General features: G+C 44.4%; 40 protein-coding genes, 4 tRNA genes and 1 pseudogene. 5 read left to right on the forward strand and 40 right to left on the reverse strand.

What is annotated here, in order from left to right:
• Positions 1–87 precede the first annotated feature (87 nt).
• Genes ytpR through ADH49_RS07530 form a run of 3 tightly spaced genes read right to left on the reverse strand, consistent with a single transcriptional unit; the run spans position 88 to position 1,333 of the window.
• Positions 88–714 (reverse strand): YtpR family tRNA-binding protein, encoded by a 627-nt coding sequence (gene ytpR, locus ADH49_RS07520; RefSeq protein ID WP_006595119.1) that lies wholly within the window; start codon positions 712–714, stop codon positions 88–90.
• Between the two features lie 14 nt (positions 715–728).
• Positions 729–1,046 (reverse strand): thioredoxin family protein, encoded by a 318-nt coding sequence (locus tag ADH49_RS07525; protein ID WP_006595120.1) that lies wholly within the window; start codon positions 1,044–1,046, stop codon positions 729–731.
• On the reverse strand, positions 1,043–1,333 hold the full coding sequence (locus ADH49_RS07530; RefSeq protein ID WP_006595121.1) for a DUF4651 domain-containing protein: 291 nt from the start codon (positions 1,331–1,333) through the stop codon (positions 1,043–1,045). Before ADH49_RS07530 ends, ADH49_RS07525 begins: the two co-directional genes overlap by 4 nt.
• A 146-nt stretch (positions 1,334–1,479) precedes the next feature.
• Here ADH49_RS07530 and pepA point away from each other — a divergent pair, with 146 nt between their 5' ends.
• Complete coding sequence (pepA, locus tag ADH49_RS07535) at positions 1,480–2,544, forward strand: glutamyl aminopeptidase (RefSeq protein ID WP_006595122.1); 1,065 nt, start codon at positions 1,480–1,482, stop codon at positions 2,542–2,544.
• 158 nt (positions 2,545–2,702) lie between these two features.
• Entirely contained in the window at positions 2,703–4,187 is a 1,485-nt protein-coding gene (locus tag ADH49_RS07540) for a DUF1846 domain-containing protein (RefSeq protein WP_006595123.1), read from the forward strand.
• A gap of 361 nt (positions 4,188–4,548) precedes the next feature.
• Here the strand turns inward: ADH49_RS07540 and folK are convergent, their stop codons facing one another.
• From folK to pbp1b, 18 genes are all read right to left on the reverse strand, one after another.
• A complete protein-coding gene (gene folK / locus ADH49_RS07545) occupies positions 4,549–5,364 on the reverse strand; it encodes a 2-amino-4-hydroxy-6-hydroxymethyldihydropteridine diphosphokinase (protein WP_040803178.1) in 816 nt (271 codons plus the stop codon).
• Positions 5,365–5,390: 26 nt separating this feature from the next.
• Complete coding sequence (folE, locus tag ADH49_RS07550; RefSeq protein ID WP_006595126.1) at positions 5,391–5,945, reverse strand: GTP cyclohydrolase I FolE; 555 nt, start codon at positions 5,943–5,945, stop codon at positions 5,391–5,393.
• 1 nt (position 5,946) lies between these two features.
• Entirely contained in the window at positions 5,947–7,251 is a 1,305-nt protein-coding gene (locus ADH49_RS07555; RefSeq protein WP_006595127.1) for a bifunctional folylpolyglutamate synthase/dihydrofolate synthase, read from the reverse strand.
• A 16-nt stretch (positions 7,252–7,267) separates the two neighbouring features.
• On the reverse strand, positions 7,268–8,224 hold the full coding sequence (folP, locus tag ADH49_RS07560; protein ID WP_048691285.1) for a dihydropteroate synthase: 957 nt from the start codon (positions 8,222–8,224) through the stop codon (positions 7,268–7,270).
• 159 nt (positions 8,225–8,383) lie between these two features.
• Entirely contained in the window at positions 8,384–9,058 is a 675-nt protein-coding gene (locus tag ADH49_RS07565; RefSeq protein WP_224781595.1) for a CPBP family intramembrane glutamic endopeptidase, read from the reverse strand.
• Positions 9,059–9,209: 151 nt separating this feature from the next.
• Complete coding sequence (locus tag ADH49_RS07570) at positions 9,210–10,406, reverse strand: acetate kinase (RefSeq protein WP_023022080.1); 1,197 nt, start codon at positions 10,404–10,406, stop codon at positions 9,210–9,212.
• Positions 10,407–10,454: 48 nt separating this feature from the next.
• Positions 10,455–11,408, reverse strand: a complete 954-nt coding sequence (locus tag ADH49_RS07575; RefSeq protein ID WP_023022079.1) for a class I SAM-dependent methyltransferase — start codon at positions 11,406–11,408, stop codon at positions 10,455–10,457.
• Positions 11,409–11,439: 31 nt separating this feature from the next.
• Positions 11,440–11,886 carry a competence type IV pilus minor pilin ComGG gene (gene comGG, locus ADH49_RS07580; protein WP_006595132.1) on the reverse strand — a complete coding sequence of 149 codons (447 nt, stop codon included), beginning with the start codon at positions 11,884–11,886 and terminating at the stop codon, positions 11,440–11,442.
• Entirely contained in the window at positions 11,852–12,304 is a 453-nt protein-coding gene (gene comGF, locus ADH49_RS07585; protein ID WP_048691341.1) for a competence type IV pilus minor pilin ComGF, read from the reverse strand. Before comGF ends, comGG begins: the two co-directional genes overlap by 35 nt.
• Positions 12,288–12,581 carry a competence type IV pilus minor pilin ComGE gene (gene comGE, locus ADH49_RS07590; RefSeq protein WP_048691287.1) on the reverse strand — a complete coding sequence of 98 codons (294 nt, stop codon included), beginning with the start codon at positions 12,579–12,581 and terminating at the stop codon, positions 12,288–12,290. The genes comGF and comGE overlap by 17 nt, the downstream gene beginning before the upstream one ends.
• A complete protein-coding gene (gene comGD, locus ADH49_RS07595) occupies positions 12,547–12,972 on the reverse strand; it encodes a competence type IV pilus minor pilin ComGD (protein ID WP_048691288.1) in 426 nt (141 codons plus the stop codon). The genes comGE and comGD overlap by 35 nt, the downstream gene beginning before the upstream one ends.
• A complete protein-coding gene (gene comGC / locus ADH49_RS07600) occupies positions 12,941–13,258 on the reverse strand; it encodes a competence type IV pilus major pilin ComGC (RefSeq protein ID WP_023022076.1) in 318 nt (105 codons plus the stop codon). Before comGC ends, comGD begins: the two co-directional genes overlap by 32 nt.
• Positions 13,255–14,277, reverse strand: coding sequence for a competence type IV pilus assembly protein ComGB (comGB, locus tag ADH49_RS07605; protein WP_048691290.1), 1,023 nt, complete (start codon positions 14,275–14,277; stop codon positions 13,255–13,257). Before comGB ends, comGC begins: the two co-directional genes overlap by 4 nt.
• Complete coding sequence (comGA, locus tag ADH49_RS07610; protein WP_048691344.1) at positions 14,219–15,160, reverse strand: competence type IV pilus ATPase ComGA; 942 nt, start codon at positions 15,158–15,160, stop codon at positions 14,219–14,221. Before comGA ends, comGB begins: the two co-directional genes overlap by 59 nt.
• A 105-nt stretch (positions 15,161–15,265) precedes the next feature.
• On the reverse strand, positions 15,266–15,643 hold the full coding sequence (locus ADH49_RS07615) for a DUF1033 family protein (protein ID WP_006595139.1): 378 nt from the start codon (positions 15,641–15,643) through the stop codon (positions 15,266–15,268).
• 205 nt (positions 15,644–15,848) lie between these two features.
• On the reverse strand, positions 15,849–19,502 hold the full coding sequence (gene rpoC / locus ADH49_RS07620) for a DNA-directed RNA polymerase subunit beta' (protein ID WP_082161874.1): 3,654 nt from the start codon (positions 19,500–19,502) through the stop codon (positions 15,849–15,851).
• A gap of 151 nt (positions 19,503–19,653) precedes the next feature.
• Positions 19,654–23,223, reverse strand: a complete 3,570-nt coding sequence (gene rpoB / locus ADH49_RS07625; protein WP_048691295.1) for a DNA-directed RNA polymerase subunit beta — start codon at positions 23,221–23,223, stop codon at positions 19,654–19,656.
• Positions 23,224–23,643: 420 nt separating this feature from the next.
• The gene (gene pbp1b, locus ADH49_RS07630) at positions 23,644–26,085 is read right to left on the reverse strand and encodes a penicillin-binding protein PBP1B (protein WP_048691297.1); all 2,442 of its coding nucleotides are present in this window, start codon (positions 26,083–26,085) and stop codon (positions 23,644–23,646) included.
• A gap of 199 nt (positions 26,086–26,284) precedes the next feature.
• Between pbp1b and tyrS the strand changes: the two genes are divergently transcribed.
• Both tyrS and ADH49_RS07640 read left to right on the forward strand, forming a co-directional pair.
• Positions 26,285–27,541, forward strand: coding sequence for a tyrosine--tRNA ligase (gene tyrS, locus ADH49_RS07635; RefSeq protein ID WP_048691299.1), 1,257 nt, complete (start codon positions 26,285–26,287; stop codon positions 27,539–27,541).
• A 56-nt stretch (positions 27,542–27,597) separates the two neighbouring features.
• Positions 27,598–28,440, forward strand: a complete 843-nt coding sequence (locus ADH49_RS07640) for a putative RNA methyltransferase (protein WP_048691300.1) — start codon at positions 27,598–27,600, stop codon at positions 28,438–28,440.
• Between the two features lie 50 nt (positions 28,441–28,490).
• Here ADH49_RS07640 and ADH49_RS07645 read toward each other — a convergent pair whose 3' ends face one another.
• From ADH49_RS07645 to ADH49_RS07690, 10 genes are all read right to left on the reverse strand, one after another.
• Positions 28,491–29,789: a response regulator transcription factor gene (locus ADH49_RS07645; protein WP_048691301.1), complete on the reverse strand. Its 1,299-nt coding sequence runs from the start codon at positions 29,787–29,789 to the stop codon at positions 28,491–28,493.
• Between the two features lie 12 nt (positions 29,790–29,801).
• Positions 29,802–31,448 (reverse strand): sensor histidine kinase, encoded by a 1,647-nt coding sequence (locus ADH49_RS07650; RefSeq protein ID WP_048691302.1) that lies wholly within the window; start codon positions 31,446–31,448, stop codon positions 29,802–29,804.
• A gap of 2 nt (positions 31,449–31,450) precedes the next feature.
• Positions 31,451–32,062 (reverse strand): YesL family protein, encoded by a 612-nt coding sequence (locus tag ADH49_RS07655; protein WP_048691304.1) that lies wholly within the window; start codon positions 32,060–32,062, stop codon positions 31,451–31,453.
• A gap of 194 nt (positions 32,063–32,256) precedes the next feature.
• Complete coding sequence (locus ADH49_RS07660) at positions 32,257–33,738, reverse strand: ABC transporter substrate-binding protein (RefSeq protein WP_048691306.1); 1,482 nt, start codon at positions 33,736–33,738, stop codon at positions 32,257–32,259.
• 63 nt (positions 33,739–33,801) lie between these two features.
• Positions 33,802–34,734: a carbohydrate ABC transporter permease gene (locus ADH49_RS07665; RefSeq protein WP_048691309.1), complete on the reverse strand. Its 933-nt coding sequence runs from the start codon at positions 34,732–34,734 to the stop codon at positions 33,802–33,804.
• 13 nt (positions 34,735–34,747) lie between these two features.
• Positions 34,748–35,677, reverse strand: a complete 930-nt coding sequence (locus ADH49_RS07670) for an ABC transporter permease (RefSeq protein WP_048691310.1) — start codon at positions 35,675–35,677, stop codon at positions 34,748–34,750.
• A 211-nt stretch (positions 35,678–35,888) separates the two neighbouring features.
• On the reverse strand, positions 35,889–37,769 hold the full coding sequence (locus ADH49_RS07675; RefSeq protein WP_048691315.1) for a beta-N-acetylhexosaminidase: 1,881 nt from the start codon (positions 37,767–37,769) through the stop codon (positions 35,889–35,891).
• Positions 37,763–38,632, reverse strand: coding sequence for an ROK family protein (locus ADH49_RS07680; protein ID WP_048691318.1), 870 nt, complete (start codon positions 38,630–38,632; stop codon positions 37,763–37,765). Before ADH49_RS07680 ends, ADH49_RS07675 begins: the two co-directional genes overlap by 7 nt.
• An 86-nt stretch (positions 38,633–38,718) precedes the next feature.
• A complete protein-coding gene (locus tag ADH49_RS07685; RefSeq protein WP_048691322.1) occupies positions 38,719–41,364 on the reverse strand; it encodes an alpha-mannosidase in 2,646 nt (881 codons plus the stop codon).
• 241 nt (positions 41,365–41,605) lie between these two features.
• A complete protein-coding gene (locus ADH49_RS07690; protein ID WP_048691324.1) occupies positions 41,606–42,886 on the reverse strand; it encodes a glycoside hydrolase family 125 protein in 1,281 nt (426 codons plus the stop codon).
• Between the two features lie 193 nt (positions 42,887–43,079).
• On the opposite strand from ADH49_RS07690, the pseudogene ADH49_RS07695 reads away from it, so the two are divergent.
• Positions 43,080–45,070 (forward strand): annotated as a pseudogene (locus tag ADH49_RS07695) (GH92 family glycosyl hydrolase).
• A 53-nt stretch (positions 45,071–45,123) separates the two neighbouring features.
• On the opposite strand, the gene ADH49_RS07700 reads toward ADH49_RS07695, so the two are convergent.
• From ADH49_RS07700 to ADH49_RS07740, 9 genes are all read right to left on the reverse strand, one after another.
• Positions 45,124–45,669 carry a DUF6287 domain-containing protein gene (locus ADH49_RS07700; protein WP_048691329.1) on the reverse strand — a complete coding sequence of 182 codons (546 nt, stop codon included), beginning with the start codon at positions 45,667–45,669 and terminating at the stop codon, positions 45,124–45,126.
• Positions 45,670–45,782: 113 nt separating this feature from the next.
• Positions 45,783–47,282: a zinc ABC transporter substrate-binding protein AdcA gene (locus ADH49_RS07705; RefSeq protein ID WP_048691331.1), complete on the reverse strand. Its 1,500-nt coding sequence runs from the start codon at positions 47,280–47,282 to the stop codon at positions 45,783–45,785.
• An 8-nt stretch (positions 47,283–47,290) separates the two neighbouring features.
• Complete coding sequence (locus ADH49_RS07710) at positions 47,291–48,094, reverse strand: metal ABC transporter permease (protein WP_048691336.1); 804 nt, start codon at positions 48,092–48,094, stop codon at positions 47,291–47,293.
• Entirely contained in the window at positions 48,087–48,791 is a 705-nt protein-coding gene (locus ADH49_RS07715; protein WP_048691339.1) for a metal ABC transporter ATP-binding protein, read from the reverse strand. The genes ADH49_RS07710 and ADH49_RS07715 overlap by 8 nt, the downstream gene beginning before the upstream one ends.
• Complete coding sequence (locus ADH49_RS07720) at positions 48,791–49,228, reverse strand: zinc-dependent MarR family transcriptional regulator (RefSeq protein ID WP_048691340.1); 438 nt, start codon at positions 49,226–49,228, stop codon at positions 48,791–48,793. Before ADH49_RS07720 ends, ADH49_RS07715 begins: the two co-directional genes overlap by 1 nt.
• A 185-nt stretch (positions 49,229–49,413) precedes the next feature.
• Positions 49,414–49,497 (reverse strand) — tRNA-Leu (locus tag ADH49_RS07725).
• A gap of 9 nt (positions 49,498–49,506) precedes the next feature.
• Positions 49,507–49,578 (reverse strand) — tRNA-Gln (locus tag ADH49_RS07730).
• Between the two features lie 13 nt (positions 49,579–49,591).
• Positions 49,592–49,664: transfer RNA gene (locus tag ADH49_RS07735), tRNA-His, on the reverse strand.
• A gap of 12 nt (positions 49,665–49,676) precedes the next feature.
• Positions 49,677–49,747 (reverse strand) — tRNA-Trp (locus tag ADH49_RS07740).
• Positions 49,748–49,824 lie beyond the last annotated feature (77 nt).

Genomic DNA, 49,824 nt, shown 5'->3' on the forward strand with positions numbered 1-49,824 from the left:
AAATCAGCGTAGTAGAGCCCACTCAACCACTGCGTCTTGCTCGACAATCCAAAGACAATTGAGGGGCCGGATTTCTGTCCCACTCTCTTATCCTTGCCAGTGACGAGCGGGGTCAAATGGAGTTCCCACCTCTTCTGTATCCTGCAATTCAATAATACCACGTTTTTGTGGTGCATTTGGCAAGTGCAATTCGCGTGGGCTACACATCATGCCAAAGCTCTTTTCTCCACGAAGGGCTCCTGGGAAAATCAAGCTGCCATCTGGCATCATCGCACCTGGTAGAGCCACGATTGTCTTGAGGCCTTCACGCGCATTTGGTGCACCTGCTACGATCTGAACCGTCTTGTCTAGTCCAACAGCCACTTGGCAGATGTTGAGGTGGTCACTATCTGGATGAGCAACCATTTCAACGATTTGCCCCACGACAAACTTAGGCTCCTTGTCATTAACCAAGACCTCTGCAAATCCTTCAGCTTGTAATTCTTGATTGAGGCGTGCAACTTGCTCATCACTCAAGAAAAGTTGCCCCTTGCCGTCAAGGGCAAAGAAAGTCGAAGCCTCAAAAATATTCCAGGCCACTGTTTCTTGCTTGTCTTCACGGTAGACACGGGCTACTTTGCCTTTGCGCTCGACTGCTAACTTGGCATCCCCACTATTTTTCAAGGTGAGCATTAAGACATCACCGACTTGTTCTTTATTATAGGTTACAATCATTCTTTCTCTTTCTCCTACTTCAATCCTGCTAAAAATTCTGAAATCTGAGCCTTGGTTTTGCGATCACGATTGACGAAACGCCCCAGTTCCCGATCCTTGTCTAGGACCACTAAACTCGGAATGCCATAGATATCCCAAAGCTTAGCCAGGTCTAGATACTGGTCTCGGTCAACCAAAATGAAGGTAAATTCAGGGTTTTCTGCTTCAATCTCTGGCAAAAAGGGCTGGATATACCGGCAATCGCCACACCAATCCGCTGAAAAGAAGAAAACCTTCTTTCCTTCTTGCTCGACGTAGCGGGCTAATTCCTCTAAGGACTGTGGAATGATCATAGTTTTTCCTCTTCATACTGAAGGAGACCCTCTTCATAGACAAAGCGATAGTGGCGCTCATCCTCAAATACGATCCCTCCTACCAAACGCTCTTCGCTTGATTCATAGAGTTCCACATAAAGGGTCGCAATCTTCCCCATATTCTCCATTTGCTCACGGACTTCTGCGACTAACTCTTCTTGCGTCCGTAGACGTTTTTGATCTTTGGCAATTTTATAGGCCCCAAGGGCAAGAGCACTTGCACTAGCTGCTGCAAGGCTGGATAAAATGATTTTTTTAGCTTTCATACCTCATATTGTAACACAAAATACAAGCTGGGACAACGAAGGAGAATAGTTCTCCCCATCATGACGATCTGCTTTCATTCCCGTCAACTGCCACTACCATCTCAACTAAAAAAGTGATAAAATAACAATCAGAAAGAAGGTAACTTATGACTGATTTATTTTCTAAAATCAAAGAAGTAACAGAACTTCCTGCCATCTCTGGCCACGAAGCGCCTGTTCGCGATTATCTACGCAAACAGATCACTCCACATGTGGATGAAGTGGTCACAGACGGCTTGGGAAGTATTTTTGGGGTATGCCACTCAGAAGTGGCTGATGCTCCTCGCATCATGGTCGCAGGCCATATGGATGAAGTTGGCTTTATGGTCAGTGAGATCAAGGCAGACGGCACCTTCCGCGTGGTGGAAATCGGTGGTTGGAACCCTATGGTGGTCAGCAGCCAACGTTTCACCCTTTTGACCCGCGATGGCCATTCCTACCCTGTCATTTCTGGATCTGTTCCTCCGCATTTGACACGGGGCGCAAACGGTCCTGCCCTTCCCGCAATCGGAGATATTGTCTTTGATGGTGGCTTTGCCAACAAAGAAGAAGCTGAGAGCTTTGGGATCCGTCCAGGTGACACCTTGGTCCCTGAAAGCACTGCAATCTTAACAGCCAATCAGAAAAACATCATCTCCAAAGCTTGGGACAACCGTTATGGGGTCTTGATGGTCAGCGAATTGGCACAAGCCCTCTCTGGACAAGCCCTAGCAAACGAGCTCTATGTCGGAGCAACTGTCCAAGAAGAAGTCGGACTGCGCGGTGCAGGGACTTCTGTGACCAAGTTTGATCCGGAAATCTTCCTAGCTGTTGACTGTTCTCCCGCTGCAGATGTCTACGGAGGCCAAGGAGCCATCGGCGAGGGAACCCTCCTTCGCATCTTTGACCCAGGTCACCTCATGTTGCCAAATATGAAGGACTTCCTCCTCACCACCGCTGAAGAAGCCGGCATCAAGTACCAATACTACTGTGGAAAAGGCGGAACGGATGCTGGAGTAGCCCACTTACGAAGCGGTGGAGTGCCATCTACTACCATCGGAGTCTGCGCACGCTACATCCACTCCCACCAGACCCTTTACGCTATGGATGACTTCCTTCAAGCCCAAGCCTTCCTTCAAGCCTTGGTCAAAAAATTGGATCGTTCAACCGTTGATTTAATTAAGAATTATTAATATTTTTCCAAAATAATTCTTTTAAACCCCCATTTTGGGGTTTTTTTGATATAATACTGAATGAATATTGCAACGGGTGTTCTTTTGCACTCCCCTTTCCCTATGTGAAAGGCGGAGCACCGCTAAAGATCACCCTCGCTTCTTTATTGGAGGTTTAAATGAAGAAACAAGCTTTTAGTTCCGAAAAGTATTTGAATTTGCAACGCGATCACATCCTCGAGCGCATCAACCAATTTGATGGCAAGCTCTACCTAGAGTTTGGAGGAAAAATGTTGGAAGATTTCCATGCAGCTCGTGTCCTTCCTGGTTATGAACCAGATAACAAAATTAAGCTTCTCCAAGAACTTCGTGACCAAGTGGAGATTGTGATTGCTATTAATGCCAATAACATTGAGCATTCAAAAGCGCGTGGTGACCTAGGAATCTCTTATGACCAAGAGGTCTTCCGCTTGATTGATAAATTCAATGAATTGGGCATCTATGTCGGCTCTGTCGTCATCACTCAATATGCTGGTCAACCAGCTGCAGACCTTTTCCGCAAACAGTTGGAAAAGAACGGTATCGCCTCTTACCTCCACTACCCAATCAAGGGCTACCCAACGGATATGGACCACATCATTTCTCCTGAGGGAATGGGGAAAAACGACTACATTCAAACTAGCCGTAATCTCGTTGTCGTGACAGCTCCTGGTCCTGGTTCTGGTAAATTGGCGACTTGTATGTCCAACATGTACCATGACCAATTAAATGGCATCAAATCTGGTTATGCTAAATTTGAAACCTTCCCAGTTTGGAACCTGCCTTTGCATCACCCAGTGAATTTGGCCTATGAAGCTGCTACTGCAGACCTTGACGATGTCAATATGATTGACCCATTCCACCTCCAAACCTATGGCGAAACAACGGTCAACTACAACCGGGATATCGAAATCTTCCCTGTCTTGAAGCGGATGTTGGAACGCATCCTTGGAGAATCTCCTTACGCTTCCCCAACAGATATGGGTGTGAACATGGTCGGCTTTGCCATCGTGGACAATGACGCAGCGATTGAAGCCTCTAAGCAAGAAATTATCCGCCGTTACTACCAAACCATTCTAGATGTGAAGGCAGAGCGTGTCGGAAACGGAGCTATTAAGAAAATTGAACTCTTGATGAATGACTTAGGCATTTCACCAAAAGACCGCCAAGTCACCGTCCTTGCCCGTCAAAAAGAGGAAGAAACCGGTGAACCTGCCTTGGCACTGGAATTGCCGAACGGAGAAACCGTGACAGGTAAGACTTCTGACTTATTTGGTCCAACGGCAGCTGTTCTCATCAACGCCATCAAGAAATTGGCCCATATTGATAAAGAAACCAAGTTGATTGAGCCAGAATATGTGAAACCAATCCAAGGCTTGAAGATCAACCACTTGGGCAGTCGCAACCCTCGCCTCCACTCAAATGAAATCCTCATCGCCCTCGCCATTACCGCCATGAACCATCCAGAGGCAAATCTTGCCATGCAAGAATTGGGTCGATTGAAAGGGAGCGAAGCCCATTCAACAGTCATGTTGACAGACGAAGATAAGAACGTTCTTCGCAAACTGGGCATTCATGTGACCATGGATCCAGTTTACCAATACGATCGCTTGTACCGCAAATAAAGAAAGGCAAGGCTAGACCGTTGGTCCTAGCTCCATATACAAAAAATCCCCTGAGTGCCTGAACCAGTTGGCACCCAGGGGATTTTTCATAGTTTAATTGGATGGAGAGTTACCTCTCCTTAAAAAGATAGAGGCCCACAATCAGTATCGGGACAAGGAGAAGGGGATACGCTTCTTTTGGCAGTAAGTCCGTTTCCAAACTCAACCAAAGGAAAAAAACAGCCAAGACAATCGCGATCAACCATTTTACAAGATAAGATTTCATGACGCCCACCTACCCCTAATCTATTTATGCATAGTATACTCCTGCTCAGTCAACCTGTCAAGGTAAAAAAGGTAGTTGACCTAAGGGTCAACTACCTTATGTTTCTTTCACAGCCTCCCACAGTTGTCGGATCTGTTTTCTTTGGACAGGATCCACAAAGTAAGGAGCAATTTCATTCAAGGATTCTAGGACAAATGCCCGTTCTGCCACATACGGATGAGGGAGAATCAAATCTGGACTATAGAGGATCAAATCCTCCATATAAAGGAGATCCAAATCGATGACCCGTGGTCCCCATTTGATCTCACGAATCCGGCCCATTTCTAGTTCGATTCCTAGCAAGGTCTCAATCAAGTCTTGGGGCGTAAACCAAGTTTCGACCTCTACGACTTGGTTGAGGAAGCTATCCTGCTCGACCCCTCCCCAAGGTGCTGTCTCAATCTGAGAAGAGGTTTGGAGAATCGTAAGCCCCTTTTCTTCTAGTCTAGATACAGCCGTCTCCAACTGTTGTCCCTTATCGCCCATATTGGTTCCCAGACCAATAAAGGCTCGTCTTTTTTCTCGTTCAATCGTGACCGAACAAGTATCCAAAGGTAGAGGAACTGGCGCCCAAGGTTTTTTCAGCTCCAGTCGAGCCTTTTTGACAAAGTCATAGGTTGCAAAAATCTTCTCCACAAGCTGAAAAGCTACTGTCTCAATCAAATCAATTTTCTCAGCTTGAACCCAATTTGTCAGTTGCTCTGCTAAGATTCCATAATGGATTGAAGCCGTCAAATCGCCCGTCCGAGCAGACTTTGTCATCTCATAATCGACACAGACATCCAGGACAAAGCGTTGCCCCAATTCCTTTTCAGCGGAAAACACACCATGATAAGCATAAATTTCCAAATCTTTGATCCGTAATTGATCCACCATCGTCACCTCAGTTTATCTAGGGATTAGTGTCCCATTAGTTTATAGGCTTCGTTTTTCAGGTCTTTATCTGTCTCTAACAAGCCACGCGCTGCTGTCGTTACAGTAGCTGTCCCTGGTTTGCGTACCCCACGCATGTTCATGCACATGTGCTCTGCTTCCACCCAGACAAGGGCTCCCTGCGCTCCCAGATACTCCATCAAGGCATCCGCGATTTCCACTGTCAAGCGCTCCTGGATTTGAGGCTTTTTGGCGTACACTTCCACTGTCCGAGCTAGCTTAGAGAGGCCCGCTACGCGCCCATTTGGGATATAGGCAATGTGGACCTTGCCATAGAAGGGCAAGAAATGGTGTTCACACATCGAGTGGAAGAAGATATCCTTTTCTACCACCATATTGTTGTCCACAATCTCAAAAGATTTTGATAGGTGGACTTCCGCAGTTTGGTTGAGACCTGCAAAAATCTCTTGGTACATCTTGGCAATGCGTTCTGGTGTTTCTTGCAAGCCCTCACGGCTTCCGTCTTCACCGACTGCGTCGATAATCATCTTCACGGCTTCTTGAATTTTCTTTGTATCCATGTTATCTCCTACTGATTTCTTCGATTAGAAAGGCTCTCACCTGAGCCAAAAAGTACAAGGATCCCGTCACTAAGAGGAGATCAGATTGTTGCAATTTTCTTTCTAGATATTGGGTTAAAAACACCTTCCATTCTTGATAAGGCAGGCCTTTTTGATGGGCTATTTCCTGCATGTCTCTCACGGAATAGGCGCGTGAATCCTCAAAGGTCGTCAAGGTTAATTGACTCTTTTCCAATCCGCTCCATAGTTCTAGCATCTCCTCAATCGCCTTAGTCTGGATACAGGTAAACAAGACTTGTTTGTCCAACTGTCCATACCGTTCTTTTATGGTGGCTACAAGAGGGGCTACTGCATGCGGATTATGGGCGCCATCTAGAATGATGAGGGGCTGGGTCGAAATAACCTCTAGGCGTCCCGGCCACTGGACCCCTTCCCAAGCTTGGAGGATTTCTTCTCGGCTTAAGAAAGAGAGCCCCTTTTCTTGACAGAAGGTATCGCAGAGAGCCAGGGCCAGTCCAGCATTGTCGACTTGATGAAGTCCCAAGAGCCCTGTCTTTAGTTGCATTTCTTCCCGATACTGGCTCTGATAGCCAAAAACTTCCCCGTCTGCCAGTGACTCTTGGTAGCTAACTAAAAAGTCCTGACCTAACAGCTCTACTGGTGCCGATAAGCAGTTCGCCCGCTGCACAATGACTTCTTGGGCTTCCAGTTCCATCCGGCCTAGCAAGACCGGAATCTTTTCCTTGATGATTCCCGCCTTCTCTTGAGCAATGGAGGCCAAATCCGGCCCTAAGAGAGCCACATGGTCCAAGCCAATCGTCGTGATGGCTGTCAAAATAGGCTGACAAACATTGGTACTATCGAGACGACCACCCATGCCCACTTCCAAAATGACCACATCCGGCTTTTCTGCTGCAAAATAATCAAAAGCCAGGACGGTCAGCAACTCGAACTCGGTCAAGCCCAGCAAGGTCTGATCAGAACTGTTTTTTGCAAGTAAGTCCTGATAGAGGGACAGATAAGTTTCTAAATCCTGATCTGAGATGGGAAGCCCATTAATACTGATTTGCTCATGAAAGGAAACTAGATAGGGGGAGGAGAAAACACCAACCCGCAACCCTTTCGCCTCTAGTAAAGACCGTAAATGGGCTAGGGTCGATCCTTTTCCATTGGTCCCAGCTAGATGGATTACAGGACAGGCTAAGTGTGGGTTTCCCCTCAAGGCCAGCAGGGCTTCCATTCGCTCCAAGCCAAAATGGGGCTCGGAAGAACGATAAGTAGCTAACCAACTGAGATCTACTGTCATATCTCTTCTCTTTTCTTTAGCGATATTGTTTCAAATGAAGGTCCTGCGCTTGATCGGCTTGGTAGATCGCACTACCGATAGCTACCGCCATCTTATGGAGGGGGATATCATGCACACGCACAATTTCTACCCCTTGGCTGGCAGCCACACTCGTCAAATGACTGGATGCCAAATCCTGATTGTAGAATCCTTCTTTCGTTTCAGGGTCAGTCTCAAATCCCTCTTCTTCCAGAATATTAACCACAAAGCGCTTCCGAGAGACTCCTAAAAAGATTGGATACCCCTTAGCATGAATGGTTTTTAAGTCCTGCAAAAGTTGGAGGTTTTCCCGCTTGGTCAAGCCAAAACCAATCCCAGGATCTAAGAAGAGTTGATCCGGACTCAATCCCGCCTCCTCTGCTAGCTCAAGGCTCTTAGCAAAGAAGGTCCACATGCAGTCTTGGATAGAGAGACCTTCAAACTGCGCCAACTCCTCTGATGAAAAGGCCGGCTCAAAACCAAAGGTCGGAAAAATGACGGAACTTGGATGATGAGGACGAGCCATGACTGGATTAAACATAAGAATGGCTCCAGCCTGAGCTTCTGCAATCACCCCAGCCATTTGCGGATCTCCTAGCAGGCCTGTGATATCATTGACCAAGTCTGCGCCAGCTGCTAGGGCTGCACGAGCGACCTCTGACTTCCAAGTATCAACCGAAATCAAGATATCACTCTCTGCTCGAATCGCTTCAATGACGGGCACGACTCGCTGGATTTCTTCCTGAATTTCCACAAAATGACTCCCTGGACGTGTGGACTCCCCACCAATATCCAGTATGCTTGCCCCTTCTGCTATTAACTTTCGAGCTTGCTCGAGAGCTCTATCTACCGTTTGGTAACGCCCCCCATCTGAAAAGGAGTCGGGGGTGACATTGAGGATGCCACATAGAAGTGTCCTATCCTTGCCTAGTTGTCTCCATTCACTCTTTGACATATCTTCCTTCATCTTTCTACAGAAATGCCAACCAAGCATAGAAAAGAGGTTAGAATCTTTCCAACCTCCGAGTTTGTCTCTATCTGCGCCTAGATGCTTCTTTGGTAGCTTACCAAAGCTTCTGAATAAAACCCATTGGTCCTATCATTCTACCATATTTTAAGCGGGAAGAAAAGAAACCAGAATAGTTATCAGAAAGGCAAAAGCATTCATGGTAAAGTGCAATAAAATCGAATATTCTACTCGTTTGTAGCGGTAGGCAACCCAAGTCAAGATGAGGGACATGCCCCCATAGATAATCCAGGAACCAAGATTACTTGGTGTATGTAAATAGGCAAAAACAAGAGCCCCAACCAAATAACCAATTTTTTCGTGCCCCTTAAAGATCAAGCGGGGAATCACAGCACGACAGATAATTTCTTCTCCTAAAGGTGCCACTACAACAATGAGCAAACCCATTGCCAGCTGAGGGGCCAAGGAAGCCACCCCTTGGATGGTCTCTTGGTTAGCTGTCGTCGCCTCTCCCAACTGTCGAAGAAGGTTAACCCCAAGAGCATTATTGGCCAGCAACAGGAGAAAATAAAGGAAATTTCGCCCAATATCTCTGCCTTTGATTCGTGAAAAATCTAGTGAATCAAGTGGACTCCATTTCATAAACCACCAAAGCAAATAGACGAGGAGCATGGTGACCCCAAGGACCAAACTATTGATCGTCCAATTTGACCAAGCATTTTCAATCCCCAAGATCAAAGCGATCATGGGTAGTTGAGTCGCTATAAATAACGGTATTCCAATTAGTAACCACAGACCATTTGAAACCCATTTTTTCTCCATCCAATTTTCCATTATTTTACCTCGATTATCAAACTATTTTTCTAGTATAGCATAGATGAGCTACTGGGGCAAGCCCAAGTAGAAGTCACACAAGAGAAAAAAGAGGCGCTTCAAGTCAGCCTCTTCTCTCTTGTTTTTATAGAATAAAGTCTTATCCCTTGTTTTTAAAGCGTTCAACATCACGTGCAATGACTAATTCTTCGTCCGTTGGGATGACCAAGACTCTCACTTTAGCATCCGCTGTTGAAATATCGCCTTCTGCACCAAAGACATTCTTTTCTGGATCAAGCTCACAACCAAACCAAGTTAAGCCGTCAATGACTTGTCCACGGATCGTTTTAGAATTTTCCCCGATACCAGCTGTAAAGATGATGGCGTCTGCTCCATTCAAGACAGCAAAGTATTGACCGATGTATTTCTTAATACGGTCGACAAAAATGTCGTTGGCCAAAAGTGCCTTGTCGTTTCCACTGCGCATGGCTTCGTGGATATCGCGCATATCACTAGAAAGCTCAGACACCCCTAGAAGACCAGATTCACGGTTCAAGATACGACTAATATCTTCTGGACTGTTGAAGTCCTCTGTGTGCTCCATCAAGTAAGGAATAATAGCAGGGTCAATATCCCCTGTACGTGTTCCCATCATGATGCCACCAAGTGGTGTGAAGCCCATAGACGTATCGACAGAAATCCCTTTGTCTACCGCTGTAATAGAAGCTCCATTCCCAATGTGGCAGGTGATTAATTTCAACTCTTCGATTGGTTTTCCAAGAAGCTTCGCAGCTTCGTGGGCTACATACTCATGGCTGGTCCCGTGAGCCCCATATTTACGAACCTTGTTTTCTGTATAGTACTTAGTTGGAAGAGGATAACGATAAGCTTTTTCAGGCATTGTTGTATGGAAAGAGGTATCAAATACAACAACGCTGGTAATATCTGGTAACAATTCTTTAAAGGCACGGATCCCAGCAGCGTTGGCAGGGTTGTGCAATGGGGCCAACAAAGAAAGTTCCTCAACCTTTTGAATGACTTCTTCATCTACAAGAGCAGACTCTTTGAAGTACTCGCCACCTGCAACGACACGGTGCCCTACTCCAGTGATTTCATCGTAGGAAGAAATAATATCGAAACGAATCAAATCATCGAGAAGGATTTTAACCGCTTGTGTGTGGTTCTCGATATCTAAAACCTGTTTTTCCGCTCGACCGTCAAATTTTACTGTCGAAATGGAATCTTTAAGTCCAATTCTCTCGATGAGCCCTTTTGCCAAAACTGTTTCTTCTGGCATTTGGTATAATTGCCATTTCAAACTTGAACTACCTGCATTAATTGCAATTGTTTTCGTCATTTTTTTACCTCTTTAAGCGTTTTCACTCCTATTATAGCAAAATTTTGTTTAAATTTCACTTTCTTTATTCCAGTTTTGAAAACTTTCACGGAATTTCATGAGGTCTTCCTGGTCTTGCAAATCAGTCAAAGGATAGACAAATGGTTGGACCACCGCTTCTTCTTGCTTGCGGAAAACAAAGATGGTTTTTGCTAGATTGGCTGATCGAAAGAGGTTCTCTGGCAAGGTCACCATGGCCAAGACCTGAGCATGATCCTGCATCCATTGTTTCAGCAGAGGACTCTGCTCGCTCGTCAAGAGATCATTCGGAGCTAGAAAAATAGCGACGCCACCTGGTTTTAAGTATTTTAGCGATTGTTCAATCAATAAATGATGGGCATAGGTGTGGCCCTGAGGGGAAGCGACCTGGTAACGACTCGCAATGGCATCATCTGGATAATAACCGACAGGTAAATCGCTGATAATCACATCGCTCTCTTTCAAAACTTGTGGACGAATGGCATCACCTTGGGCAAAATTCACATCCGCCTTCATCACTTCTGCCATACTAGCCGCAAGGTCAATCAAGAGATCATCAATTTCCAAGCCCAAATAATCTAAGGAACGCTGACAGTTGTTCATCAAGGTTTGGGCCAAGTTCCCTGTTCCACTCCCCATTTCTAGCACATCTACTTGATCGGAACTCGCCAACTGATCCACTAGGAAGACCAGAAGAAATCCAATCCCATCTGGCGTAAATTGGTGATTGGCCTGTAGGGGCTCTGTTTGGGCAGCCTTCATCAAAAGATACTGGAAGGAACGACGCCACTCTTCCTTGTTTAAGTTCAAGTCCTTCAGGCGCTGGTTGTTTTCCTTCACTAGAGTCAACTCTGTTTGCCCATCCAGATAGATGGCATTCTGCTCAACTAGAGCATCATAAAAGTTGGTCTGCAAATCATTTTGGATAGTTTGGGTATTCTCTAATAGGTAGCCGTAGGCTTTCTCAATTTTTTCGAAATTCATGCTTTCCTCCATCTCTTAATCATATCAAATTTTAAGAGTTTTCGCTATGCTTTTCGAAGGCCTGAGGCTTCTCTTCCTCAGTCGTGGTCGGGTGGTCTGTGGCCGAATCTGGAGCCTGCTTCTCCTTTTCCTTCTTGTCGGTTTTTTTCTTTTCACGAGGAGGTAGAGCAAAGGTGAAATGATAGCTTCCCCCATCTTGTAAGTGACTCGTTACGTTGGCAAAGCCCGATTTTTCTTCCAAATCGACTCGACCAGTTGAGAAGGTTATGGTTTTTTCTTCCCGATCCCAAGTATCAATCGCCAATTGAGCTTGCGCATAAGCCTGGATCCGGTGCTGACTAGCAAGGAGGATCCGTCTCTCTGCCACTTGTCTGTTCAGGTAAAACTGAAGCAAGAGACTAAAAACCGCCGACATAAAAAGGGCATAAAGAAGGATCCCGGCCTCAATCTGCTTCTTTTTTATCCTTTTCCACCACACGGTAGACCACCTCCCTTTCTAATCCTTCTTCAAAGCGTAGCTGAATAGACACCAGATCCCCTCTTTTTTCAATCCAGGCGGATTCAACTCCATCTATCATCGGTTGGTAGCCACGGCCAGTCGCATCTGTCTTTCGGATATCTCCTCCCTTAGCCAGTCCAATGGCTATGGGTTTTTGATCCTGAACAAGATAGAGTTTGTTGTCTCTGACCTCTTCAAATTGACTACGAGATAATTCAATGTCCAGCTGGTCCTGAAAGAGAAGCCACTCCTCTTGCTTGATGTGGCTTTGGTACTGGAGTTCTTGACGCAAGAGGCTTGTCAATCCTTGAAACACCAATAAACCACCACTGATAACGAGCAAGGCAACCAAGGCCTCCAGTAAAGTAAAGGCTGGCAGTTTATTTCTTTTCAACAGCAATCACAACCTTTCCTTCATGATAGACCTTTAAGGACTTGGCCGATTTCTCTACTTGAACACTGACCTGGTTAATGGTCAATTGATCCTGCCTGGTCTGGATCGCCATTTTTGCGACTCGCAAGACTTCTCCTTGTCTCAACTCTTCTAAGCGCTGCTGTCGCGAGTCCCCTAACTCTCCCAGCACAAGGGTCGTGAGGACACCAAACATCGCTAGGGCGATTAGTCCTTCTAACAAGAGACTAGCGGGGAGCCGTCGATTTCTTAATTTTTCCATTCCCAATTGCCAACTGATAGGTCACCACCTCTTTCTCTGTCTGAAATTGAATCTTGGTCAAGCTTGAATTGCCTCCTGCTGGATCAAAGGTCAGTTGCTTCTCTTTAATCACTTCCACCCCTTTTGGAAGCGGCAATTCTTGATAGGGACTATGAACCCCACCATGGTCGATGGAAAGGAGAGTTCTCTCCTCTTTTGCAATACTCATCTTTTGCGTCTCCTGATAAACCCGTTCAAATTCCGAGAAAAACAATGTTTCTTCTACCTGCCCAAAGGCTTGATGGACTGACCCAGCTAACAGCCAACATAGAAGACTGACGATACCTAGAGTTAGTAAGCTCTCTAGAAGGGTGAAAGCCTTAATCTGCAACCGCACGGTGATCACCTGCATTCTTCACATAGTGAGCACGGTAGGCTTCTGCTTGTTTTTGAGTGATTTGTCCTTCTGCGACTAGCTTAGAAAGACTAGCTTTTTCATTCTGATGATTGAGTTCATAGAGCTCGGCCTGGCTCTCCACGACTTTGACGACTGCTCGATTTCCTGTATCCGTTACTGAATCTTTCTGCTTGGTCAAATTCGGAACAAAGAGCAAGAGAAGAACGCTGATAATGAGCAAAACAACTAACATTTCAATCAGAGTAAAAGCTTTTACCTTGAGTGTACGCAATGATTTCATAAAGGAACCTCCAAATTTTCATAGATCGGCAGCAACATGGCTGCATAGAGTAAAACAATCATAAGGGCGACAAAGACAAAGACCAGTGGTTGGACGACATTCATGGCCTTGTTCAAACGATGGAAAAAGCCTGCCCAGGTCTTGTCTGCATAGATTTCCAACTCACTACCGAGCTTGGACTTGGCCTCCCCATATTCAATCATGAGGGCCATCTCTCGTTTAAAGAAAGGATACGTCTGAATATGATCAGAAAAAGAAGTCCCCCGAGCTAAGGCTACTTCCAAATCCTGTCCAATCTCTCGAAAGAGACGGGAACGTTGTCCCTGCATCATAGGAAAAATTTGATTCAGCTCCAACCCTTGGGCAATCATACTTCCCCATTCTCGAGCATAAAAAGCTGTCAGATAATCCTGTAGGAAGGGGCGAAGAAAAGGAAGTCTAGCCAAAGATGAAACCAGGGCCAGCCGCTTGGCACGACGGCCTAGGAAAAGGAGCATCAAAACTCCAATCGTCAACACCACACTCCCTAACAAAACATACTGGGGAAAAACACTGATCAGTCGTGTCGCCCCATTTTGACTCTCCAACTGAGGCAAGAGATAATTTTTCAGCCCCAGCATAATCAAGATCAAAAATCCCAACAAGAGCACGGGATAGGTCGCCACCTCAACTAGTTTCTTTCGAACCTGGGTCAGATTTTCCAAGTAGCTACGGATTTTTTCCAAACTTAAGGTAACATTTCCATGCTGCTCTGCCAGTGCCAATTGAGTCGTTACCTGATCGGAGAAACCTAGATCAGAGAGAATGGCTGACAGGGGCTTTCCGTTGGCAAGTCCAGCTTGCATTCTTTCAACAAAATTGGCTTCTACCAATTGACTGCGCCGAAGAAAGTCGATGACCTCTGATAGATGAAAGCCACTACTGTAGAGATTGTGAAAGAGCTCAATGACATGTTCTTGCTTAGCAATCGATAATTTTTTCGGCTTGCGCCTGATCCAGCTCAATATGTCCCGCTTCATAAAGCGCGTCCATTTGCTGGTTCCACTTTTGACTGGAGTGGTTTTGGTAATCTTGGATGGCAAAGTCAGTGACACCTCCTCCCTTTATCAAACGCTGGTAACATATCCCTTGAAGGACAATCCGTAACTCCTCCTCACTCACCCCCAACTCCAATAGGCGTTCATAAACCCCAGGAATGCTCTTGGCATGGATGGTGGAAAAGACTGTCACACCTGTCAGACTAGCCCGAATAACTGCGCGAGCTGTCTCCGTGTCACGGATTTCCCCGATGAGGAGGAGATCTGGGCGATGACGCAAAGACAGTTTAATCAAGCTATCATAGGTCATGCCAATCGCTTCATTGAGTTGCAGTTGCAGCATCTCTTCCTGCTTAATTTCTACGGGATCTTCAATTGACATGACTTGTTGCCCTGAAAATTTCTTCTTGGCCAGGGCATGCATCAGTGTCGTCTTCCCCGATCCGACTGGACCTGCAAATAAGTAGAGCCCCCGCTTACTCACCTTCTCTTCTAGCTCTTGAAGTTGGTCGAACCAGAAACGGAGCTCTCGGTCCTCATTGTGGAGCAGGCGAATGACCAAACTCTCATATCCCCTATAGTCTCCCACAGTAGACAAACGTAAGGACAAGACCTTATCCCCTAGAGAATAGTCACAGGAGCCCAATTGACTCCGGCGCCTTTCCCCCACATTCATCCCTGCCATAAACTTAAAATGGCTGACGACCGCTACCATTTGTTCTTGTGAATAGGTCTCGATAAAGCGTCGCTCATCCCCAACCCTTAAAAAGAGCTGATAGTCTGACGATCGAGGAACAAAATAAATATCCTGAGCTTCGGCATTCGATGCCATTCGAATTATGGATTGTGCAATTTCTTGAACCATATTTCCTCCTTTCACTATATAATTCGCAAATAATTGGCCAACTAACGCTGATTTTAGAAAAAAGAGCAAAAAAAAGAAACTCAACTGCATATTGAATTTCTCTTCCTATAGATTATTGCTCTCGTAGTCTAGCTTACAAGAGCGATGAGCCGTGTGGGCATTCTCTTTTTCGTAGCCTGGACGGCGCTTGCTTCTCGGTATCTTCTGATCGTTTTCTAGCAAGGCGACTGAATGATATTGTTGCACGTATTCCGCACATTCTTCACACCAGCGCTGATCCTCAGGATCCCAAAAAATCGTCATTAAATCACTTCTACTTTTAAATAATGGAGATTGCTCTCTTAAAAGTAACCATTGGCGTTTGTAATATTTGAGGGCTTCATAATAGTCATCAAAACTCTGACTAGTGACAATGTCCTTCTCCCAATCTTCTAAAAACCACCAGGGTTCGTAATCCCCATACATTTCAATCACTTGATACATATTTCTCTCCGTCCTTTGTATCCAATATTATATATAAAATCCTTTGATAATAAAAGAATTCTGCTTATGAAAGAAAAAATCAGTAAATTTCCCGAACATTTTCTCCATTTTCTTTCAAAATATACCCCGACGAAGGAAAGCTAGGCTATTTTTTGACACAAACAAAAAGAAGCCCTACTGATAATCAGTAAAGCTTCTTTTGGGATTAATTTTCTTCCACTACAGGTGATTCAACCATTTCAGTTACTTCTTCTGTGACTGGAACTTCTTCGATAATTTCGACTTCATTGACTGCTTGTGGTTCCAAGTTACGGTAGCGAGCCATACCTGTACCTGCAGGAATAATCTTACCAATGATAACATTTTCCTTAAGTCCAAGGAGATGGTCTTTCTTACCACGAATCGCTGCATCAGTGAGGACACGAGTTGTTTCCTGGAAGGAAGCCGCTGACAAGAAACTATTGGTTTCAAGAGAGGCTTTGGTGATTCCCATAAGGACAGGACGAGCCGTCGCAGGAACCCCACCAGAAATAACCACATCACGGTTGGCATCTGTAAAGTCTGTGATATCCATGAGAGTACCCATGAGAAGGTCTGTATCTCCTGGATCCATAACGCGAACCTTACGGATCATTTGACGCACCATTACCTCGATGTGTTTGTCGCCGATTTCTACCCCTTGGCTACGGTATACTTTTTGTACTTCCGCAAGGAGGTAAGTTTCAACAGACAAGACATCACGAACGGCAAGAAGACGTTTTGGTTGGATAGACCCTTCTGTAAGAGCCGCACCACGAGAGACTTGATCTCCCACTTCGACTTTCATACGGGCTGTGTAAGGGACAACATATTCTCCCTCTCCAGTCGCACCACGTACAAAGACTTTCTTGGTCCGTGTCGAAGCATCTTCTTCAATGGCTGTGACTTCCCCTTTGACTTCAGTGATAACCGCTTCCCCTTTCGGATTGCGGGCTTCAAAGATTTCTTGGACACGAGGAAGACCTTGCGTGATATCGGTATTTGAGGCAACCCCACCCGTATGGAAGGTACGCATGGTCAACTGTGTACCAGGTTCCCCGATAGATTGGGCGGCGATGGTTCCGACTGCTTCACCAACCTCAACCGCATCACCAGTCGCCAAGTTGATACCATAACAGTGACGGCAGACACCATGACGAGTGTTACATGTGAAGACAGAACGGATGGTCACTGCTTCAACACCTGCATTGACGATGTCACGAGCGATATCTTCTGTAATCAAGGTATCTGGACCAACGATGACTTCTCCTGTTTCAGGATGTTTAACAGATTTCTTGGTATAACGACCTGTCAAACGCTCTTCCAATGGTTCAATCATTTCTTTACCATCTGTAATAGAGGTAATGAGAAGTCCACGGTCAGTTCCACAGTCATCTTCACGAATGATCACGTCTTGGGCAACGTCAACCAAACGACGAGTCAAGTAACCTGAGTCGGCTGTCTTAAGGGCCGTATCAGTCATCCCTTTACGAGCACCGTGAGTAGAGAAGAACATTTCGAGTACTGACAAACCTTCGCGGAAGTTTGAAAGGATTGGCAATTCCATGATCCGTCCGTTTGGAGCGGCCATCAAACCACGCATACCGGCAAGCTGCGAGAAGTTTGAGATGTTACCACGGGCTCCAGAGTCCATCATCATAACGATTGGGTTCTTCGGATCTTGGTTATCAATCAGACGTTTTTCCAATTTCTCACGTGCTGCACGCCATTCAGCTGTAACCGCATTGTAGCGCTCATCATCTGTAATCATCCCTTTACGGAACTGTTTGGTGATTTGTTCTACACGCTTGTGAGATTCTTCAATGATTTCAGCCTTGTCTTCAACAACTGGAATATCGGCAATCCCCACTGTCAAACCAGCAAGGGTTGAGTGGTGGTATCCTAAGTCTTTCAAACGGTCCAAGAAAGCAGATGTTTCTGTTGTACGGAAGCGTTTGAAGATTTCCGCAATGATGTTTCCAAGGTTTTTCTTCTTGAATGGAACGTTTAATTCCAATTTCTCAATCGCTGCTTTGACATCTTGACCAGGCTCCAAGAAATACTTAGCTGGAACACCTTCTGTCAAGTTGGCATTATTTGGCTCTTGAAGATATGGAAGTTCTGCAGGCATGATATCGTTAAAGAGAATCTTACCAACAGTTGTCAAGAGAATCTTGTGTTGTTGCGCTTCTGTCCATGGTTTGTTCAAGCTATCCGTCGCAATTCCGACACGGGTATGCAAGTGAACATAGCCATTGCGAAGGGCCATGACCGCTTCATCACGGTCTTTGAAGACCATGCCTTCGCCTTCACGACCAGCTTCTTCCATAGTCAGGTAGTAGTTCCCCAATACCATATCCTGAGATGGGGTAACGACTGGCTTCCCGTCTTTCGGATTCAAGATGTGCTCAGCAGCCAGCATCAAGATACGAGCTTCTGCTTGGGCTTCTTCTGAAAGCGGTACGTGGATGGCCATTTGGTCCCCGTCAAAGTCGGCATTGTAGGCTTCACAGACAAGTGGGTGCAAGCGAAGAGCTTTCCCGTCAATCAAGACAGGTTCAAAGGCTTGGATCCCCAAACGGTGAAGGGTCGGTGCGCGGTTCAAGAGCACTGGATGTTCTTTGATCACTTCTTCCAAGATATCCCAGATACGCTCATCTCCACGTTCTACCAAGCGTTTTGCCGCTTTCACGTTTTGCACGATATCACGGGCAACGATTTCACGCATAACGAATGGTTTAAAGAGCTCGATGGCCATTTCACGTGGCACACCACATTGGTACATCTTAAGAGTCGGACCAACGGCGATAACGGAACGTCCTGAGAAGTCCACCCGTTTACCGAGCAAGTTTTGACGGAAACGTCCTTGTTTCCCTTTAAGCATGTGGCTCAATGATTTAAGCGGACGGCTACCTGGTCCTGTGATCGGACGACCACGACGACCGTTGTCGATCAAAGCATCAACGGCTTCTTGGAGCATCCGTTTTTCGTTTTGCACGATGATACCAGGAGCATTCAACTCAAGCAAACGCGCCAAACGGTTGTTCCGGTTGATCACACGACGGTAAAGGTCGTTCAAGTCAGAGGCGGCAAAACGGCCACCATCCAATTGGACCATCGGACGAAGATCTGGTGGAATAACGGGAAGGATGTTGAGAACCATCCACTCTGGCTTGTTGCCAGATTTGTAGAAGGCATCTAAGACATCCAAACGGCGAACAGCCTTCACACGTTTTTGACCAGTTGCAGTCTTCAATTCTTCTTTCAAGACAGCAATTTCTGCTTCCAAATCCACTTGTTTCAAGAGGTCTTGGATCGCTTCTGCCCCCATCTTAGCTACAAAAGAACCTGGTCCGTATTCGCGCAAGCGTTCACGGTATTCACGCTCTGTCATGATAGACTTGTGCTCAAGCGGTGTATCTTTTGGATCGATCACCACGTAAGCTGCGAAGTAGATGACTTCTTCAAGGGCACGAGGACTCATGTCCAAGGTCAACCCCATACGAGAAGGGATGCCTTTGAAGTACCAGATGTGTGACACAGGTGCTTTCAATTCGATGTGTCCCATGCGTTCACGACGAACCTTGGCACGTGTTACTTCCACACCACAGCGGTCACAAACAATCCCTTTGTAACGGATCCGTTTGTATTTCCCACACGCACATTCCCAGTCTTTTGTCGGTCCAAAGATGACTTCATCAAAGAGACCTTCACGTTCTGGTTTCAATGTACGGTAGTTGATAGTTTCAGGTTTCTTGACCTCTCCATAAGACCATGAACGGACCTTGCTTGGAGAAGCTAGGGTGATTTGCATACTTTTAAAACGATTTACATCAACCACTATTTCTTACCTTTCTTTATGTTCATTATCGATTGTATGTTCTTCTGCTTTTTGGTGAAGGAGAGAAGGCACTTCCTTCACACCTTCAACCCTAAAGCTTGGGGGTAGAGAACCTTCTCAGGTTTTCTTCCCTCTTGAACTACATATTTTATTAATCTTCTTTCCCTTCAGCTTCGAAAGCCGCGCGAGCTTCCTTAGCTGCTTTTTCACGTGCTTTTTCTAGATCATCTACGTGGATGACATCGTCGTCTTCCCCTTCGTCAAGATCGCGAAGTTCGACTTCTTTGTCATCTTCATCTAGGACACGCATATCCAATCCAAGTGATTGCAATTCTTTCACGAGTACTCGGAAGGACTCTGGCACACCTGGTTTTGGAATTGGTTTTCCTTTGGTAATCGCTTCATAAGCTTTCAAACGTCCGTTGACATCGTCTGACTTGTAGGTCAAGATTTCTTGAAGGACATTAGACGCACCATAAGCCTCAAGGGCCCAAACTTCCATTTCCCCGAAACGTTGTCCACCAAACTGAGCTTTACCTCCGAGTGGTTGTTGGGTAACCATTGAGTATGGTCCGACAGAACGAGCATGGAGTTTATCATCAACCATGTGGTGAAGCTTGATCATGTACATGACACCAACAGAAACTCGGTTGTCAAATGGCTCACCAGTCCGTCCATCGTAAAGAATGGTCTTAGCATCGCTATCCATACCGGCCTCACGAACAGTATCCCAGAGATCTTCTGAACTTGCTCCGTCAAAGACTGGTGTTGCGATGTGGATGCCCAAGTTACGAGCTGCCATACCAAGGTGAAGTTCCATAACCTGACCGATATTCATACGGGATGGCACCCCAAGTGGGTTCAACATGATATCAACCGGTGTACCATCTGGAAGGTAAGGCATGTCTTCAACGGGAACAATACGGGATACAACCCCTTTGTTTCCGTGACGACCGGCCATCTTATCTCCGACGCGGATCTTACGTTTTTGTGCGATGTAAACACGAACCAACATGTTGACACCAGATTGCAATTCATCTCCGTTTGCACGCGTAAAGATTTTGACATCGCGAACGACTCCATCTCCACCGTGAGGTACACGAAGAGAAGTATCACGCACTTCACGAGATTTATCTCCAAAGATAGCGTGGAGGAGACGTTCTTCAGCAGAAAGGTCTTTTTCACCCTTCGGTGTTACCTTACCAACTAAGATATCGCCTTCTTTTACTTCCGCACCGATACGGATAATACCCATTTCGTCAAGGTTTCTGAGAGCATCTTCCCCAACGTTTGGAATTTCACGAGTGATTTCTTCAGGGCCTAACTTAGTGTCGCGCGTTTCTGATTCGAATTCTTCCAAGTGAACAGATGTGTAGACATCTTCTTTCACCAAGCGTTCGCTCATGATAACGGCATCCTCAAAGTTGTAACCTTCCCATGTCATGTAGGCAACGATTGGGTTTTGACCAAGGGCCATTTCCCCTTTTTCCATCGATGGACCGTCTGCGATAAAGTCTCCTTTTTCAACAACGTCACCAACTTTTACAAGAGTACGTTGGTTGTATGCAGTACCTGAGTTTGAACGACGGAATTTTTGGATGTGGTAGACATCAAGGGATCCATCTTTACGACGAACTTCTACCTTATCCGCATCTGCATAGCTAACTTTACCATCATGTTGCGCAATGACTGCAGCTCCTGAGTCATGGGCTGCTTGATATTCCATACCAGTACCCACGTAAGGCGCTTTTGGATCGATCAATGGCACAGCCTGACGTTGCATGTTGGCACCCATGAGGGCACGGTTGGAGTCATCGTTTTCCAAGAACGGAATACATGCTGTCGCAACGGCAACTACTTGCTTTGGAGATACGTCCATGTAGTCAACTTGATCAGATGGGAACTCTTGGTTGTTACCACGGTGACGTCCCATAACGATTGGCTCAGCAAAACCACCTTTTTCGTTCAACTTAGAGTTGGACTGGGCTACGATGTACTCATCTTCTTCATCAGCTGTTAACCAAACGATTTCGTTGGTGACCACACCTTTTTCACGGTCTACTTTACGGTATGGCGTTTGGATGAAACCATACTTGTTCAAGTGTCCGTAGGATGACAAGTTGTTGATCAAACCGATGTTTGGTCCTTCAGGTGTTTCGATTGGACACATACGTCCATAGTGAGTGTAGTGCACATCACGGACTTCGTATCCAGCACGGTCACGTGTCAAACCACCAGGCCCTAAGGCTGACAAACGACGTTTGTGAGACAACTCAGAAAGTGGGTTGTGTTGGTCCATGAACTGGGACAATTGTGAAGAACCAAAGAATTCTTTGATCGCTGCAGTCACGGGGCGGATATTAATGATTTGTTGTGGTGTTAATACTTCATTATCTTGAACAGACATGCGTTCACGAACATTACGTTCCATCCGTGAAAGTCCCAGACGCACTTGGTTGGCAAGCAATTCACCTACCGCACGGATCCGGCGGTTTCCAAGGTGGTCGATGTCATCCACGCGGCCAAGACCTTCAGCCAAGTTAAGGAAGTAGCTCATTTCAGCAAGGATATCGGCTGGAGTGATAGTACGAACCTTATCATCTGGATTAGCATTGCCGATGATAGTGATAACGCGATCTGGATCTGTTGGTGCTACAACCTTGAATTTTTGAAGAACGACTGGTTCTGTCAATACTGCTGAATCATTTGGAGTATAGACAATCTTATTCAGATCACCATCCAAATGTTCTGAGATGCTGTCGATGACATCGCGTGTCATCACTGTACCAGCTTCTACAAGGATTTCTCCTGTTTCAGCATCTACCAAAGGTTCTGCAAGGGTTTGGTTCAATAAACGGTTCTTGATATTTAGTTTCTTGTTGATCTTGTAGCGACCAACTGGGGCCAAGTCATAACGACGTGGATCAAAGAAACGGGCTACCAACAAGCTACGTGAGCTTTCCGCTGTTTTTGGCTCACCTGGACGAAGACGCTCATAAATTTCTTTAAGAGCTTCATCTGTACGAGAATCCATTGGGTTTTTGTGGATATCTTTTTCAACAGTGTTGCGAACCAATTCGCTATCCCCAAAAATATCAAAAATCTCGTCATCTCCAGAGAAACCAAGGGCACGAACCAAGGTCGTAAATGGAATCTTACGCGTACGGTCGATACGAGTATAAGCAATATCTTTTGAGTCTGTTTCAAGCTCTAGCCAAGCTCCACGGTTCGGAATAACCGTTGATCCATAGCCAACCTTACCGTTCTTGTCCACCTTATCATTGAAGTAGACACCTGGTGAACGTACGAGCTGAGATACGATGATCCGCTCTCCACCATTGATGATAAAGGTTCCCATTTCGGTCATGATTGGGAAATCACCAAAGAAGACTTCTTGAGTTTTGATTTCGCCTGTTTCCTTGTTGACCAAACGGAAGGTTACAAAGATTGGGGCAGAATAGCTCGCATCATGGATACGTGCTTCTTCCAAGGTATACTTTGGTTCTCTGATTTCATAGCCGACGAATTCCAACTCCATTGTGTCTGTGAAGTTCGAAATTGGCAATACATCTTCGAAAACTTCTTTCAAACCATGATCCAGAAAATCTTTAAATGAATCCGTTTGGATTTCAATCAAATTTGGTAAATCAAGAACTTCTTTGATTCTTGAAAAACTACGACGGGTCCGATGTTTCCCGTATTGAACGTCATGTCCTGCCAAAGTTTTAACTCCTTTTCTATACTAGGATACCAGCTAGGGGAAACCCCTCTCTGAAGATCCGGTTTCTATATCGCTTCTGACTACATCAGAATAGTTCTCATCCAGTCGAAACGATGTTATGAAGGGGTGTGATCTACATCACGTGAGAAGAAATCTCCTCCGTATCATTCATCCTTTTTGGAATTTTTAGAAAGATTAAGTTTGTATGACAAATCTGTTTGTTTCTAAAAATAGGCACAAAAAGAGCAGCTAAATCGACTTTTATAAAGTTTGATTTAACTGCTGTAAGCTTCTATTTGGACAATATTTCAAATAAAGCACACGACAAATTACTTGTCCTTATTATATCGTATTTTCACAAAAAACACAAGGTTTTCTCTAGACATGAAAACGATTTTATGGTATTATCCCTGATAATTTTTACCGATTTTGTCCACTCGATGATGAACTGCTTGGCGTACTAGTATTGCCTGTCCGATTGCTATTGCGATTCCCATTGGAAGTCCCCGCTGAACCTCCTAACATTCCAGCCCAAGCACTAGCATAATCACTATCTGATCCACCAATAGCAAAACGGTAGGTCGTTTGTGGAGCACCATTTTTAGCCCAATAGCTGGTAACTGTCGCACCCGACACATCGATATCACGACCATTGACATTGACACGACCAGGTCGTTGTCCTGTAGCTTTCAGAACAGTCGATGAAATGACACTACTATCTAGGGTGAAGCGATCTTGCACGCCCCAAGCATTTGGATCCGCCTGGTAGATGGCATTGGCTAAATAGGCCATGTAACTTGCGTTATTATTGTAGCCGGTCAAAGGAGCCATGGAAGCATTGTTGTCATGTCCAATCCAGCCACCTAAGGTAAGATTTGGAGTAGACAGCATGAGCCACATATCCCCATTCTCATTAGTGGTTCCAGTTTTCCCTATCCAATCGGCATTAGCAAGGGTTGGGTTGACCTGACTGATCCGACTCTTGAAGGTCGTTGTTGCACCAGAACTGATGACTCCTCTTAGCAAGTCTTGCATGATAGTTGCAGTTGCTGCTGAGTAGACTCGAGTTGGTTTGCTTTCGTGCTGGTAAACAACTTTCCCATTTTGATCCATGATTTTTTCAATCATGTAGCGTTTTTGGTAATTCCCATTATTGGCAAGGGTTTGATACCCGTTTGTATGTTGGGCGACGCTTACTTCGATCCCGCCTCCCATTGGCAGACTTTCAATGCCATACTCAGCGATATCGTAGCCCATTTTTTCCATATAGCCAGGTACATCGACACCCTTTTCACGGAGAGTACGATAGGTCCAATAAGCTGGGATATTCCATGAGGTATTGAGGGCCTCTCGAAGGTCCATCATACCAGTTCCTCGGTTATCCACGTGCATAATTGGCTCTCCACTAGAGAAGTTGGTTGGGTAATTGGAGACGATGCTATTGCTTCCCATCAAGCCTTGGTCAATGGCGATTCCATAAGCCAGCAAGGGTTTAATGGTAGAACCTGGAGAACGCTCCGTATCAAAGGCATGGTTATTTTGATTCCCATCAAAATTCCGTCCCCCAACAAAGCCAAGAATCGCTCCTGTTCGGTTGTCCATAAGGACATTCCCGACTTCTACCGTTCCCGTTCCATCATCCAAGATACCACCATAATTGGCAACTGCTTCTTGCATGGCATTGTAGATAGCTTTGTTGATAGTGGTTTGGACCGTATAGCCACCCTCTCTCAATTCTTTCTTCGCTAACTCTTGATAAGACTTAACCGTTGAATTGTTTTTTAGGTCGTGACTAGAAACATTGTCTCTCTTGATTAGATACTCATACATAGCATCTTCCGCTTCACTAACAGCTTGGAAATACAAGTAGTCGTGTGGTGTCTTCTCGATGCCATTTGACGGAAGGAAATCCTTGCTTAAATCATATTGACTATATTGGTCGTACTCTTCCTTAGTGATAGCCCCTGTCCGATACATATTGTACAAGACATCCTTGGCACGATCCAAGCCTAAAGCTTGATTTTCTGGAGTTTTGAGACTTCCATCAGAAGCATAAGGTGAGTAGACAATTGGACTCTGTGGCAAACCAGCAATAAATGCTGCCTGTGGCATGGTCAAATCTTTGGCAGAAACTCCAAAAATCCCTTGAGCCGCTGCTTCTACTCCCGCGATATTTTGTCCACGGTTGTTTCGACCAAACGGAGACACATTGAGGTAGGTCGTTAAAATTTCGTCCTTATCCATTACCCGCTCCAGAGCAAGGGCATCGATAATCTCAGCGGCCTTCCGTGAGAAGGTCGGTGCATCTCCCACAACTTGTTGTTTAATCAACTGTTGAGTCAGAGTCGAACCACCACTAGAGGACCCTACTCCAGCAACTGAACCCAAGGTAGCCCGGATTACTGCTTTCGGAACAACCCCGTTATGGCTATTAAAATTCTCATCCTCTGTGGCAATAACAGCCTTTTTGACATTGTCCGAAATCGCATCTTTTTGGACAGGGATCCGAATCAAGTCACTGTCAATATCAGAAATGATGCTTCCATCTGAGTAGGAAATCTTTGAAACGCTGGAAATATTTCGTACTTGTTGAACCAATTGGGTCGGATCCGGTGTCTCTGTCTCATTAAATAGGCTAGCTGCATAGCCAATCGCAATCCCTGCACCAAACAAGAGACCACCTAAAGTAAACACCAATAGCACATCCCAAAGGAGTTTCATCGTGCGGAGAACTGTCGCTACGAAATCTCCTAGTGACCAGCCCTCCTTGTCTTCTTTCTCATCGACTTCAACAGTCATCTTGGCAAAGAAGTCTTTTATTTTCTTCCCGCACTTTGTAAAAAATTCTCTCATTTGACTCACTCTATTTCTCCTTGTCCTTCCTATTATACCAAATGGACCTCTTTCTTTTCAATTCCTAAAGTTGAGAACACCGTTTCCAACTGGATTTTTTTCGTCCTTTCATTGCTATTTCAAGTCATTATGGTAAAATAGAGAGAAATCATACAGATACTGGACTGTTTTCATCGATCCGGCCAGTAGCTTAGAAAAGGAGAGAACGATGCACATTTTTGATGAGCTAAAAGAACGTGGTTTGATTTTCCAAACGACTGACGAAGATGCTTTGCGTAAAGCCCTAGAAGAAGGACAAGTATCGTATTATACTGGCTACGATCCAACTGCTGATAGTTTGCACCTTGGGCACCTTGTTGCAATCTTGACCAGTCGTCGCTTACAATTGGCAGGCCACAAACCTTATGCGCTTGTCGGTGGTGCGACCGGACTCATTGGAGACCCTTCTTTCAAAGATGCCGAGCGCAGTTTACAAACTAAGGAGACTGTAGACGGTTGGGTCACTTCTATCCAAGGGCAATTGTCACGTTTCTTAGATTTTGAAAATGGGGAAAATAAGGCTGTCATGGTCAATAACTACGACTGGTTTGGCAGCATTAGCTTCATTGACTTCCTTCGCGACATCGGAAAATACTTTACTATCAACTACATGATGAGCAAGGAGTCTGTGAAAAAGCGTATTGAAACAGGGATTTCTTACACAGAGTTTGCCTACCAAATCATGCAAGGCTACGACTTCTTTGTTCTGAACCAAGAAAACAATGTCACCCTGCAAATCGGTGGTTCTGACCAGTGGGGAAATATGACTGCTGGTACCGAATTGTTGCGTCGGAAGGCTGACAAGACTGGTCACGTCATCACTGTTCCCCTCATTACAGATGCGACTGGTAAGAAATTTGGTAAATCTGAAGGGAATGCGGTTTGGCTCAACCCTGAAAAGACTTCTCCATACGAAATGTACCAATTCTGGATGAATGTCATGGACGCTGACGCTGTTCGCTTCTTGAAAATCTTTACTTTCTTGTCACTTGACGAGATTGAAGAAATCCGTAAACAGTTTGAAGCTGCTCCACACGAACGCTTGGCTCAAAAAGTCCTCGCTCGTGAAGTCGTAACACTTGTCCACGGTGAAGAAGCTTACAAGGAAGCCCTTAATATCACGGAACAACTCTTTGCAGGAAATATCAAAAACCTTTCTGTCAAAGAACTTAAACAAGGACTTCGTGGTGTGCCAAACTACCAAGTACAAGCAGACGAAAACCACAATATCGTAGAACTTCTCGTATCTTCTGGTGTGGTTAACTCAAAACGTCAAGCCCGTGAAGATGTTCAAAATGGAGCTATCTATATCAACGGCGACCGCATCCAAGACCTTGACTATGTCTTGAGCGATAGCGATAAATTAGAAAATGAATTGACCGTTATCCGTCGCGGTAAGAAAAAATACTTTGTTTTGACTTATTAAAAAGAAGACCTCTGAAGCTATGACTTTCAGAGGTTTTTTGGTACACTAGATGTATCATGACGATCAAACCAAAATTACAACGATTTCAAACAGCCACTGCTTTTGCCTGTCCCATCTGTCAAGAAGCCCTTGACCTGATCCAACAAAGCTTGGTCTGCACTAACCGCCACTCCTTTGACCTTGCTAAGTTTGGCTATGTGAACTTATCCCCACAAGTGAAGGCTTCCAAGGACTATGACAAGGAGAATTTTCAAAACCGGCAACTCGTTCTAGAGAACGGTTTTTACGACCATATCCTCACTAGCCTGTCAGAATGTTTGTCTCCACTGGACCATCCAGCCAACATTTTAGATATTGGTTGCGGAGAAGGCTACTATTCGCGCAGCTTGCAAGAACGGTATCCAGACCATTCCTTTTACGCCTTTGATTTATCTAAGGAATCGATCCAACTGGCTGCCAAAAGCGACCAGGAATGGAAGGTCAAGTGGTTTGTCGGAGATTTAGCCCGTCTCCCTCTTTTGGACCAGAGCATGAACCTTCTCCTAGATATCTTTTCGCCAGCAAATTATCAGGAATTTAAACGGGTCCTGGCCCCAGAAGGTCGCCTTATCAAGGTCATCCCAACAGCCGCCCATCTGCAAGAGATTCGTCAGAAGGTGAAGGACCACCTGGATCAGGCCGATTATTCCAATGAGCAGATTATTCAACATTTCTCTGATCATTTTACGATTGAAAACACCATCCATTGCCAGGAAACCTTCGAACTCACACCAGCATTGCGAGAGGCTCTTCTGAGCATGACGCCTCTCCTCTTTCACGTCGATCCAGCTCAAATTGACTGGAACGATCTGACTCGGGTCACCATTTCTGCCACGATTTTGATCGGAAGAAGCAACTAAAAAACACCCTCCATTGATTAAAAATGGAGGGTATTTTTTATGTTTACAGATTAGTCACTTTCCTCTACGCCGATTTGCTGACGGTAGGCTTTGGGAGACTTGCCACACAACTTGCGGAATACTTTGTAAAAGTAACCGACATTACTGTAGCCGACTTCATAGCAGATATCCTCAATACTTTCCGTTGTGGATAAAAGCAACTGTTGGGCAGCTTTGATCCGTTGTTTATTCAAGAGCTCTGCAAAGGTGGAATTGGTCTCACGTTTGATCAATTGTCCTAAATAAACGGGATTGATATAGAGATCTTTGCTGATATCCTTGAGTGACAGTTCCTTCCGATAGTCGCGTCCAATCACTTCCAACACGGTCGCCACATTATTGTTCATCCGATATTGAGAGAAGAAAGTCTCCAATTGGTTCCGAACACAGGTAACAAGATCCTCGAAAGTCGTTGTCTCATGAACAGCTTTCACAACTTCTGTCAGGTCATCTCCGTGCAGGTGTTCAAATAAATGAAAGACATCCATAATGAACTGAATAAAGAGTTGTTTGGCGATCGCCACTTTTGGAGTATGGCTTTTCACGGTTTCTTCCAACCAGTTCAACTCCTCTAAAATCTGTTGGATATTTCCCTGGATGATGACACGGTAAATAGGTTCGTAGTAATTAAAGACACCATCTTCTTCCTCCAAAGGGATATCACCATAAAACAGACTTCGTTCAACAAGCTCTTTAAATTGTTGAAAATATTCTTTGTAAGGTGCTTGGAAACGGCGCTGTAGGAAAGCTCCTTCATCCTCATCTGAAAGATAGAGTTGAAGATTTTTTCCTAAGACCTGATAAGACGAACTGGCAAAGCCTTTCCTTTCCTTATCCACTCCAATCCAGAGTTGTTTTCTCCCTCGGATGGCTTGCTCAAACTCTTCTTCTGACCAGTCTTCATGAAGGAGCCGATTGGCCGTTTCTTGGTCTGGTTTTTTTAGAGTTTGAGATAACTTTTCTAGGATATTCCCCAGCTCCACCTTATTGACAGGCTTTAACAGGTAGTCTGCCACCCGGAGGTTTAAGGCTTTTTTAACAAAAGCAAAATCTTGGTACCCCGACATAATGATATAGGCTGCATGGGGAAGAATGGACTGCATTTGATCAATCATTTCCAGACCGGTTTTTCCTGGCATATTGACATCCGTAATCACGATATCCACTGGATAATCCGCAACATAGGCCAAGGCCTGGTCTGCATCCTCTGCTGTGTAAACAACTTCCATATCCCATTTTTCAAAAGGAATCAGTTTTTTCAGCCCCTCCGTAATCATATATTCATCGTCAACCAGTAAGACTTTATACACGATTTTTTCCTCTTAAGCGTCCTTGATGGTAATCGTATAGAGGACACCTTTTCCTTTTTCTGATGTAATTTGAATGTGGTAACGATCCCCAAAGTAGAGAAGGAAACGCTCGTGGACATTGACAATCCCAATGGATTGCCGTCCCTTACTCTCTTCTACTTCTTTTCGAGGATCCCTATGACTCAATATTTGTTGGATCCGTTGCAATTGGCTTGGTTCCATTCCTCTCCCATTGTCTTGGACACGAATTTCCACCACTTCTCCAACACGACGGACTTTAATACTAATGACATTGTCTTTGCGCTTGTGGTCAACTCCATGGACAAAGTAATTTTCCACTAATGGCTGAAGAGTAAACTTGGGAATAATCATCTCTTCTAGACCGGGTTCAATTTTAAAGCCGTAGGCAATCGATTTTGGATAACGTACCATACAGAGATAGCTGTATTTTCTACAAAATTCCAACTCATTTTCAATGGTCGTCTCCTTCTCCTCTGAAATATTGTTTCGAAGAAGACTACTAAATTCGTAAATAATATCGGCTAATTCTTCTTGATCCTGCATGACTGCATACATGCGAATAAACTCCATGGTATTATACATGAAATGCGGATTAATCTGCGCTTGCAAGGCCTTCATATTGGCATCTTTTTGACTCAGTTGTAGCTGATAGATATCCCGGATAGACTTGTCCATATTGTCTAACATGGTATTGGTCGTTTCTGCAACTAAAAGGAGCTCCTGCTCTTTGGTATCTACATTGATCCGTCGCTCAGAATCCCCCTGGCTGATGGCTTCCATGGTATCTACCAAATCCAAAACTTGTTTTTGGTAATTACGGAAAATTCGTTGGAGCAAGAGATACAAGACCAAGACCAGGATTAGGGCGACCGAAATCATCCAGGTAAAACTAAATAAGGCTGTTCGAACCGTGTAAGAGTTCGGGATTCCAACCCAGATCTGATAACCGTAAGCAGTATCTCGCACAATCCACTGGCTATGATCTTTAGGGTTGATATCCCCTCTGTGGTAAAAAACCTTGCCCAAGGGATTATAGATTTGGACGGCAACTGGAATCGTGTCTTGAATATTATCGACGACAGAATCCAATAGCGCTGGATTGATTTTAATGTAAGCCAGTCCAATATCCTCGCCAGTCGTCACATCCGTCAAGGAGACTGGGATGGCTTGTGAACTAGCCACGTATTGATCCGCTGGAACTTGTTGCCCTCCTTTTTTACTTTTACTGGAAACAAAGACCGTTGTATAGTCATTTAACACCAAATCAATTTCATCCAGGACATCGTGTTCCAAGTAAAGAGTTTGAACATTTCGGTGCAGGGAGACTTGAATATAGTTGGAAACATAATTGTCCAGTCGCCAACTTTCGTATTCAGAAGGCGACATTGAAAAGTACTTGTAAACTCCTTCGAGCTTGGCAGGGTTTTCTACCAGACTCTTTCCCCATTGTGTCGATCTTTCGTAGATATCCTCTACCTCAGTAGTCAAGCGGGAAGAAATCAACTGAGCAATCCGTTCTGTTTCTGCTCGCTGATTATGCCAATAAACCAACGATACTGTCACGCCTAAGGTCGTGATGATCCCCACCATGATATAGGCATAGAACTTCAAAAGTGTTGCTAACCATATTTTTTTCATAATTAAGAAACCACTTTAGAGCGAATTGTTTCATAGACTGGTTGAAAAATATCATTGACAAAGAAATGCCACAAGCCCAGTAAAACAAAGAAAAATAAAGCCGGAACGAAATGGGTAACAACTCCTAACAGAAAGGTCCCCAAGAGAAGTTTCGTCACTGCACGAATATCCAAAAAAGCACCAATAAAACTCAACTTCAAGCTGTTGAGATAGGACAAGTCAAAATGGACTTGAAGCTTGAGATAGACTGCAAAAGTCAGGGGAGCCACCAATAAGAAAATCAAATTGACCAATAAGATAAAAATCTGAAATAGGGACAAGTGAGGCAATTGAATCATCAGATACATGCCATAAATAAGAATGGCTTCGATTAAAAAAAATGTATAGAAAACCTGGTTGGCCCGACGGAAGTTTTCTTTATAGAGCGACCAAGCCTCAGACCAACCATATTGTTTGTAATCAGATCCATGTTCGGCATATAGACTCATAATCGTTGCACTAGCCGGCCCAAATCCAAATAGGATGCCTCCACAAAAGGTTAGCGCCCAAAAGATCCCTGTTGCCAGCATGGCTAAGTAGACTCTTGTAAAAATAAATTCAATCATTCTTCCCATAATGTGTCTCCATGTTCATATGCTGTAGAGGGGAACTTACGACTTAGTATAGTTTCCCTAGTACAACTGATGATTATACCCTATATTATAGCACATTTCCTCTGATGGTTTCGATTTCGAAATCATCAACAGAAAAGACTTTGAAGTGCGAAGACCTCAAAGTCTTTTGATAGACTTAAGCAAGTAATGCTAGCTTATTTCTTAGCAGCAAGGTACTCATCGTATTGTTTTTGGATTTCATCCAAGACTTTTTGGTAGGCACCTTCTGATTTCAATTTTTCAAGCATCTTAGGAATTTCAACTTCAGGATCTACTGTACCTGTATTGATGGCACTTGTGAATTGGTTCAAAGTGTTTGTAAGGGCAGTGATTTCTGATTTCACGTTTTCAGTGTTGAAGATGAATCCAAGTGCTGGAGATTCTTTAGCAGTTTCTAAGTCTTTCTTAGATTGTGCAATTTGCTCATCCGTTACGTTTTCGTTGATGTAAAGAATCCAGTTGTTACCTGTGTTCCATCCAGACATGTGAGTGTTTCCGTTGTAGCCATCCAAGACTTTCACACGGTTTTCTTTACCTTCAACTTTTTCCCAGTTCTTGCCTTCTGGTCCGTAAACAAGACCGTTCAAGAGTTCTGGATTTGTATTCAAGAGGTTCAATACTTCCATTGCTTTTTCTTTGTTCTTAGAGTTGTTTGAGATAACAAAGTTTGCAACTTGAGTAGTGTTGTTCTTCTTGTAAAGTTGAGTGAATGGTTTGATTTCGATCTTACGGTTTGCTACACGAGTAAGCAAGCTGTTACCATAGTCAGCAGGCCCTACTGTTTCTTCACGTACCAACCAAGTATCTTGAGAAAGGTCATATCCAGTGTCGCTTGTAGCTACGTCTTTTGGAATATAGCCAGCTTCATAGTATTTATGAAGAGTCTTCAAGTTTTCAACATAACGTGGAATAGTGTAACGGTCAACGATCTTAGTGGTGTCACCTTGCAAATCGACAACGAATGGAAGTCCATCTACTGCAATGTAATCGAAGTCATCAGAAGGTCCACCGTAGCTCTTGTTCATTGCGAATGGAACAACGTTTGGATCTTTTTCTTTGATCGCTTTCAAGACTGGTTCAAGAGAAGCATAGTCTGTGACGTTTGAAACATCAATACCATATTTTTCAAGAAGTGGTCCGTTGAAGGCAAAGTTTTGTGAAGATGCAACGTTGGCTGCAACTGGAACAGCATAGATTTTACCGTTTACAGTATTCCCTTTGATATAAGCTGGGTCAAGTGCTTCATAAAGCTCTTTTCCTTCTTTCTTATACAAGTCTGTCAAGTCAGCGTAAGCACCTTTTTGAGCGTTGATGACATAGTTGTTTGCAAAGGCAATATCGTAGCTTTCACCAGATGAAATGATAACGTTCATCTTCTTGTCATAGTCACCCCAACCAAGGTATTTGATGTCTAATTTAACACCAGCTTTTTCTTCGATGATCTTGTTAGCATTTTCTAACAAGGTATCCAAGTTATCAGGTTTGTCACCGATTTGGTACATTTTGATAACTGTTTTGCCATCTTCACTCTTAGATGATTTTTGGTTATCACCTGTCAAGTTACCACAAGCAGCAAGAGTTGCTCCAAGTGCGAGAACGCTAGCAGAAGCTAAAGCATATTTTTTCCAATTTTTCATGAGAAAAACTCCTTTTTTATTTTTCTTTATTAACATTATGAAGGGTGAGTGAGCAACATTTGCTTACTCTTTAACACCACCGATGGTCAATCCTTTTACAAAGTAACGTTGGAAGAATGGATAGAGGATAGCGATTGGAACTGTTGCCACCACCACCATGGCCATCCGTCCAGTTTCCTTAGGAAGGGATTGGACCGCACCAGCGATTTGACTAGATGCACCGACTGACTTAGAAATGTAATCCATGTTATTTTGGATTTGCATCAGCAAGTATTGAAGAGGATAGAGGTTTTCACTCTTGATATAGAGAAGGGCGTTGAACCAGTCATTCCAGAAGCCAAGGGCTGTGAAGAGACTGATTGTCGCAATCCCTGGAAGAGAAAGTGGCAAACAGATCTGGAAGAAGATCCGCGTCTCACTTGCTCCATCTATCCGAGCAGACTCGAGAATGGCTTCTGGGATCGTCCGTTTGAAGAAGGTCCGCATCAAGATGATATTGAAGGGACTCAATAACATCGGAATGATGAGGGCTCCAACCGTATCTCCTAAATGAAGCAACTGAGTCGTAACGACGTAACCTGGTACCATCCCTGCACTAAAGAGCATGCTCAAGAGTGCAAAGACCGTAAAGAAGTTTCTGTACTTAAAGGTTCTACGAGAGATAGCGTAGGCATAGGTTGTTGTAATAAAGACATTACATGCTGTCCCTACAATCGTCACAAACAAGGTAATAAAGAGGGCTTGAAAAATCTTATCCTTAAATTGGACAAGGAAAAGATAGCCATCTGCACCAAACTTAGCAGGCCAAAATTGGAAGCCGTGAATAGCCAAACTTTGTTCATCTGTCAAGGAAATCATGACAACGAAGATGAAGGGCAAGATACAGGATAGAGCAACCAAGCCGACGATGCTACTAAAGAAGATGTCTGCTTTCTTACTGAAGGAGTGGATCCCAACATTATCAACTTTTTCTTTTTTAATTTTTGATTTTGCCATGGTATCCTCCTTTCTAGAAGAGCGCTGCATTCTTATCAATCCGACGTGCTACAATATTAGAAAGTAAAACGAGAATCAATCCGACAACTGATTGGTAAAGACCAGCCGCTGCGGCCATCGCAATATCTCCTGATTTAGCAAGTCCATTGTAGACATAGACATCAATTACGTTTGTCACACTATAAAGGGCACCTGAATTATGTGGGATTTGGTAGAACAATCCAAAGTCAGCACGGAAGATATTTCCGATTGCAAGGATGGTCAAGACCGTAATCAAGGAAGCCAACTGAGGAATGGTAATGTGGCGAATTCGCTGCCACTTAGATGCTCCATCCACTGTTGCAGCTTCATAGAAGGTTGGATCAATTCCCATGATAGTTGCATAGTACATAACACTGCTATAACCAAAACCTTTCCAGATTCCTAAGAAGAGGAGAAGCGCTGGCCAAATGGCAACCTCTGTATAGAAGTTGATTCCTTTCATCCCAAGTGATGTTAAGATATGGTTAATCAAGCCTTTATCGACGTTTAAGAAGGCATCTGTAAAGAAGCTAATGATAACCCATGACAAGAAATAGGGGAACAACATTGATGTTTGAAACACTTTAACCAAGCGTTTGGAACGCATCTCACTAAAGATAATGGCAATCCCAACAGAAACAATTAAGCCCAAGAAAATAAAGGCTAGGTTGTAAAGGACGGTATTTCTTGTAATGATATAAGCATCTTTAGAACTAAAGAGGAATTTGAAGTTATCAAATCCTACCCACTTACTCTTCATTACACTATCAATAAATCCCTCTCCGGTGATATGATAGTCTTTAAATGCGACAACGTTTCCCAAAACAGGTATGTAGAAGAATAAAATCAACCACGCTGCACCTGGTAAAACCATCAAGAAGAAGATAAAATTTTCTCTCAAGGTCTTAACAAACTTTTTCATCTGACTCCCCCCTTTGTCATTTTATTTTTGGTAACGTTTACATTTTTTATTATAAAACTCTATGAAAACTTTTTCAAACTCCTAATTATAGAAAAAATTCTACAAATTTATGACATAGCCTTAAAAATGGAGAAAAAAGGAGAAGAAATGTCTCCATCGGACATCTTTCTCCTCCTTCAACAGCATTTTCTTTAAAGACACCCTTTTTGAATTAGGTCGTATAAATGGTCGAAGCGGTCGCAATGGTATGCCACTGGTTGGCCGTTGTAGCTGCGAAGTCCTTATCTCCATAGAAATCGTTGAATGGCAAAATCTCTACTTCCAACTCATCGATACGAGAAATGGAACCAGCTAGATAGTCTTCAATACGACTTTCTGCACGCTTGATTCGTTGCAAGAGTCCTCCCATACGGATATCCACGGTATCCAAGCCAAAGACCTTGTTTTCTTTCAACCATTGGTGGCTAAAGAGAGCATGGAAGTGTTCAATCTGGCTTCTGAGGTTTGGCAATTCTTCTCTAGCAATTTGTCGCAAGCTCTCTTTATCATCTGCGTGATAGGCCTCACGGATGCGTCGACCTACATCCACTTTGCTACTTAAAATAGCATTCAACTGAGCCTGAGTTTCAAAAAGATAAGCGTAGATGCCTGCTCTTTCTTTGATAGCAGCAAGAGTCTCAGCTGCCTGGGCAAAGTGCGGTTTGTCCTGTTCAGGAGTCATGTGCTTGTCAAGGATTGGACAGAGAACATCCTGATAAAAGACATAGCGATTAGGGTTGATCCCACTGAGATTGTCTGGTAGGTCTGGCAAGAGGTTGGCCAGATCCAGCTGCATAAAGTCCTCAACTGAGAGGCCAGTATTGGTCTTGAAATGGGCAGACAGACGCTCTAAGTCATTGCGGTAGCTGAGCTCTGCCCAGATTTGCAAGCTTGGCAGAATAGAGAACTGGGCTGTTTCCCCACCATTGTCCCCCCAACCCGTCACGATGACTTCCTTGATCTGGTTGGCACGACAAGCTTTGTTGGCTTCAAGAGCGATAAGGCGACTGAAATGGTTGTGTGGTGTAAAACCAATCCATTTCCAAGCACCACCTGCAAAGGCGATATCCTGGCTAATCTTGTGGTGATTCCGGAAGTTACGGTTGTATTTTTCTTCGCTATCCTGATAATAATCCCAGTAAACCAAGGTCACACGGTCTTTGAGACGGTCTAGATAAACTCGTGTTTCCTCTGGAATTTCCACATCACGGTCGTACTGGCCGTCTGCTGACATGAGTTTGAAGAACATATCGCTCCACATCTGGCAGTGGAAACCGTATTTGTCAGCAATATCCAGCACGCGCTCCAAGTGTTGGCACATGAGGAGGCTGCGGTCAACCACACCGTTTAGGATAAGGTAACGTCCCAAACCAACCAGGTGAGCTTCATCCATCCCGATATTGACCTTGCGAGTTTGTAGCTTAGACAACGTCGCAAACATACCATCAATCAGCTCGTAAACTTTTTCTTCGCCAATAAGGAGAATATCCTCTACATCACGGAGTTGCTGGACTTCTTTGACACCCCATTTGACAAAGGCTGATAAGTGAGCCAAGGTTTGGATGCATGGAACAAAAGTCATGTCAAACTGCTGGGCGTAGCTTTCGATTTCCTGTAACTCTTCAGCTGAGTATGCTCCACGGAAATAACCAAAGTAAGGTTGTCCCTCAATCTGATAGGTGTCCTCCATATATAGCTCAAAGATTGAGTAGCCCATGAGAGCCAAGACTTCAATCATCTGTTTGGCAGATGCAACATTTAGAACCGCATTTCGCGAACAGTCCGCCATATAGGCCAAATCTTCGTAAGCTGCCTGTTCCTCAATCTCTACCTTGTCTCCTTCTGCTAAAGCTGTTGCCAGCACAGACAAGGCGCGGTAAAGTTGATGCGGTTTGCGGTAGGTCAATTGATACTGTCCACTCTCACCCTTGATAGAGATAGAAGCTTGGTCAGACTGAGCAACCGCCACTTCTACATCTGGTAGAGAAATGTGATTTTTTAATACTTCGATAGATTGTGCTTGTTTGGGACTAAGTCCTGTAAAAGTTACCATTGGTTTTCCTCCTGTAACCAGTTGACAAGGGCACCGTAGAGATTGGCATCTGCCTGGTAGGTGCAGGCTTGAATGACTGGAGCGATGGTATATTCTTCATATCTTTCCACAAAGGTGTCTACTGCTTTTTGAACCCCTTTGATAAAATCAGGGTTCTGACTGATAGAGCCGCCTAGACTAATCACATCTGGGTCAATCAGGTACTGGATATTGAGCAGTCCTTGAGCAAGATTACGGTTCATGCGCTCAATGGCTTCCTGGCAAAGGGCATTGCCGGCTGCTGCCTCTTGGTACACCTTGCGGCCGTCCCAGTCAGTCTGACCAGATTTTTCGATGACATAGCGAACCATATTTCCTGTAGAAGCGAGTTGCGACCAGTTGTTGAGCTTTTCTGCCGGCTCGATGGTGGTCATGTAGCCAAACTCACCGCCCAGTCCATGGCGACCTCGGTGAAGCTTGCCATTGATAATCATGGCGCCACCGATCCCTGTACCAACCACGACACAGGCTGCATTTTCAATTTCAGGATGAGCTAACAGTTCACTCAGTCCAACACAGTTGGCATCATTTTCTAGGTGGACAGGAAGCTTATGATGAGCAAGCGCCTCATACCATGAGAAACCATGGATGTATGGAATGGCACTGATCCCCTCAATTACCCCTGTTTCTTGGTTAACAGCCCCTGGCACACTCATGGCAATCCCACGGTAGTCACGTTCTGACAAGCGTTGATCCAACCAAGCCGACAAATCTTCTAGAGTTTCTGGAGTTGGTGTGCTGGCCTTATCTAAAATCTTTCCATCCGGAGTGAGACTAGCAAACTTAATCCCAGTCCCTCCGATATCAATCGTTGCAATGGTCATTGCTTTTACCTGTAAAAAGGAGCGAGAAAAGCAGTCGGTTCTTACTCTTTTCGCTCCTCCTTTCTTTTTATGTTATCTTTTTGAAATTAGATTTCTTCTTTTTTGATCCATTCTGTACGGATTTCTTGCGGTGCTAATAAACCTGTATGGACCGGATACGGTTGTTCCAGAAGATCGACAACCGTTTGTTGTCCTTCTGACACGCGCACATTTTCTTGGCTCATGTTGTAATAGCGAAGGATGTAACCTTCTTCATTTTCTGCTACCTTAAAGGCTGTTGGACAAACCTGAGGATGTGTCAAGGCTGTATGCTTGAGTAAGCTACCAGACGCTGCTACACTTCCTTCTTGTTTTTCAACTTGAAGGCTGGTCATCGGTGTCTGCAAAGCTTTAGCTCGGCGATAAGCGGAGAAGCGCCCCTGAGCTTGATGGCATTCTACTGCATATTCAACCTCAAAGTTCCGCAAGCATTGTGCTTCTGGTGTTGGGAAATAGCCCCAGTCACCAAGTTCGCCGGAAGCACGGAGAAGGGTTACAGCAATGGTATCATCCCCTAAAATTTCGTATTCATGTAAACCTTTATTGGCCACTGTTACCCCTTTGACGTCATCATACAAGCTGACGAAGGCTTGTTGGTGTTGGGGATTTTCAGGATTTTCCCAAGAAGCAGCCGGTTTATTTGGCCGTGTCACAACCTCATAGATACTTTCAGAATCGTTGCTTGGACGTGTATTGTGAGTCTTGACCAGGAGACGGATACGGTGATCCTTAGCTGTATTGGTGAAGCGCGTCTTGAAGCGAATTTGCGGATCATCTACAAAGATGGTCATCTCCGTTTCAAGAGGGATGGTTGTCAGCTCTTCTGAGCGACTTGCCTTGCGGTTCATAAACTCGATAATGCCTCTTTGCTCCGCATCCAATTGTTCATCCGCGCTGACCGGGATCGTCAAGTCATGCTTGAGCAAGATTTTGGCATAGCGAGCATTGTTTTCCAAGACCTCATAAGCTGTTAACTCCGCATAGATCGGCTCTGTTCCTTTTGGTTGGAAGTAGATATATTCATTACCGATATCCCCACGATCTTCAAAACGAAGGAAATCCTCATAAGCCTCATTGGTCGTTTTATCATAGAGGGTCAAGCCATCATCGATACTAAGGGTTACAAATGGCGTATCGATCACCCCATTTTGGAAAAGACCATCATGATGAGGTGCTTTGCCTTCCAAGAGCTGGAAGGTGGTCCAAGAAAGAGGCGCTAGGTGAACCGGAACCGTCACGCGCACTTGACGCGCGATATAAGGTTGACGGAATTTATCCTTAGGCAGGGTATAGCCAAAGCTTGCTCCCAAGTCTTCAATCTCTGCTTCTACAAGATGCCCATCTAAATCCTCTACGTGGTAGTCTGGCAAGGTCAAAGCGGCCATTTTCTTGAAGCCCTCTGTCGGATGCAATTCCTTAAATGGACAAACTGCTACATCGACAATCGTGCTGACGGTGTCCACCTTATTGTGCAAGCCAGTATTGACGACCGTAAAGAGGTGCTCACTCTGTGCTTTTTGAGTCGCTAGTTTACCCTTCCATTCGTTGAGAAGGTTGGTCTTGACAAAGTTTCCGACTTGATTGACCTTGGCAAAACGAACTTCCATCTCACGGTGAACATCATCTATGCTACATCCACAAATACTATCGTGTGGCGCATTTTGTAAGAGTGTCTTCCAGGCATAGGTCAATTGATCCTTGTGGTTATGCCCACCTGTAATGATGGTCAAAGGTTCCACCACTTGCTCGAGCAGGTTGCTGTTTTCTTGGAAGGCTTGTTTGAGGTAAATACGTGAAGAAGATGTATTAGCAAGAGTGTACCAACCATCTGTTTCCTGACTGGTCAATTCTCCCGTAACTGTTGATAATTGTTCAGGAAGCGCACTTTCCACTGCTTGCACATATTCATCAAAAGAGCTGTGAACAAAGGTCACGTCAGGGAAGAGTTCATTGGCCACGCGAATAGCTTCACTCAAGTTTCGTTGAACCGGTTGGTGGTCGCAACCGTTCATCATCAACCATTGGTTGGTCGATGCATAGTCACGAACATCTGCCAATTTTTGTTTCCAGAAAGCCAAGGCTTCATCTTTATCCACTGGAATTTCGTTCCCGTTACTGTACCAGTTGGCAAAGAGGATACCAAGCACGCGGCTACCATCCGCCCCTTGCCAGTACATTTCAGAAAATTGAGAGGTGAATTGCTCATCTTCGAGGACTTGGTTATCAAATCCGATTGGTTTGACACCACGCCCAAAGGCTGCTACGTGAATGCCTGATTTTTGAAGAATTTGAGGAGCTTGCCCCATATTTCCAAAGGTATCTGGGAAGTAACCAATCTGAGTTGATTTGCCCCATTTAGCACATTCAGCTTGTCCAATCAAGGTATTACGTACATTAGCTTCACTGGAGATTAAGTAATCATCCTGCAAGATGTAGAAAGGTCCAATCTTGAGTTTTCCTTCGTCAATATAACGCTGCACCTTGTCACGGTTTTCAGGGCGAATTTCTAAATAGTCATCAAGGACAATGGTTTGTCCATCCAAATGGAAGCTCTTGAATTCAGAGTCATTTTCAAAGAGATCAAAGAGATTGTCAAAGAGTTCCACCAATTGCATCCGGTGACTTTCAAAAGGTAAATACCACTCACGATCCCAGTGACTGTGAGAGATAATGTGTACAACAACATTTTCCATGAGTAAAACCTCATTCTAACTTAAATTTTTATTGTTTTAAATATAAACTTGTGATTCTAACAAGAATCAGTGAAGCTAAAGCGTGCTCCTTATACTCAATGAAAATCAAAGAGCAAACTAGGAAGCTAGCCGCAGGTTGCTCAAAGAACTGCTTTGAGGTTGTAGATAGAACTGACGAAGTCAGTAACATATATACGGCAAGGCGAAGCTGACGTGGTTTGAATTTGATTTTTGAAGAGTATTAGCGGATATCCAAGTAATCCAAGACTAATTCACAGAACATCATGTTGGCCCAAGAGAACCATTCACGCGAATATTTGGTTGGATCATCCACGTGGAAACTTTCGTGCATGACACCTGTTCCACCATCGCAGGCAACCAACTGATCCAGCAAGAATTTCTTCTCAGCTTTATCTGTAGCTGTTAAACCTTGGATCGACAGGGCAATCGGCCAGATATAGCGATAGAAGGTATGAGAACTTCCGAGTCCGCTTGCGTACTTCCCTTCATAGAAGTAAGGATTTTCAGGGCTCAAAATAGTCCGACGAGTAGCTTGGTAGACCTCATCGTCGATCGCGCAGTAGCCAAGATAAGGAGCTGCCAACAAGCTTGGTACGTTTGGATCATCCATGATGCTAACATTTCCCAAACCATCTACCTCAAAGGCATAGATCTTCTCGCCCTTACTGTTAGTAGTGTAGGCGTAGTTTTCGATCCCTTCTTGAATCTCCGCTTGGAGGCGTTTGGCATCTGCAATGATACTCTCACTATCAGCTAGATTCAATGCTGCAAAGATTTCTTGGACATAACCCAAAACAACTACTGCAAACATATTTGACGGAATCAAGTAGCTATACTGACAGCAGTCATCGCTTGGACGGAAAGCTGACCAGGTCATTCCTGTCACAGCAAAATCTGGCCCAAAGCCGTCATTTACCAAGGTATCTTCCTTACGATCGGTATCACGGACGAAACGGTATGGTGAGTTATTGTGGTCTTGCTCCACTGTCCAGAGATGAAGGATTTCCTTGGTCGCTGTGACAAAGGTTTCATCAAATTGGCTAGTCTCACCAGTTTCCTTCCACAGGAGGTAAGCCAATTGCAAGGGATAGCAAAGCGAGTCCACTTCATACTTACGTTCCCAAATCCAGCCATTCAAATCGGTGTGGTCAGTCTCGTGGTGGCCTTTCCAGTTCTCCTCAATATTAAAAGAGTTAGCATAGGGATCCTTTAGGATCAAGGTCATCTGGCGCTTGACCAAACCAGCAATGGTCTGGCGCAAACGAGGATCTCTTTTTGCCACATGAAGATAGGGTCTCAATTGAGCCGTTGAGTCACGCAACCACATAGCTGGGATGTCCCCTGTCAACACAAAGGTTGACCCATCTTCCAAGATTTCAACTGTATTGTCTAAAGTATCTGTGTAGCAACGCTCAAAGACATCCACCCACTCCGGGTACTCTTTGGCACGTTCTGCTACTTGGTCCAGCCATTCTCTGACGATTTCTTTTGAATAAGTCATTCCTTTTCCTCACACTTGTCGATTCTTTCCTATTCAGTATAAAAGATTTCAGATGGGAAATACATACGCAAATTATAGCCCTTTTTCTACAAACTTTTCTAGTTTTGAAAAAGACTTTCCCATTTGAGGGGCTTCTGCTAAAATAAAGAAAGAAAAGGGCTTGAAAGCCCTAGTATGACACAGGAGGTCCCGCATGAAGACCGATATTACTCACATTGATACCCGCTTAGGAACAGACAATCACTCAGCATACTCTAACGGCAATACCCTCCCTTACACAGGAGTTCCTTTTGGGATGAATTATTTCCTCCCACAGACGACACATGAACAGGGGGCTTGGTTTTTCAACCCCAACCTTCCTATCTTTCAAGGTATTCGCTTGACCCATCAGCCTAGCCCTTGGATTGGAGATTTTTCCTGGTGTCTCCTCACCCCGCTGACAGACATTCCGACTCAAGAAGACCTCTATTTCAGACAGAGTAGTTACCGGGTCCATTCTCCGCTTTAGAGGGCCGTCTGCACTTTCACTGGCCATTCATTGCCCCAATGGACTAGCTGAAGTAGAATTCGGAGAAACGAATCTACATTTTCACATCCTAGACCAAAATCATACCGACCAACAAACCTATCCTTTCTATCTTCATGTCGAATTTGACCAAGCCATCACTCGCACTCACTGGCTAGGACAGGATTTGATCCTAGAATTTGACAGCCCTACCCTAGAAGCTCGATTAGGCACTTCCTTTATCAACCCTGAGTTGGCCGAATCTCACCTTCCTACAGCTAGCTTTGAAGAGATGAAAGAAAAAGCGAGCCGCAAATGGCAAGAGCTAATGGACCGATTTGAAATTTTAGATACGGGCGGAGAGGATCGAACATTTTTCGATCACTGTCTCTACCGTAGTCTGCTCTTTCCTCAGACTTGTTATGAAGTAACCCCTGAGGGGAAAGCAGTCCATCGCGATTTCGCCCACAACCGCATTCAAGAAGGAAAATACTTCACGAGTTTGGGCTTCTGGGATCTCTTTCGGACCACCTTTCCTCTCTATAGCCTAGTCTATCCCGAGCTTTACCAGGAATTTCTCGAAGGCTTCCTCAGCCATTACCGAGATACCGGTTTCCTCCCTAAATGGCTAGCGCCGGACGAAAGAGGCATGATGCCTGGAACCCTCATTGATGGGGTCATTGCCGATGCCATTCAAAAAGGCCTAGCTCCCGACCTCCACACGGAGCTTTTTGAAGCCATGCTAGATACAGCTAGGAAGGAAGACCCAAATGGTCATTACGGTCGACGAGGAGCTAAAGAATACAAGGAATTAGGCTATCTATCCACTGACTATCACGAAAGCGTGAGTCACACCATTGACTTCTCCTATAGCGATTTTTGTATCGCCCAAACTGCCCAGCTACTTGGCAAGGAAGAGTTGGCCAAAGAATATGCCCAGTCTAGTCTTTCCTATCGAACCCTCTTTGATCCAGAAACAGGTTATATCCGGGCCAAAGATAAGAAGGGCCATTTCAGACCAGACTTTTCCCCCATCAGTTGGGGACGCGACTATGCAGAGTGCTCTGCCATTCAGGCAACCTTAGGCGCCCTTCACGACATCGAGGGCCTCAAGCAACTCTTTGGTGGAGAAGGAAGGATTTACCCACTACTTAACTCGACTAGCCACTCAAGCACCGCATTACGAAGTGACGGGCTATGGCTACGAAATTCATGAAATGAGTGAGATGGCCCAAGCTCCTTTTGGACAAATTGCCATTTCAAACCAACCGAGTTTTCACATCCCCTATCTCTTCCGCTATAGCCAACACCCGGAATACACTAGCATCCTAATCCAGGCCCTTCGCAAGGAAGCCTTCCAGCCAAGCTTTCAAGCCTATCCAGGAGATGAAGATAATGGCAGCCTATCCTCCTGGTATATCTGGTCGGTTTTAGGACTCTATCCAACTTGTCCAGGCAAGCCAGTCTATGACCTAGGGATTCCCCTCTTCAAACACTTGCGCCTCTTTCTCCCTCAAGAGAAAAAATGGCTGCATATCCATAGCACAGCTCACACAGCCCAAGCACACTTTCTTCAAGATGCTTCTCTTGATGGAAAAAAGGTCGACAGAGTGAGCCACCAAGACCTCTTGAAAGCGGAGAAGCTAGACTTCTACCTTTCTTGGCTCCCTAAAATCTAAAAAAGAATGAAGAGTAGGACACTCTTCATTCTTTTTCATTACACATATACTAGCTAATTCCCAACCTTATAGAGGAAAGAACCTTGTTCCGTAAAACTGTACATCCCAGTTCCGGTCCAGAGACGGTCCTTATTAACATCAGAATCATCATGGAAGATGACTTCTCCATTTTCGTCCGTTTGGTCATCAATCGTAAGCCCGGCAGGGATGAATTCCATCAAAAATCCTCCTGTAACTCCTCCGTAGACTCCTCCTGAAACAGTTCCATAATCCGTCAAGGAAAGACCATAAGACTCATATTCGTTAGAGACCAAACCATTTTGATCAAAGACGAGTTTATTCCCCTTATCATCTTGCCAGACACCAGCTACACTACTATAATCCCCTTGAGCGATTGCTTCAATATCCATCTTTGTTTTCTCTTTCTTATCACTCGAACTCTCAGCTTTCTTTGTTTCACTAGTAGCTGAGCTATCCTTCGATTGACGAACTGTACTTTCTTTACTTTCAGATCCTGTCTCCTGCTTTTTATCACCACAGGCTCCAAGGAAAAACAGTAGAGCAGAAATCAACAATAGCAAACGATACTTTTTCATCATGAATCTCCCCATATTCAATCTATTCTATAAGCCTAATTTTATCCTTTTTCTAGCAATTTGACAAGTTTCTGTTACTATCAAAAAAGGAACCAACTGGTTCCTTCTCTAATTGATTAATGGGCCAACATTTCCTGCGCAATTTCGAATCCGGATAGGTCACTTGGGTAGTAAGTAGGCCAATTTTCCAATTCCTTATAAAGAGCCTCTTGGCTTTCCCCACCGAAGAAAATATGGAAGTGAGCTGCCTTATTAGGAGCAATTTGATGGTCACTGAATTGAACATACTTGAATTCACCCGCATTCGGATCAGTTGCTTCAAAGAGATACCGCACTCCACGATTCCCTTTTGTATAGTTTAGCGTATGCTTCCCAGCATAGCGGTATTCGAACTTCTTCTCTTCGCCATTCTTATAGAAGGTCATGGTTTTGTCTGTAATGACAATCCGGTCGACATCTGTTTTATAACCTGTGGTGTAGTAGGCTTTATACTCTTCAACTGTTTTGGACTTGGTTAATTTAGCTTTGTAGTCAAAGACTTGATCCAAGGTTCCATCTTTTAGATAAGGATACACAGACTGCCAATCACCTACATAGTCTGAAAGAGTTCGGTCCTTAATAGCACTGTCCTCAAAGTAGCCATTGGCTACTGTTTTGGTGTCTTCTTCCTCTTCTGGAGCGATTTCTTTTCCAGCTTGAGTTGTTGTTAACTCCAAAGATTTGAGGTTGGCTCCCATGATAGAGATGTAGTCTTCACCATCTTTCATCTGCTCATCTGTCAAGCTCTCTAATGGATTCAAAACAGCTAGATCCACACCGGTTTCAGCAGACAAGGTTTTCGATAAGGATTTAGAAGCATTTTCTTCAAAGTAGATGACCTTGATGTCATTCTTCTTGATGTACTCTGTCAATTCACTCAAGCGAGTCGCAGACGGTTCACTATCTGGTGACAAACCTGAAATAGAAACTTGATTCAAGCCATAGTCCAGGGCCAAATAACGGAAAGCTGCGTGTTGAGTAACAAAGTTTTTCTGTTTCGCTTCAGATAAGCTCTTCGTATAGCTGTCATCCAATTTTTTCAACTTGGCAATATAGGCATCCGCATTAGCTGTAAAGCTAGCCTTTTTATCTGGGTACTGTTTCACCAGTTGATCACGAATCGTTTCCACCATTTTAATGGCTCTCTGCGGAGAAAGCCAGACATGGGGATCGTAGTCATGATGGTGTTCTTCCCCTCCCTCATGGTCATGCTCTTCCTCACCACCTGGTAAAAGCAGCATATTTTCCGTCGCTTTGACAACCTTGGTTTTCTTGCCATCCATTGATTTCAACAACTGAGGCACCCACGTTTCCATGTTCTCATTCTCGTAGACAAAGACATCTGACTCTTGGATTTTTGCGCGCCCCTTGGCAGACAATTCAAAATCATGGGGTTCCGAACCAGACCCGATCAAGAGCTCCACATCTCCCTCGTCTCCAACGACTTGCTTAGTAAATTCATAGACAGGATAGAAAGTCGTCATGACTTTCAATTTCCCTGACTGATTTTGACCACCACTACAAGCTACTAAAAGAAGACTACAAAAGGCTAACACCAGCCATGCAAGTTTTTTCATAAGATCACCTATTTTCTAAATTTAACAAAAAGATTTGAGAGCAAAAAGAAGAATACAAATAAGAGGGTAATGGTCGCACTAACCGGTGTATCCGGGTAATAAGAAAGAATGAGACCACTGACCATCCCTACAAAACCAATGACCACTGCCAAAATCATGACTGAACGGAAGGTTTTTCCTAGCTTTAAAGCAATACTAGCTGGCAAGACCATGATGGTAGATACCAACAAGGAACCCGCAGCCGGGATCATCAAGGCGATAGCCACCCCTGTCACGATATTAAACAAGATAGACATGAGACGCACGGGTAAACCATCTACATAAGCTGTATCCTCGTCAAACGTAAGAATATACATCGGACGAATAAAGAGAACCGTCAAACACAAAACAATCGCCGCTATGACAAACAGAGCTAACACTTGCTCATCGGTAATGGTCAAGGTAGAACCAAATAGGTACTGGTCCAGACTCATGGAGCTTTTACCACCACCCTTCATGATCACCAAAGCCAAGGCCAAACCGGTTGACATGAGAATCGCTGTCCCTATTTCCATAAAATCTTTATAGACCGTGCGTAAGTACTCTAGAAATACAGCTGCTATGATCACCACAATGACTGTAGAAATAGTCGGAGAGAAACCAAGGAAGAGACCAAAAGCAACCCCTGATAGAGAAACGTGGCTCAGCGTATCACTCATCAAGCTCTGACGACGCAAAATCAAAAATACACCTAGGATAGGAGAGAAGAGACTCATAGCAACCATCGCCAACAAGGCCCGTTGCATAAAATCATACTGAAAGAGACTAAGCATGGTCCTCACCTCCATCTTTCTCATGGACATTAAAGCAACGCCATGGAGAGTTTTGTTTTCTCACTAGGTGAATATTGCGATCCGCGTAATGGCTCACCTCTTCAGGATCATGCGTAATCATCAAAACAGCCTTCCCATGATGATGGGCACTGTGGTGCATCAATTCATAAAACTCATCCTTACTACCAGCATCCATCCCAGTAGTCGGTTCATCCAAGACAAAAATATCTGGATCAGACGCAAACATTCGTGCAATGACAGCCCGTTGTTTCTGGCCACCGGATAGAGCCCCTAATGGTTTATCACGATGCTCTAACATCCCAACAGCAGATAAACTAGCTAGAATGTGCTCCTCATCGTGATGATTTAACCGACGAAACCAACCCTTACGAGGATACCGCCCTGATTTCACAAACTCATAAACAGAACTGGGAAAGCCAGCATTAAAGCTTGCAATTTGTTGCGGAAGATAGGCAATTCGTAATTTTTTACCAGCTACATTTTCCTTAGCAATTTCAACCGTCCCTACTTTTGGTTTTAAGATGCCAAGACTTGCCTTGATCAAAGTAGATTTGGCTGCGCCATTCTCACCAGTCAGCGTCACAAACTCCCCGCTGTCCAAGTAATAATTCACCCCTTCTAGAACAGGCTCTCGATCATAATAAAATGAAAGATCTTTAACAGTGATATAACGCATTAACGAAGATCCTCCAATAAGCGAGATAAAAACTTAGAAATAACCATCTGTTCTTCTTGAGAAAATTCGCTCAAAACTTGATCATAAACAGCCAAAGTATGATCATGATGATGAGAATGTTCCTCAGCAACTGGACGCCCCAAATCTGTTAAACGGTACAAAACAATTCGAGCATCTTTCTCATCTTTTAGAGCTTCTAACATCCCAAAAGAAAGTAATTGTTTAACAGCCTTAGTAACAGCAGCTTGACTAACATTCAGCAATTTAGCAAGCTCAGAATTGGAATAATTATTCTTTGATAATAACATTAAAATGTGTTCTTGCGTATTGGTTAAAGAAAAACCACTTGTACAAGAACCTATCAAAACTTCATGCTGATTCTCAGAAATAAGTAAAATAGAATTTAAAAACTCATCGATCTGATTAGCGACTTTCATACGTACTCCCTTTCTATTAACCAGTAAATACTTTACCGGTTAATTATAACACAGTAAAGGAAAATAGTCAAAGTATTTTCAGAAAACAATAAAAACAATTTTTAGTAACTGTTAAGTAACTCAGCATCAAAAATTCAACAAATAAAAGAAAAAAACAAGGTCCGAAAACCTTGTCTTTAATACTATACCGGCGGCCGGGGTCGAACCGGCACGTCCTTGCGGACACTGGATTTTGAGTCCAGCGCGTCTGCCAATTCCGCCACGCCGGCAAAGTATAACTGGGGTAGCTGGATTCGAACCAACGCATGAGGGAGTCAAAGTCCCTTGCCTTACCGCTTGGCTATACCCCAATAATATAAAATAGGCGAGTGATGGGGATCGAACCCACGCATGCCAGAGCCACAATCTGGTGTGTTAACCACTTCACCACACCCGCCATATTCTTATACACGGGCAGTAGGAATTGAACCCACACTGAAGGTTTTGGAGACCTTAGTTCTACCTTTAAACTATGCCCGTAAAGGATGGAAGGGGAGGGATTCGAACCCCCGAACCCGAAGGAGCGGATTTACAGTCCGCCGCGTTTAGCCTCTTCG

Source organism: Streptococcus sp. 400_SSPC, from assembly GCF_001072745.1.
Lineage (GTDB): Bacteria > Bacillota > Bacilli > Lactobacillales > Streptococcaceae > Streptococcus > Streptococcus xiaochunlingii.

Bases quoted from the DNA above. Each gene is read 5' to 3' on its own strand.
- ytpR (WP_006595119.1), bottom strand. From the start codon at position 714: ATGATTGTAACCTATAATAAAGAACAAGTCGGTGATGTCTTAATGCTC.
- ADH49_RS07525 (WP_006595120.1), bottom strand. From the start codon at position 1,046: ATGATCATTCCACAGTCCTTAGAGGAATTAGCCCGCTACGTCGAGCAA.
- ADH49_RS07530 (WP_006595121.1), bottom strand. From the start codon at position 1,333: ATGAAAGCTAAAAAAATCATTTTATCCAGCCTTGCAGCAGCTAGTGCA.
- pepA (WP_006595122.1), top strand. From the start codon at position 1,480: ATGACTGATTTATTTTCTAAAATCAAAGAAGTAACAGAACTTCCTGCC.
- ADH49_RS07540 (WP_006595123.1), top strand. From the start codon at position 2,703: ATGAAGAAACAAGCTTTTAGTTCCGAAAAGTATTTGAATTTGCAACGC.
- folE (WP_006595126.1), bottom strand. From the start codon at position 5,945: ATGGATACAAAGAAAATTCAAGAAGCCGTGAAGATGATTATCGACGCA.
- ADH49_RS07555 (WP_006595127.1), bottom strand. From the start codon at position 7,251: ATGACAGTAGATCTCAGTTGGTTAGCTACTTATCGTTCTTCCGAGCCC.
- folP (WP_048691285.1), bottom strand. From the start codon at position 8,224: ATGTCAAAGAGTGAATGGAGACAACTAGGCAAGGATAGGACACTTCTA.
- ADH49_RS07565 (WP_224781595.1), bottom strand. From the start codon at position 9,058: ATGGAGAAAAAATGGGTTTCAAATGGTCTGTGGTTACTAATTGGAATA.
- ADH49_RS07570 (WP_023022080.1), bottom strand. From the start codon at position 10,406: ATGACGAAAACAATTGCAATTAATGCAGGTAGTTCAAGTTTGAAATGG.
- ADH49_RS07575 (WP_023022079.1), bottom strand. From the start codon at position 11,408: ATGAATTTCGAAAAAATTGAGAAAGCCTACGGCTACCTATTAGAGAAT.
- comGE (WP_048691287.1), bottom strand. From the start codon at position 12,581: ATGGAAAAATTAAGAAATCGACGGCTCCCCGCTAGTCTCTTGTTAGAA.
- comGD (WP_048691288.1), bottom strand. From the start codon at position 12,972: ATGCAGGTGATCACCGTGCGGTTGCAGATTAAGGCTTTCACCCTTCTA.
- comGC (WP_023022076.1), bottom strand. From the start codon at position 13,258: ATGAAATCATTGCGTACACTCAAGGTAAAAGCTTTTACTCTGATTGAA.
- comGB (WP_048691290.1), bottom strand. From the start codon at position 14,277: ATGAAGCGGGACATATTGAGCTGGATCAGGCGCAAGCCGAAAAAATTA.
- comGA (WP_048691344.1), bottom strand. From the start codon at position 15,160: ATGGTTCAAGAAATTGCACAATCCATAATTCGAATGGCATCGAATGCC.
- ADH49_RS07615 (WP_006595139.1), bottom strand. From the start codon at position 15,643: ATGTATCAAGTGATTGAAATGTATGGGGATTACGAACCCTGGTGGTTT.
- tyrS (WP_048691299.1), top strand. From the start codon at position 26,285: ATGCACATTTTTGATGAGCTAAAAGAACGTGGTTTGATTTTCCAAACG.
- ADH49_RS07640 (WP_048691300.1), top strand. From the start codon at position 27,598: ATGACGATCAAACCAAAATTACAACGATTTCAAACAGCCACTGCTTTT.
- ADH49_RS07650 (WP_048691302.1), bottom strand. From the start codon at position 31,448: ATGAAAAAAATATGGTTAGCAACACTTTTGAAGTTCTATGCCTATATC.
- ADH49_RS07655 (WP_048691304.1), bottom strand. From the start codon at position 32,062: ATGGGAAGAATGATTGAATTTATTTTTACAAGAGTCTACTTAGCCATG.
- ADH49_RS07660 (WP_048691306.1), bottom strand. From the start codon at position 33,738: ATGAAAAATTGGAAAAAATATGCTTTAGCTTCTGCTAGCGTTCTCGCA.
- ADH49_RS07665 (WP_048691309.1), bottom strand. From the start codon at position 34,734: ATGGCAAAATCAAAAATTAAAAAAGAAAAAGTTGATAATGTTGGGATC.
- ADH49_RS07670 (WP_048691310.1), bottom strand. From the start codon at position 35,677: ATGAAAAAGTTTGTTAAGACCTTGAGAGAAAATTTTATCTTCTTCTTG.
- ADH49_RS07675 (WP_048691315.1), bottom strand. From the start codon at position 37,769: ATGGTAACTTTTACAGGACTTAGTCCCAAACAAGCACAATCTATCGAA.
- ADH49_RS07680 (WP_048691318.1), bottom strand. From the start codon at position 38,632: ATGACCATTGCAACGATTGATATCGGAGGGACTGGGATTAAGTTTGCT.
- ADH49_RS07685 (WP_048691322.1), bottom strand. From the start codon at position 41,364: ATGGAAAATGTTGTTGTACACATTATCTCTCACAGTCACTGGGATCGT.
- ADH49_RS07690 (WP_048691324.1), bottom strand. From the start codon at position 42,886: ATGACTTATTCAAAAGAAATCGTCAGAGAATGGCTGGACCAAGTAGCA.
- ADH49_RS07700 (WP_048691329.1), bottom strand. From the start codon at position 45,669: ATGATGAAAAAGTATCGTTTGCTATTGTTGATTTCTGCTCTACTGTTT.
- ADH49_RS07705 (WP_048691331.1), bottom strand. From the start codon at position 47,282: ATGAAAAAACTTGCATGGCTGGTGTTAGCCTTTTGTAGTCTTCTTTTA.
- ADH49_RS07710 (WP_048691336.1), bottom strand. From the start codon at position 48,094: ATGCTTAGTCTCTTTCAGTATGATTTTATGCAACGGGCCTTGTTGGCG.
- ADH49_RS07715 (WP_048691339.1), bottom strand. From the start codon at position 48,791: ATGCGTTATATCACTGTTAAAGATCTTTCATTTTATTATGATCGAGAG.
- ADH49_RS07720 (WP_048691340.1), bottom strand. From the start codon at position 49,228: ATGAAAGTCGCTAATCAGATCGATGAGTTTTTAAATTCTATTTTACTT.